We start from the raw sequence: 57,671 nt of genomic DNA, 5'->3' as shown, positions 1-57,671 counted from the left end.
GCGCCGCGAAGCCCTCGGTCGGCGCGGGCAGGCCCGGCCTGCTCGAATCGGCGCTGAAGCGGGGATCGGACAGCACGGCGCGCTGGTCCTCGTAGCGGGTGACCAGCCAGGGCGTCCCGCCGTCCCAGATCCGTACCCGCACCAGCGGGGCGTGGGAGCGCAGGGAGGCGAGCCGCGGCGGTGGGTCGAACGGGCAGCCAGGGGCTCGCTCGAAGGGAAAATTGTCGATCATGGTGTGCGGCACCAGTGTCTCCTCGTGAGCACGACGTGGTGTGTGGGGGGAGGGGATCGCTGTCAAAGGCGGAGGCGATGCCTCCTCATGGTCCGACACCCTCCCTGAGCCGCGCGGCACGGCCCAGCGCACACCTCGTGGGCCGCATGAGCGGGCGGAGAACGCCCGGACGGGTGCGGACGCGAGGGGAGAGCACCCGACGGAGGAGAGCAGGTGACCACGCCGACGGCACACAAAAGGGCGACTGCACGCGCAGGACCGGGTCCGCGCCCGGTATGCGGAGGGCCTTTGCGCGTGTGCCCGTGCCCGCGGGAAGCGCCGTCTTCGGGGAATTACATTCTGTCAACTTCGATGATCACACGGTGACGATAGCACTGTCCCTGCGATTCCTCCCCGGATTCGCGCCGCACCCGGCGAGCACACTCGCCCGGTGAGGAGGCGCCCGCACAGGATGGGGTGAGGCACCGGGGACTGCGGCGCCTGTGTTGCTTACCTGTCGGTGTCGACCTCGTCGGCGCCCAGCATCGTCCGGTGGTGCGTTCGAAGCTGCCGGTGCCGGCCCTTGTCCCCGACGCGCGATGACGGTGACGACTCCCCCTCAGAGAGCGACCGGCACCTGCAGACGGCCGACACATCTCTTGGGGAGGGGGGAGGGGGGAACCCCGCTCCGGTCAACGGCAGGGAACCGTCAGGTCGGCAGAGTGGCCGGACGGACGCGACGACGTGCGCGGTGCTTCCCGTCCGCAGGGCTGGCATGGGGGCACGCTCACATGTTCGCCCCTGCCTCGAAGGAACGAGTGAGAACGTATCAGGTCTGTCCGGCCTTGGCTGATGAGTGTTGCATGTGAGTCGTGACCCCGGCGACCACGGTGGCATCAGGCCGCCTGAAAGCCGCTGTTCAGGCCCGCTTCAGGTCCGGCGCGTCCCCGTGCCCCGGACGGCACTGTGCACACGTGTGAGAAAGGCTGTCAGTTCATTCGTCTACTCTGTGAGGACTTGCGAAGAGCGATGGACATCGTGTCCACACCTGAACACGCCACCCCGCAGTCACCGGCCACCATGACGACGTCCTGGAACGGATACGCAAAGGCCTCATCGGCAAGGGCGATCTCGTCGACGGTCCGTACGGCCGCCGGATCACCTACGCGGACTGGACGGCATCGGGCCGATCGCTCGACTTCATCGAGGACTTCGTTCGTACGGCAGTCCTCCCCCGGTACGCCAACACTCACGCCGAGAGCTCGGGCAACGGGCGTCGCACAGGAAGGCTCCAGGAAGGGGCCCGGCAGGTCATCGAGGAGGCCGTCGGGGCGAGCGGGACCCACCGCGCCATCTTCTGCGGCTCAGGCACCACCGCCGCGATCGACAAGGTCATCGGCATGCTCGGCCTCAGACCGGCCCCCCGCGTGGCCGCCGCGACCGGCACGACGCTGCCCGAGCACGAGCGACCTGTGGTGTTCATCGGGCCCTACGAACACCACTCCTACGAGATCCCCTGGCGAGAGTCGCTCGCGGACGTCGTGGTCGTCCCGGTCGAGACCGATCCTGCCGGTGCTGTCCTCACCGACTGAAGGGGCCCGCGAAGCGGCCGAGCTGGAGCCATCTGAAGGAGCAGCACAAGCAGCTTCAATGGGTGGACGGACTCGGGAACCCGCGGGCAGGCACGGTCTTCCAGTCGGATCATGGGGCTTCGAGAACTCCATGATCACGGAAGCTGTCCCTGCCTCCGTTGCGGTGGGAGGCCCAGTTGCCACCCGACGGTCTCTCAGTGTCTGTGCGGCGGCACAGAGGGCCAGGCCGGTCGTCTCCGTCGCCTACCAGGACGAGCTCGGCCGCAGTGGTCTCCACGGGAACCAACGGATGCAACCGCCATGGCCTCCGCCGGGGCCTCGGGCCAGGAATCAGACCCGCCGCATCCGGTAGACGCAGGTCCGGTAGGGCATCTCGATGCTGTCGCGGCCGGCCAGGGCCGGGTTGGTGGCGGCCAACTCGCCGATCTCCCGGCCCAAGCGGGCCTGCTCGGCGGCGTCGGCGGTCAGGTAGGAGGAGCGGGACCGCACCAGGTCGATCAGCCGGTCCGTCGGGACGATCACGGTGTGCTCGGTCAAGCCACGTTCGGGGTCGGTGAACCATGGCGTCACTGGCCCGTACTGCCAGGCGCTCTCCAGGCCGTATCCCTCGTTGCCGACGATGCCGGAAAGCGCGGCCACCCACGGGGTCCGGTCGTCACGGATGTTCCACATCGCAGCGAAGACGCCGTCCTCGCGCAGCACCCGGTGAATCTGTGGCAGGGCGTCCTGCGGAGTGAACCAGTGGTATGCCTGCCCGACCACGACGGCGTCGACGGACTCGTCCGGCAACGGGATGTCCTCGGCGCTGCCGGCGAGCACCTGCGTGCCCGGGTGGCGTTCGGCGGCCACGGCGCGCATCTGCTCATCGGGCTCGACCGCGATCACCTCGTGGCCGACGGCGCGCATTGCACCGGTCAGTAGCCCGGTGCCCGCCCCCAGGTCCAGGACGCGCACCGGCTCGGCGCCGATGGCCCACGCGACCGCCTGTACTGGGTAGGTGGGCCGGATCGAGTCGTAGAGGCGGGCAGCGGAACCGAAGGACAGCGCAAGGCTGGACATGCTCGTGTACGTACCCGGATCCGGTCGGCAGTACCCGCGCAGCGGCAGTCCGAGCACGCGCCGATGGCTGCGGTCCGCGTGCCCCGTCACCCGAGCCGTTGGCGTTGGGGCGCCAGCACAACCTGCACCCGGTTCAGCTGGGCAGTTCAGACTGCTCAAGGCCGCCGACGAAGGCCTCGTACGCGCTTCGGGTGAAGAGCAGCGGTTGCTGGTCAAGGTTCTTGGACTCGCGGAAGCAGACGAGTTGGGGCAGGAAGGCAATCTCCACGCAGTTGGTACCTCCGCTGCTGCGCCTGCCTTTGACCCAGGTTGCGGCGTTGAGCTGCTCCAGGAGCTGTTCGTGGTCGATGCCGGTCTTGCCGTTCATGCGAGGTCCTTGGCGATTGAAGTGAGCAGGCAGACGAAGGCTTGGCGGGTCTGGGCTTCGGTTTTCAGAAGGTCGCCCGTGGTGCGGTACTGCTCGACACTGATCGCCTGGTTCATGTGGAGTGAGGCCCGCATGGATTCGATCACGATGACGTCAGGTCCGGCCGGGAAGGTGAGGTGGATGAACGGGCCGTCCATCCCGGCGTGGGCGCCGGCGCTGAGAGGCAGGACCTGAATGGTGATGTTCGGCTCGTCTGCGGCCAGCGCGGCCAGGTGCTGCAGCTGTTCCCGCATGACGGGGCGCCCTCCGACCTCCTGTCGCAGTACGCCTTCGGGGATGACGGCCCAGAACCTGAGTGGCGGCGTGCGGGCGGCCATCTTCGCCTGGTGCTCCATGCGGAGGTCGACGAAGTGGTCGATGTCGTCGGTGGTTTTCCAGGCCCGGCTCGCTTCGACGACTGCTCGGGCGTAGGCCCGGGTCTGCAGCAGTCCGGGGACGGCGTTGGGGTTCCAGGAGAACAGGGCGCTGGCGAGTTCTACTTGCGTCAGGTAGTCGCCGAGTGGGTCATCGACGACCCCTTCGTAGCGCTGCCACCAGTCCGGCTCTCGTGCCCGTCGGACGAGGTTGCGGAGGCTGTCCTGCAGTTCCGGGCTGTCGATCCCGTAGACCTGGCCCTTCGCGGAGCTGCCGCAGGACAACTCCCAGTTGCCGCCGCCTCGGTGTCGGTTCGACCACAGCCCCGCCTTCCGTTTCTGGGAATCGTAGCGGTCAAGCTTGATCGCGTGCATCCGGCGAGTGCGAGCTGCTCGGGCGCGGCATGAGCCTCGTCCACGCCCTGACGGACGAGATGGGCGTCGAATACACCCCGGTTGGCAAGCAGGTCTGATTCCGCCTGGCGCGGAGCTCCGGCCCGCTCGCCTGACCCACACACCCTGGATGACGGGAGCGCACATGCTTCACCAAGACTTATCGGGCGACCAGAGGCTCCGGGACCTGGAGCAAAGCGCCCTGCAGTACGGCGTCCCGGTGGAGGACGCTCTGCTGATCGCGGTGAACCTCTTCGGCATCACCTCCGAGCACCAGGAGCGCCACCGGGCCCGGATCAACCTGCGTCTCGTGCGGCAGCCGGCGGTGGCGTGGCAGGTAATCGTGCCCCTGAACCAGCCCGCCTCGCCGTTCCGGCTGCGTGGCGAGGACCTGGTCCTCGACGGGAAAGTGATCGCGCACGTGGAGCGGATCGATGCCGACGAGGCCGTCGGCAGCTACTTCCGTAACAACGGCCGCGCGGCGACCCTCAACCCCAACGCGCGCAGCCGTTGCGTGGGGTGCGCCTTCTGCCCCAACACGCTGGAGGCAGCTGCCGATCCGCGGATGGGCGAGGACCAGGGGCTGGACGAACTGCTGCTCACCCTCGTCGAGCAGCACCCTCGTCACGACCTTTCCGAACTGACGGAAGTCACCGTCTCGACCGGCTGTTTCGAGCGAGAGGAGGCTGCCCTGTCCCACCTGGTCTCTCTTCGCGCCGCGCTGACCCGCGCCGACGTCACGGCCAGGATCGGGTTCCTGACCTCCGTGCTGCGCACGGACGCGGCCTTCGATGCCCTGGCCGAGCAGGTCACCCCGTTCGTGCTCCGTCTGACCGCGGAGTGCTTCACCCGCCGCCCGGTGATGCTCAAGGACACCAAGGCCAGCCTGCTGCCGGAGCAGATGCCGGATCTGCTGTCCCGCGCGCTGGCCCGCGGTCTGGACACGTCCTACACGTACATCGTCGGCCTGGATCCCATGGACCGCATGGTCGAAGGCGTCGGAGCGATGGCAGATGTGTCGACCTGCTTCCCGAACTTCCAGGCCCACACCCCGCTGATGGCCGGCCTAAGGGTCGCGGGAGCCGAGACCCTCGGCTATTACCTGGCCGCCCGCCAGGCGATCGAGCAGGCCATGGCGCCGACCGGGCTGCGGCCGGTGGGCTGGGAGTGCTACCGGCCGCTGTGGCACTTCACCTACGCCGGCCAGGAACTGATCGATGCACGCGGCTGACGTCGTCATCGACGACGTGCACGTCGTGTGTCTGCCGGAGCCAGTGACCGGCCAACGGCAGGAGGGCGACAGCCGGCATGCGGTGGTCGTCGTGGCGGCCGGGACGGCCGGTGTGTTCGGGCCGGTGGATGAGCTGCCCGCCGCGCTGGTCGCCGCCGGACTGGGCCGCACGGTCATCGGCTGCCGGGTGTCGGACCACGCCGGGCTTCTTGCCCGGCTGCTCGCCCGGCTTGGCCCGCACGGGGCAGGTCTGGGCCGCTGGGCGGCGGGTGCGGTGGACTGCGCGGTGTGGGATCTGCACGGAAAGCTCACCGGCTTGCCCGTGGCCGTTCTGCTGACCGAAACCCGGCATCCCGCGTGCCGGTGTACGGGTCATGGCTTTCCCTGGACCTCGGGCACGAGAGTGCTGCCGATGCCGTGCGCGGCACCGCAGCCCAGGGATTCGCGTTCACCAAATGGTCGGTGCGCCGTACCGAGAACATGAAGCAGATGGCCGCGCTGGCCGGCCGCGCGGCCGCCTGGGCAGAGGCCCCGGTCGCCCTTGACGCGCTGGGCACCTGGGACGTGGAGACCGCGGCCGACATGGCGTCCTTGCTACCGCCGGGCACCGTGCGGTGGGTCGAGGATCCGCTCCCCCGCACCGAGAAGGACGCCTATCGCGAACTGTGCGCGTCTTCCTCGCTTCCGGTCGCCTTCGGTGAACGGCTGAGCGACGCGACCAGTGCCTGGGAACTGCTGGAGCTGAGGCCGGCCGCGTTCACGTTCGATGTGGTGTGGTGTGGCGGTATCACCGAAGCCTGCACCTGGATGGCGCTGGCCGAGCAGGCCGGCGTGCCGGTCCACCTGCACGGCCGGGCGTTCCTGCCCGCCCTGCACCTGGCCCGGCCTTCCCGCACACGGCCGCGCCGGTGGAGTACCAGGTGGTCTGGGAACCGAAGCGGCAGCGAGCCCTGTCGGGCACAGTCGTACCGGTAGACGGCTGGGCAGCACTGCCCGAGGGCCCGGGGCTGGGGCTGGAGGTGCGCTGCTGATGGCACCGGCCAGGACCGGCGACCTGCAGGTCCACGGCACGCAGCAAGAACGCCGCGGCCGTACGCATCTGTTCGTCCTCGATGAGCGGCTGACGGGCCACGCCACCTTCCTCACCGCGACGCTCGTCCTCGGCGACGCTACGGCGCCTTGCCCACTGCAGGTACGGATCCTCACCTTCGACGACGTCACCGTCCTGTCCCCGCTGCCCGGCCAGGAGCTGCCCACAGCCCGCGACGGGCAGGCCTTCACCAGTATGTTGATGCTGCCGCACGGATGGCGACCGCCGGTGATCCCCGAGGACTTTGCCAGGGCCGCCGCGGCGGCGGGCATCGACACTGATGCGTGGAGCGAGCCGGAGGCCCGCCATCTGCTGACCTTCCTCGGGAAAGCCCGGGAAAGCAGCCCAGTGCGAGTGCAGCGAATCAAGGCGATCATCACGGCCCTGTCGGAGACACGGTGAGCGCCGACCACGTGCGGCTTGCGGCGGGGCAGCCAGCGGACCTGTTCGCCGGCACGGAGGTTGGCGTCGGTGATGGCGTGCTCGAAGCGGATGTACTCGGTGACGGGCTCGGACACGACGCGGGCCCGCCAGACCTTCATCCCGCGGGCGACGGTCCGTTCCACCAGCGGCAGCCACCCGCTCCAGTACTGCGAGTCGTCCGCCGGCACGCTCCCGTCCCTCAGGAACGCGTCGTAGACCTCCCGCTCCTCCCCCCGGCGTAAATGTCCCGCAGTTCCAGGTGCAGGGCGTACTGCCGGGCGGAGTCGAGCAGGTCCTCAAAGCTGGGGGCCGGCGGCTTCTGCGGCATCACACGCCTTCCTGATCTGCTCCGTCATCCGGACCGGGATGCGGATGACCCCTTCGTCTTTGGGTGCGGTTCGTTTCGAGTGACGGCAGCCATCAACCAATGAGGGCATATTTGCGCTGGTCGGGCACAGGGTAGGGGCGCTCTTGGGTGGCAGAGGCGGTGACAGAGTTGCTTGCGGGGCTAGTCTGCACTTCGACCCAGTGAGCGTGTCCGGCACCATGGCGGACACCGCGAGCAGTGCACGAGGAATGCTTGTGAGTGCGAATCTTGACGCGTTGGCCCGGCTGTTGCCGCCGCCGCAGGAGAGCGTGGCCGCCCCGCCGTGGGAGCGGTCGAAGGCGGAGTGCGGCTTCGACTTCCCTGCCGACTACCGGGAGTTCGTAAACCGCTACGGCGGTGGGACGATTCTCACGGGCTCCAGGGAATGGGCGCCGGTCTGGGTGCTCGCCCCCTGTTCGGTTCCATGGAAGCCCGGTGGTCCGAGTGGTTTCAAGGCGTTCGTGGAGAAGGCCGCTTCCCTGCCCCTCGAACATGAAGCGAACAGTTGGGATGGCCCTGCATATCCGGATCTCCCTGTCGCGGGCGGCCTGCTGGCCTGGGGCCACAATCAGGACGGCGACACCTTCTACTGGTCGACTGAGCACTCCGATCCGGACCGGTGGCCAGTGGTGATGCTGGCGCGGGGACCGGCTGCAGTCCTGCCCTTCGAGGGCGGGATGGTGGAGTTTCTACTGGCTGTCTACAACGGTGAGCACATCGCGTCCCAGTGGACGGCGGACCCCGTGCTTCGCTGGACGATGGAATCGGACTGGCTCCGAGACGGCCTGCAGATCTCGGCTGGACCCTCGTATGAACGGGGATGAGCAGGACTACGGCGTGACCTGCTCGCTACCCGGCCGTAAGTGTCCAGGACAACTACTCCCGTTCTGGTCCGCTCGTCCCTACCGTGGTGGTGGAGGAGGGCTGGCGGATGGGTTCGCTGTTCAAGGAGTTGGAAGCACGCGAAGCGGCTGCCCGGGTTCGGGTGGAGGAGCTGGAAGCCGAGGCCGCTGAGCTGTCCGGAAGGCTGCGGCTGGCGAAGGAGAGCCTGGAGCGGTTGCAGATTGCGCGGGAGACGGTGGCCGAGGTCCTCGCGGAGATGCCCCCGGACAAGCCCGTGGTCGTGGTCGGTGCCGGGCAGCCCGTCGCGGAGGAGCCGGACGCGTCGGCGTATGCGGGGGCCGAGCGGCATGTCATCGGGGTGCTGACGGTGCCGAACTGGCGGCCGGGGATGGGGCCTGAGGTCCTGCCACAGGTTTATCGGGACATCGTGGAGGTGGTGGCGGACGCGCCGGGGCCGGTCCGCGCCAAGCAGATCGTGCCCAGGATCGGGCTGCCGGCCGAGACGGGGAAGATCGAGAGCACGCGGTCGAAGCTGAAGCGGCTGGTGGAGCGGGGCTGGCTGGACGAGGACACCCCGGGCATGTTCACCCCGGCCCGCCGACGGACCGCTTCTTCTGACTCCCGCTAACAGCAGGGCTCTCCCGCGCCTACATTCGAAGGTGCGACCCAATCGATGCCGGACGGGAAGAGCCCTGGAGATGACACCGTACGACACCCATGCCACCGCTGACCCCTTTGCCGACTCCCTCAACGCCTTCAAGACGCTGACCACCACGCTGTCGGGCAGCACTGCGAGCACATGGACCCACACCGAACTGGAGGAACACCTCGATGCGGCCGGGCGGGAATTGCTGCGCCTACTGCTGCAGGACCACCTCGACCTGCGCGCGGCCCGGGAGGAAGAACAGGTCCGCACCGGCGCCGGGCCGGTCGTGGTGGGGCCGGAAGGCCGAGTGCGGCCATGGCGCGAGAGTGGGCACTCGCGTTGGCTGGCCACTGTGTTCGGGATGGTCCGGGTCACCCGGGTCGTTCATCGGGGGCCGGGCATGGGCAATGTCCATCCCGCCGACACTGCGCTGTCGCTGCCGCAGGGCCGACACTCGACGGGATTACGGCGGCTGGCCGTGACCGAGGCCGTCCGCGGCTCCTTCGACCAGGCCCATGACGCGGTGACACGCCGCTGCGGGAACGTGCTGGGCAAGCGCAGGTTGGAAGAGCTCGTGGTCGCGGGCGCGGTCGACGTCGGCGACTTCTACCGGACCGTGATCCCGGTCCCGTGCAGTCGCGAGATGCCGCTGGTGGTCCAGGTGGACGGCAAGGGTGTCGTCATGCGACCGGAGGCTCTGCGCGAGGCCACCCGCCGGGCCGCCGAGAAAGCTGCCAGCGCTCATCGAGGCCGGCTCGCGCCGGGCGAGAAGCCGAACCGGAAGCGGATGGCGACCGTGGCCTGCGTCTTCGACACCCGTCCTGCCCCCAGGCGCCCGCACGATGTGATCCATCCGCCTGGCGGCCGAAGCGGCGAGCGTCCCGCCCGCCATGGGCCGAGGGCGGAGAACAAGTGGTGCACCGCCTCCCTGGTCCGTCCGCCCGAGCAGGTCATCGCCGACGTCTTCGACCAGGCCCAGGCGCGCGACCCGAACCACCTGCGGCCGTGGGTCGTCCTGGTCGACGGCGCCCGCCACCAACTCGACCTGATCAAAGCGGAGACCGGCCGACGCGGCATCACGGTTCACGTCCTGCTGGACTTCGTGCACGTGGCCGAGTACGTCTGGGCCGCCGCCCACGCCTTCCACAAACCCGGTACCACCGAGGCCGAGGCATGGGCGGCCGACCGACTCACCGCGATCCTGGCAGGCCACGCCGCTCGCACTGCCACCGAGATGACCGCCGAGGCAGAGCGGGAACACCTGCCGGCCGCTCGGCGCGAGGCCGTCGACGCCTGCCACCGCTATCTGACCGGTCACCTCGACCAGCTTCACTACGACACCGCGCTCGACAACGGGTGGCCGATCGCCACCGGCGCGGTCGAGGGCGCCTGCCGCCATCTGATCGCAGACCGCCTCGACATCACCGGCGCCCGCTGGGGCCTGCAAGGAGCCGAAGCCATCCTGCGACTACGCACCGTCGTCTCCAACGGCCACCTCAACCCCTACTGGCACTATCACACCGCCCGAGAACACGAACGCGTCTACCCCGCCTCCGACCAGCGAACGTACCTACTCAGGGCTTGACCGCGGCCGTCACTCGAAAGGAACCACACCCTTCGTCTTTTGCGCGCGGGCTGTCCTGGCTGCAGGCGGCACGGGTCGCCGCGTCGGCGAACTTGCCCTGCAAAACCAGTTCCGGCCCCCCGGCGGTGTCGGTGTCCACCCACACCGCGGGGCAGTTCCCTCCACCCGAGTTCGGGTCCGTCCCGAAGAAAAGTAACGCCATGATCTCCTCCGGAGAAAGCCAGTTGCGGGTAGTTGCGCACTGACCGTCACGCAGGCCGGTATCGACGTCAAGAGCCTCTCGCCGCACGAGCAGTGCCGGTCAGCGGTAACCGTGACGGCATCTGATCCGTCCGGGTGAGCGAGCGCCGCGACTACGGCTTCTGGGGACGCGGCGGACACCATGGACTGCGTGGCCATGCTGATCGCCGCGTACTGCGAGCAGGTCGGCGTGGACCCGGAGACCCTGAACAGCTACCTCCAGATCAGGCAGCAGCACAGCCGCGCGGACGGACCGCAGGAGGAAGACCGGGCGCACCTGGCGGGCCTGCTCGGTCAGGCGGAGCCCGCCGACACCGACGAACCGGGGCGGTGCGGATGCTGTATGGCCGCGGGCAGCGCCAGGCACAGGCCGCGCAGCAGCCCGAGGACCATCCGGAGGTGCTGTTCATGATGGCGTGCCTGCACGGCCTGCGGGCCAAGCTGTGCGACGACCTCGGGTCGCTGGACCGGTTCCCGCCGGAGGTGGCCGCGATGGCCCGCAAGGTCGCTGGTGCTCTCGACATGCCGGAGTTCGCGGCCCGGGCCTGGAAGGCCACGGGGCTCGAAGAACCGCCGCCCGGCGACCCACCACGACGTGGGTCGCGTCCTCGCCACCGGCGAGTGATACAGCAGTCCCGCCCACCACAAGAAGGGCACCAAACCCCGGCGCACCAGCGGTCTGGTGCTTGACAGTGATGCAGCGAGCAGTGGGTGATGTGACGGCAAGCGGCTTCGGGTCGAGCGGTGGTTCGGCTACCTCGCCCCCCAGATGATCCGTCGCGGAGCGCACAAGGGCATCCAGGCCCTGGAAGCCGATATCCGCGCATGGGTCAAGGACTGGAACGAAGATCCCAAGCCATTCATCTGGACCAGGACAGCCCAGGAGATCCTCGACTCCCTCGCCCGCTTCTGCCGACGGATCTCCGGCGCAGGACACCAGGCGCAATACCTGTCCCAGGTGGCGGTGGAGACGGTCCGCCTCACCGCGGACCTGGGGCGGCTTACGGTGACGTCCTCGCCGAAAGACCAGGGTGCGCGGGAGACCTGTGCCTTCGCCGTGCTCAGCTGCCAGTGCAGCGGCGCACGGTCTGCGCACCAAGAGATGGTATCAATTCTCGTCATTTGCAGCCTAGTTCGAGTCAAACAGCGCTCCGACCCCGGATCCGGGCGCTGACAGACACCCCTCGGCGGGCACGATGCTCCGACATTCAACCGGGGGGTCGTGATGAGCGCTGCCGAGGGCGGAACCGAGCTCGGGGAAGAGGGCGGTCCGGAGGACCAGAAGGAGGACGCAGCCGACGCGGAGTTGGCGCTGCGCGTCTTCACCGGGGATGAGCGCTGGGGCTGGGAGTTCGTCCAGCCTCCCGCGCCCCCGGCACACCGCGACGCCGGCAAACCGCCCGTGTACAAGGACCCTTCCGACGCCGAGGTGCGCTCCGCCCAGGAGCGGGCCATGGGCGGCAAGAAGACCGTCGGCTCCGGCTGCGCGATCCTGATCGCGGGCGTCGCGGCGCTTGCGGCCGGCGGGGTGCAGGCCGCGGTCGTCGTCGTCATACTCGTCATCGTCGCGTTCGCCATGACCTCACCCCAGGCCAGGCTGCGTGCCGCCGAACGCAGGCTGGCCTCCGCGAGGGAGCGGGCCCGGAGCGACTACGAGGCGCGCAGGAACGCCTGGCAGCACCGGCTCGCCGCTCACAACGCCGAGCACCTTCGCCACAACGAGACGCTGGACACCTGGTTCCCGATCTCGCTCACCTCCAAGCCCAGCCGCATCGACGTCTTCGGCGGTACGGGCAACGGCTGGGCGAGCCTGCTTGCCACGCTCGGCGGGCCGCTCCTCGGCGGCGGCCAGTCGGTGGTGGTCCTCGACGTCAGCCAGCAGGCGGTGGCCCTGGAGCTGGCCGGCCTCGCCGCCCGGCGCGGGATCGCCGTCAGTCACGTACCCATGCCCGGGGCCCTGCTCGGCCAGGACCTGCGCGAGGAGTTCACCTCCGAGGAACTGGCTGAGGCCTTGGCCGAAGCGCTGGGGTCCATGCGCCCGCCCGGCGCGGACATCGACCTCCACACCATCGACGTGGACGTGGTCCAGACCGTGGCGGACCTGCTCGAAGGCCCGGTGACCTTCGCCCGCCTCGCCGCCGGACTGCGCGTCCTGCTGCGCGTGTACGACGTGGACACCCAGGGGCCGGGCGCGCTCAGCCTGTCCGAGGTGGACTCGATCACCCAGGCCGTCGACTTGCTGGGCCAGGGCGAACGCGTCCAGAACGAGCTCCGCTACGTGCGGGCCCAGACGGAGCTGCTCACGAAGGCGGAGGCGGCGGCCAGCCCTGACGCCCTCGCGTCGGGCTGGTGGCGGCCCGGCGGCCTGACCGTCGTCACCACCGAGGACCTGGTCCAGCGCCGCAAGGACCTGACGGACCGCTTCGTCTTCTTCCAGCTGCTCCACACCCTGCGCAAGCGCGCCGTCACCCCCGGCTCGGGCACGCTCGTCGTCGCCGGAGCGGACCACCTGGGTCGGGAAGCCCTCGAAACCATGGCGCGCCAGGCACGTACCGCGGGAGTGCGGCTGGTCTTCCTCCTGGAGCACCTGCGGGAGGCAGCCGTCCAGGTCGCCGGCGGATCCGACAGCGCGACGGTTTTCATGCGCATGGGTAACGGCGAGGAAGCCAAGGCGGCCGCTCAATTCATCGGGCAGGAACACAAGTTCCTCGTGAACCAGCTGACCCGGCAGGTCGGGGAGACCCTCACCGAGGGGCGCGGCACCAGCTACGGCTACCAGCGAGGCATGTCGGACACGGAGGGCTTCAACCGGGGCGGGGGCTGGAAGTCCGGTAGCAACTGGGGAAGTTCCCGCTCCTATTCCACCTCGCTGTCCCGGAGCTGGCAGGACTCGACGAACACCTCGACCGCCCGCTCGACGACGACCGGCGAAAACCTGACCCGTGTCTACGAGTTCACCATCGAGCCCACACAGCTCCAGGCCCTTCCGGTGACTGGACTGGTTCTCGTCGAGGCCGGCCCGGGCGGCCGCCGTGTCGTGTTCGGGGACTGCAATCCGGGGATCAATTTCCTGCCCCGGCTGTCGACCCGACCGCGCCCGAGCCTGACGTGACCGGAGAGCTCGGCGCCCCGCCCCAACCTGCGGGGCCCGCTGCGTACCGATTCCACCGGCTGCTCACCGTGCCCCGGCGCCCGAAGGACCCGGGCACCGAGGACCGTACCGCCGCGCAGCTCACCGCCGCCGTGACGGCGGCCCATGCCGTACTCGGCCACCTCGGGACAGAGAACCCGCACGAAGGGCGCCCGGTGGGGCTCGCCGCGGTGTGGGTCCGCCCGGGTCCCCACCGGCCGATGCACTTCCTCGTGGGCGGAGCCCCGTACTTCCCGCCCGCCGGGCAGGGGCCGCGCGCGGAAGGCGAGCATCCCCTGAGCTATCCGCCGGGGGCGACCGCCCGCGGCGTCCCGGCGGGTGAGGCTTCCACACTGCTGGAGCGGATGCCGTGCTGGCTGCCCTGCCTCGGGTCCCACGACGCCTTGCGGATGGGCGACGACGAGCGCGCCCTGCCGACGGAGCGCCGCGGCTCCTTCGACGACGCCGTGTCTCACCTCCCGGAGGCCTTCGCCTGGCTGGTGCTGGCCGAGCCCGTCCCGTTCGAGCGGCTGGAGCGGGAGCGCGCCGCCCTGGCCGTGCAGCTGCCCCGGCTGCGCCAGCGGGAGAGCTCCGAGGCCGACCGTGTGGCGGCAGAACGGGCCGCGGCCCGCTACCGCGAGCTGACGCGGGCGCTCGCCACCGGGGTGTGGAACGTGCGCGTACTGGTCGGTGCCGAGCGGCCCGAGTCGGCGCTCGCCTCGGCGGCGCTGCTGTGCGGTGCGGGCGACCTGGACGACCTTCCGTACGTTCTCGTACCCGCCCGGCGTACCGTGCCCCTGGCGGACGCGCTGGCCGTGTCCACTCCCACCGCCACCGGGTCCGGACCGCCGGGAGCCACTCCTTTCATCGCCACCGCGGAACTCGTCGCGGCGCTCGCCAGACCGCCGAAGCGCGAACTGCCCGGCATCCGTACGGTCGCCCCGAACCGCTTCGACGTCACCGCCGACGACCCCGGGGAGGCCGCGGCCGCCGACGGCTTCCTGATCGGCGACATCCTGGACGAGTCGCTGTCAGCCGCGGGCCGGCTCCACGTGTCGCGCTCGACCCTGAACCGGCACGCCTTCGTCTGCGGGGCCACCGGGTCGGGTAAGTCCCAGACGGTACGGAGCCTGCTCACCGCCCTGTCCACGCACGAGCGGCCGATCCCCTGGCTGGCGGTCGAGCCGGCGAAGGCCGAGTACGCGCGCATGGCCGGGCGCCTCGCCTCGGCGGGCGGAGCAAAGGCGGCGCGCCGGGTCACCGTGATCCGGCCGGGGGACGTGGATGTCCCGCCTGCTTCGCTCAACCCGCTGGAGCCGGAGCCCGGATTCCCGCTCCAGAGCCACGTGGACCTCGTACGGGCCCTCTTCCTGGCGGCGTTCGAGGGCCACGAGCCGTTCCCGCAGGTGCTGGCCCGGGCCTTGTCCCAGTGCTACACGGCGGCCGGGTGGGACCTGGTCACCGGCGAGCCGCGCCCGGCCCACAAGCCGAAATACCTGCTGGACGAGCCGGACGAGCCCCGTGCGGCGGTCTACCCCACTCTGGGCGATCTCCAATCGACCGCCCGGCAGGTCGTGGAGATGATCGGGTACGGCAAGGAAGTCACCGCGGACGTCCGGGGGTTCGTCGACGTCCGCATGGGTTCGCTGCGGGAGGGCACGCCGGGCCGGTTCTTCGAGGGCGGCCATCCGCTGGACATCGCGGGCCTGTTGGCCGGGAACGTGGTCCTCGAACTGGAATCGATCACGAACGACCAGGACAAGGCCTTCCTCATCGGTGCCGTACTGATCCGACTCGTTGAGCACCTGAGAGTCCACCACGGGGCGGGAAGCATGCCTCTGCGCCACGTCCTGGTGGTGGAGGAGGCGCACCGGCTGCTCAAGAACGTCGAGGACGGCCCCGCGGCCGCGGCCGTCGAACTCTTCGCCTCGCTCCTCGCCGAGATCCGCGCGTACGGCGAGGGCGTCGTCATCGTGGAACAGATACCCAGCAAGATCCTGCCCGATGTGATCAAGAACAGCGCGCTGAAGATCATGCACAGGCTTCCCGCGGAGGACGACCGCCGGTCCGTGGGCGCCACCATGAACCTCCAGCAGGAGCAGAGCGAGAACGTCGTCGCCCTGCTGCCGGGACGCGCCGCGGTGGCCGCCGACGGTATGGACCGGCCGGTGCTGACGGCGATCCCGCACGGTGAACACGACGAGAGTACGAAGGACACGTCGACGGCGCCACCCCTGCTCACCAGCCGCAGCCCGCTCTGCGGGGCCTCCTGCCGTCGCGAGCCGTGCACCCTGCGCACGATGAACGACTCCCACCACCGCTCCGTGGTACCGCTCCACCTGATCTGGGCGGAAGTGGCCGCGATGGCCCAGGCGATGGGCATGGCCGCTCCCGAGCCGAGCGGGGCCGTCCGCTCCTCCCTGACGGCGCTCCCCGAGCGTGACCTGGAGTGCACCCTCGTGTACGTGGTGGAACGGGCCGTCGGAGCGCGCGAATCCCTGATGCGGGACGAGGTCGACCCGGCGGACTTCGCGGAGCGACTGCACGCGGTACTGTCCTGCGCGCTGCGCGGTGCGGAGCCTCCGGCCGGGGACCGGCGCCGCTATGCGTACGCCAACTTCCGCTTCCGGGACGTGATCTCGGCGATCGCGCGAGCCCGTAAGGCGAGTCCGGACGGCCCGCACAGCTACCCCGAGCACGCGGCTCAATGGGCGGCCCGAGGTCTGGTCCTGACCGGGACCTCGGGCGCGGACCACCGCCTCCAGGTCCACGCCCTGCCCGGCTACGGACCGGAGAAGCTCCACGCCCGGGTCGGCGACGTGGACCGCAGCGGCCTGCGCGACGCGGTGTCGGCGGTCACGGGCGGCACGACGCGAGAGCACGTCACGCGGGCCTTCGAACTGGCCTGCGCGGACGGTTCGCTGCTGAGCGCGGTAGTCGCCGAGACGGCGGTGCGCGTCGCCATGGTGTGCGCCGAGGGAAGGGAGACCCGTTCATGAGCGAGCTCAGCGGCACGTCCGACGCGCCGCCCCCTCCACCGCCGCCGACCGACGCGCAGGCGTACCGGGACGGGGACGAACCGGACGAGGCGGGGACCGAGGACAGCGGGTCCCCGGATGCTTCCCAAGAGGACCCGGACGCCGAAGGCCCCGAACCTGACCCGGAACCGGAACCGGAACCGGAACCCGAAACAGACGACCTCCCCACCCCCGCCTCCGAGCAGCCGACGGACGGCAACGTCGGCATGCAGGAGACGCAGGCTCAGGCCGAACAGCCGGAGCCCGACCCGTCGTCGGCCGGTCAGGACCCTTCTGACGGATCCGACCACCCCACAGCCACCGCACCCGACGACCCGTCCGAGCCCCCGGCCCCTGCCACTCTGGAGGACTCCACCCCCGACGAACCGAACCCGGACTCCCCCGGACCGAACCCGGACTCCCCCGAACCGAACCCGGAGCCAGACCCAAACCCGGAGCCGGAACCAAAGCCGGAACCCGAACCTGAGCCGGAACCCGAACCCGAACCGGAACCCGAACCCGAACCGGAACCCGAACCCGAACCGGAACCCGAACCCGAACCCGAGCCCGAACAACCGGAGCCAGATCCGGCTACGGAAGTCGAACCAGACCGAGACCCAGAATCGGAAGCCGACCCGGAACCTGAAGCCGAGCCAGTACCCGCGCCGGAGAACGAATCCGAACGCGAACCTCAGGTTGAAGAGGAGCCTGAGCAGGAACCAGATCCAGAACCGGAACCGGACGCACAGGCGCCACAGGACGGCCGGCCCGACGACCCGCCCGGCGAAGAACCGTCCGAGGCTTCGCCGGACGAGGCCGACCGTCCCGAGCAGGGCGACGTTCCGGAGGAGGCACTGGACGGAGCCGCCCCGCCCGATCGGTCAGGCACACCCGGGCAGACCGACGCGCAAGATCAGGACCCCGACCCAGGACCCGCCGTCGAGGGAGCGGACGACCAGGCTTCCCCTGCCGACGAAACCGCCGAGACAGTGGCGGAGGTCACCGAAGGCATGGGCAAGCTCGCCGTCGCCGTGACCGAAGCCGCCGTGGACATCGCGGGACAGGCCGTGAACGCCGCGGAAGAGGCCGCAGCAGGCGCGTCCTTCGAGTCCCGGGCCGACGCCAAGACTCAGGGATTCTCAGACGACGCGAGCCCGGGGGATGCCTCCGCAGAACCGACGGAACCCGGTACGGATTCCGAAACACCCGGGCCCAACGCCGAGGCGGTCGAGAGCGACGCCCTGGACAGACTGAGGCAGGAAGCAGTCGGAGCAGGCACCGAGGACGCGGGGGCAGCGGTCTCCGACGCCGGCGCGGACGCCGAGTTCGACCGGGCGGGAGACACGGGCAGGAGCGGGCGGGGTGACCCCCGAGAGCCGGGCCAGGGCCCGGACACCTCACGCGGGGACGGACCGGCGGAACCTGATGGGGTCACGCCTCCGAGCGGCAGCGGTGAGGGCGGTGACGAGTACATCGGTCAACCGACCACGTCCGACGGAGCCCAGGACGAGGGCGCGCGGTATCCGGTGGGGTATCGCGGAAACCAGAACGACACCAGTATCAGGGACAGCACCGCCACAGATTCGACGAGCAATCGATACGGTCGGGATATCAACGTGACGATTCCCGAAGGATACACCGCCAGAAACGCCCCCGCCGAAATCGGGGGACGCGAATACAGTGGCCACGCTCTGGACCGGATGCAGGGCCGGGGGTTCGTCCCGTCCGTCGTCGAGAACGCCATCACAACGGGAGAATCATCGCCGGGCAGACATGAAGGAACGACCGTGCACTACAATCCAGTCGACCGATTTTCTGTCATAACGAACACGGAAAATGGACGCGTCATTACCGTAATGGGAGGCGATCGCAGGTGAGTCTTTCGGACCCGGAGTCCCCGTGGTGGGCACAAGCGAAGCGCAGGGCCCTGGGTGAACTGGGGGCATTTCGGCAGGGAAAGTCCCATCTTCCCGCACTGGCGGAGTCCCTGCTCGAACTGTCCGACACCTTCCGCGAGAGGGAGGCGGACCTGTCCGGTATTTCGCCCCCGCTACCCAGGTCTGCCAGCCAATGGATTCACGATTTCGACACATTGTCCGGTGACGTGGAGGTCGTTTCCTCCATCGCGCTCGACGAGGGCTGGTCGGAACTTCCGGACGGCGAGGTGGCCCGTGTGACAGACCTCGTCAGGGCCCTCGTAGATCTGGTCAACGAGCTACCGAACGAGTCGGCTGCGCCGGAGCCAAATTAAAAATCATCTCATTTGGATGGTGTCTCACGTGGTATTTGGGGTTGGGGCATCATGAGCGGCTGTGGTAACCGATCTGTCGCATCGTCGCATCGGCTGGTTCCTGACGAACTCTGGCCGCTGGTGGCGCCGTTGTTGCCACCGTTCACGCCTCGCCGGCAAGGTGGTGGGACAGCTCCTGCGACGATCGAGCCGTGTTCACGGCGGTGGTGTACGTGCTGACCAGCGGGTGTGCCTGGCGGCACATGCGGCCGACGTTCGGCACCCGCCCGCCACCACGCATCGCCGGTTCACGGCATGGACCGAAGCCGGGCTGTGGCGCCGACTGCATCGTGCGGTCCTGGGCCGCGACCTCGGCCCCGGCGTGGATGCTGACCCGGCCGCCGCCCTCCGGGGCGTCCTCGTAGTAGGCGACCCCGGGGCCCGCAGGCGTGCCACCCACCGCCTCCAGGCGCCGGAACAGCTCCTCGTAGAGCGGCCCGATGACCGGGCCGAAGTCCCCGGGTTCAAAGCTCGCGGCGGTTGCGGTCAGCTCCGCACCACCCGGATCGCCGGCAGGCTCTTGAAGACGACGTCGTTCGTAGGCATGTGCCCCTCGCTCTCGATCGACCGGAGCCTCGCCGCGACCTGGACGAGGCGCGCGACGGCCGCCGCCATGTCGGCCTCCAACTCGGCCCGCCGCAGCCGCAGCAGTGCGCGCAGTTCCTCAGTACTGACCTCCTCATCCAGGATCTGCCGGACCTGCTGGAGGGTGAGGCCGAGATCCTTGAGCGCGATGACGCGGTTGAGGCGGGTGAGCTGGGCGGCCGTGTAGGAGCGGTAGCCGGTGGCGGGGTCGTCCCGGACCGGGCGCAGCAGGCCGGTTGCGCCGTAGTGGCGCAGCATCCGGACCGGAACGCGGCCGTGTCGGGCGAAGTCTCCAATGGTGAACATGATGTCTCCGAGTTCAGCGCCTGACACGGTGTGAGGGTCAACAAGCGCCTGACACTCGCCGCCGTCGCCCCGTACCCCGCCGAGGCCGTTCTCGGCGACCGGCTCGCGGAGGAAGAACGGCAACGAGGGGACGCCGCCGGAGGCGATCGCCGAAGTGAACCGGCCTGCTCGCGCCTGGCGGCGCTGAATTCTCCGGCCATGAGGGGACGATCCGGCCACATGTGCGCGGGCCAGCCGCGAACGGCCGGCCCGCGCAGTCCTGCGTGGGGCCGGGCGGCGTGACGGGTACGGTGCCGGCCGGCCCGGTCAGTCGCCTACGGGGCGGGGATCTCCCTGATGAAGCGGGAGTCGAAGTCGCACCAGACCAGGCCGGGCAGGAAGGCGCCGCCGGCTTCGTCGAGGTGGTCCTCGACGTACGGGATGTTCGCGTCGCAGACCTCGATACTGTCGTCGAAGAACTGGGTGGTGTCCGGGTTGGCGTGGAAGCTCCAGCGCGGGTTGTAGTCAGCCGTCCGCTTGACGATCCGCGTGATCACGTGGGGCCGGTCGGTGGTCTCGCCGGCGACGAGTTCCCGGGCGTGCTCGATGTCCCCGGCCTTCGTCAGCTTGATGACGAACTCCTCCCGCGTGTGGTCGGTCATCACGAAGTACGCGGGGGCCTCGGCGGCGGCGCGGACCGGCTGGCTGTCTGGGGTGCCGGCCTGGGCGGGCTGTGCCGTAGCGAAGGCCATCACGCCGACGGCGGCCAGGCCGGCCGCAGGCGCGGGCGGGGCCGGGCGCGGGCGACATCGTCGGGCGTGGCAGCGCCCGCAGGCACCGGCACGAGCAGCGTCCGAGGCCAACCGGGAATCGAACAGTGCAAGAGTTCAGGGCCCCGAGACGCTGCGGCTGCGGTCCCGGCGATGATGGCGGCGTGTCGAACGGGTGCCGGCCCCGCCAGTGGTAAATGTGCTTTCATCCCATTTGCCTCTGAGAGAGGATGGCCATGAGCCGACTCCGTGATGCCGGGCTGAGGGGTGACGAAAGGATCGAGGCGTCGTTCGGCACACTCAGCCTGGAGCATTCCTTCCCGACCGACGAGTCATCTGCGTTGCTGTTCGACCAGCTGGATGCACAGCGTGCCGCCCAGGCGTATCTGTGGTCGCTGCCGCTGGTGGGGTTTCTGACCTGGCGTGAGCGGGCGGCTGAGACGTTTAGGGCGATGGGCTTCGATTTCGTCGTCTATGACTCGCTGCGGGAGAAGCGGGGCATCGTCACGGCGAACCTGACGAACCCGTACATCATCAACTTCACCAGTCTCGCGGACGGTCCGGTCCTGATGCGGGGTGCTGGATTCCTGGCAGCGGCCGGTCGCGGACCTCGGCCAGACCGGCCCCGACCAGGGCAGGGGCGGCGGCTACGTCGTCCTCGGCCCGGGTCATGACGACGCCCCCTTCAAGGACTGCGGACGGTACGCCGTCCGTTCTCACCGGCAGCTCCGCTTCAACGACGCCGGCAACACCGATCTGTTCATCGGCCCTACCGCCCCGGACGGCACCAAGAGCAACTGGCTGAAGACCGTTGCGCCGGACGGCTGGTTCGTCTACTTCCGCCTCTACGCGCCGACCGAGCCGTTCTTCGACAGGACCTGGGCCCTGCCCGACCTCGAAGCCCTCGCCTGAAACCTGAAAGGAGGCCCGCCCATGCCGGAGTGGGCCCACCGGTACCAAGCCCTGGCAGAGCTGCCGTTCACCGGCGGCTACCCCACCGACCAGACCGCCTGCGCCCTGGAGGACGAGCTGTACTTCCAGCGCGCCGTCCAGACCTACCTGTGGGCACTTCCTGCCGTGAACATGTACGCCATGAAGGAAGGCATCGGGCGTGCGGCCGGCCGCGGCTACCAGGTGATGTCGGTGTTCGAGAAACGCCTCAAGCCCCACACCCTGATCACCACACCCAACTGCGACGTCATCTACGGCCTGGGCTTCGCCGACCTGGCCGAGACCGGTCCTCTCGTCATCGAGGCACCCCCGGGGCTCCAGGCGCTGCTGGACGATTTCTGGCAACGCCCCCTGCGCAGCCCGCTCCTCGACGGCATCCAGTACCTCGGCGACATCGGCCTTCCAGGCCCGGACCGCGGCAAAGGCGGCAGATACCTGATCGTGCCGGAGGGCTACCAGTCCATGGCCGGAGAAGACCTGTCGGACTACTACATCTACACCAGCAGCACCAACGGCGTGCTGATCTTCCTGCGCGGCTTCTTCCCCTCCGTTGACGACCTCGCCCCGGGCGTTGCTGCCGTCGAAGGCATCACCGTGTACCCACTGCACGGACAGCGGCAGCCGATGCGCTTCGAGCACGTCTCCGACCTGCCCCTCAACGCCCTCTTCCCCCGCGGAGCCGCCTACTTCGACCTGCTCGACCACGCCGCCACCGTCGGCTGGAAAACGGCCAAGACCATCGCAGCCCGCTTCCACCACGAACCCGGCGCCCGGTGGTGGAACGACCGACAGTGGATCGCCCACGTGAAAACAGACCTCGACGACTTCCTGCACACCCTGCTGGACGAGGAATTCCGCGACCGCCGCACCGGCCACACCGACGTGAACGCCAAAGCCCACATGTACGTCAACCACTACTCCATCAGCACCGGCATGATCACCTCCCGGGTCGGCGCAGGCGCCAAATACGCCAACACCTACACCGACCGCGACGGTGACGTACTGATGGGCCAGCACACCTACCGCATCGACCTACCCGCCCAGCCCCCGGCCAAGCTGCTCTGGTCCCTCACCCTCTACGACGCCGACACAGCCGCCGAAATCGCCGCCGAGAACCAGACCTACTCCTCCCTCAACTCCCTCGGAGACCTGAAACCCAACGAAGACGGCACCTACACCATCCACACCGCACCACAGCGGCCCGCCGGAGCCGCCAACTGGATCAGGACCGTTCCCGCCCGAGGCTGGTTCGGCCTCATCCGCTGGTACAGCCCTGAACAAACCTTCTTCGACCACAACTACAAACCCGGCGACTTCGTAAAAACCACCCACCGTCCCACATCCTGACGGACAGATCACCAGGCCACCCGGCCAGCCGCCGACAACAGAACGAACACGTGGAGTACTGGTGGTGGCCCCGCTGTCCGCACTGACCAGGAGCCCTTGATGGACGCCTCTCACCACACAAGTCCCGCCGGTCTTCCCGTGCCGCGGCGGATGTCGCACGCTGAGTACTCACGTTCCCGGCACGGGGTGTGGCTCAGCGCCGCCGCCCTGTTCACCGATCCGCTCGGTCGCGTCCTGCTGGTCCAGCCGGCCTACCGTGAGCAGTGGCTGCTGCCTGGCGGTGGCGCCGAGCCCGGAGAGAGTGCCGCGCAGGCGTGGGTGAGGGAGGTCGGTGAGGAACTCGGCGTGGAGCGGACGCCGGGCCGGCTGCTGGCCGTGCACTGGCTGCCCCCGGATCATCCGGACATCGATGCCGGGAAGATCGTGCCCGGTGAGGTCCGGTACATCCTGGACGGCGGCACCCTCACCGAGGAGGAGATCGCGACATTGCGCGTGCCCGCCGATGAGCTGTTGGGCTTCGAGTTCGTCGACTCGACCCAGGCCCGCGAGCGGATGATCCCGGTCGACGAGCAGATCCTGCTCGCCGCGCTGCGCGCCCGGCTGTCCGGCACGACCGCGCACCTGGAGAGCGGTCGGCACGTCGGTGAGGTTCCGCCGCTGGACCGCCACAACGTGTATGTCCGGCCGCGGACCGGGCGGACGTGGCCCTGGCACCCGGAACCGGTACCCGCCGGTCTACCGGTGAAGCAGGCCTGGGGATGGCTGTTCGCGCCGGACGGCCGTGTGATCCTCGTCGTGGACCCCGGCAACCGGCTCCCCACGCTGCCGGGAGGCACAGTCGAGACCACCGACGGCTCACCCGAGGAAACGCTCAAGCGAGAGGCGATCGAAGAGGCGCAGGTGACGCTCGGGGACGACATCGTCCGGCTCGGCTGGGTCCATGACGCGACGGGAGAGGTCTACGGCGGCATCGGACCGTGCGCACGCCTCCGCCTGACGGCCCCCGTCACACGGATCGGACCGGCCAAGGCGGATCCGGCCACCGGCCGTACCTTCGCCCGGCTACTCGCCACCCCAGACCAGGCAGCCGCGCTCCTGGGCTGGGGCGAGAACGGCTACCAGCAAGCCGAACTCGCCGCCCGCCGGGCCCACGAACGATGGGGCATCCCCTACACGACGCCGGTCCCGATCAGCGAACTCCCCCCAGCCGGCTCATGAGCGCGTTGTCCTCCCCGGGTCAAGGACCACCACGCCCGTCCCAGCATCGTGCGCGCGGGGGCATCTGCGACGCAGGACTGCATCCCATGGCCGCTGCCTCCCGGAAGTTTCCCAACGCGGGCGCCGGGGATGCCTCGCGCACCCCGGCCCGCTACCTGCAGCTGACAGGCTCCTGCCCAGTGCGGGCGGCGGCAAGGAGGAGCCATGGTGGCGATGACCGGCCCGTCGTGTGGTGCTCGGCACCACCCATCGTCCGCCGCGGCGGTGCGCAGCTCCTGGAGTTTCAGCTCCAGGTCGATCACCTGCTGTGCCAGGGTGGTGATCCGGGCCTTGAACTGCTCGGTGTCCTCGGGGCCGCTGATACCGGACCCGTGCCAGACCTGCTCGCCCAGGACACCTCGCGCCGGCGGTCGAAAAAACCCGCCGCAGGTCGCGAAGATCACCGTAGAGGCTCCGCCGCAGTAAATCCGGTATGCACTGCGACAGCACTCCAAGGTGTCAGATTGACTCGTCTTCACCTTTATCCGCGCACTGCGCCGTTGGTAACGTCCCTGCCAAGTACCGCAAATTTCCGTCGAATAAGGGGGAACGACGTGCGCGTACGTAAGTTCGTATCTGTAGCGTCGGCTGGTCTGGTGGCCGGAGGTCTGGCTCTGGCAACCGGGGCGCCCGCGAGTGCGGCGCCTCAGGCGAGTTGCCAGGCGTACAGCATCTCCACCAGCGGGGGGTACGTTCACTACAACGAGTGCAACACCGGTTCGGGTACTACCGAAGAGGGATACGTGAAGGACATGGACGCCGATGGTCAGTGCGCCTATGTCTACACGACCCTCAACGGGAGCGGCACCATCCGCGACCAAGCCAAGGCGTGCCCCAAGGGCACGGAGACCTATTTCAGCTGGAGCTACCCCGGCTACGCGCCCGTGCAGGTGCAGGTATACCTCAGGGAGGCCTGAACCAGTAGAACTGGGTGTAACTCGCCGGGCAGCCGCGAGACCCTTCTGTGGCTGTCCGGCGGCACTGCTCTCAGGTTGCGCCGCGCCTGGACGTCGATCTGCTGACCACCTCCCCGGAGCACGTGGACCAGTTCGCCGGGTGGCTGCGACGCCCGGTCCAGCCGGGACGGCTGCGGCCGGCGGACGCCGGCGGTCCTGCCCGAACACCAGCGGATCACCACCAAGTCGCATGAGACGGTGGTACGAACGCTGCGGGACGCCAACCGAAAACTGAACGAGGAGAACGAACGGCTCCGCAGCGAACTCGCCGTGTCCCTCGGACAGTTCCGCGACCTTCGACGTGGCATCCCCACCCCCAGCGATTATTCCCCGCTCTCGGGGTACGGCCCGGCATCGGCGAACCGGTGGATCCGGTCCTGTTCGGCGGTCTCGTCGGAGGCGTCGAAGTGCCGTACCTGCTTCCACCAGCGATCACGGTCATAGCCCTCGCAGTGGTTGAACTCGTGAGCCGTACTGCGTAGCCGCTGCCACTCGCGCACGATCGCGGCCCGCTGCCACCTCTCGGGCCGTTCCACCGCGAGCAGTGTGTACAGGAGCCCGGCCGAGTCGCAGACCAGGCGGAGCAGAGATCGCATGGCGAAGGACGTCTCACCGGTCTCGCCGACCTCTTCGTACACCCGCCCCAGCTGGACGTCGAGGAACGTCTCCAGGGCGCGGACATCCTCGGGCCTGAGGTCTTCGGCGTAGGTGAGGGTGCGTTCGGACGGCCGGGTGGTCATGCAGGTGAGTCCTCGCTTTCGTGCGGTGCCAACGGGATCAGCTCCCGTAATGAACAACTTTACGGAGACGGAGCTGCCACTGTCAGCCACGCAAAGGGCCGGCTCAGGACGGCTGACGAACCAGAAAAGTCCAGATAACGGCCTGCTCATCAGTAAAAAAATTCCACCGGCATGCGGCGGAAGACAGCCATGGCCCCGGCCGCGATCGAGGAGCTTCCTCTGAACCCCCCCACCAGGCCGATCACGTGTGCCAAACGACCATGATCGTTCGGGGACCGCTTGCCGGAGGACCGCTGCCTGCGGTCCCTGTGTCCGATTCGCGCCTTACTGACCGCGCCGGGCTGGCGACATGCTGACGATGAGTGAAGTTGCCCGGACTCTGGGAGGTACTCGTGCGTTCACTGCGAAGCATTGCCCTTTCAGCCGTCGCCACTGCGGTGACTGCTCTCAGCCTGGCTACGCCTAACGTCGCGCACGCCGCGACAAGCGGGTGGAGCACGTGCCCGTCCACCTACTTCTGCGTCTGGAACGACTGGAATGGCGAAGGCAGGATGTGCAAGTGGCAAGATGACGCCATAAATTGGGACGATTGTTCCTGGGCTGACAACCAGTACCCGAAGTCGGTCTACAACCACGGAACTTCGGGCAAGGGCGTGACGATTTACTACTACACGGGGTGGTTCAGCCCTATCGGGGGCTGTGTCGAGAGGGGTGAGACGGTCAATCTCGCGGGCAACTACTACATCGGGTCTCACCGCTGGGATTGCTGAGACGGCCCCGTTCTCGTATAGCTACGACGAACGGACATGTAGCGCAGGGTGCTACTCAGATCGCTCTGGCCCGCCACGAGTACGAGAACCGTTCGCGCTCATGGACTGGCGGACGCCGGCCTGGCGGCAGGCGTCGGCGAAGGCCCGGCTGGTGTACTGGGCCCCGTGGTCGGTGTGCAGGACCGCCCCGGCGAGGCTGCCACGGGCGCTTGTGGTTGATCCGCTCGCCGTCATCGCGGAGTTCGGCGGTGATCCTGGGGACGCCGTAGGTCCCGTCCGGCTCACGGTGCACGGCCCGTATCCGGGCGTGAACGGGCGTCGGCCGCCTGCCGGGCGGCCCGCTCCGCGGCCGTGCGACGCCAGTAGTAAAAGCTGGAGCGGGCGATGCCCAGGATGGTGCACAGCCGCTTCACGCCGTAGCGGCGGTGGTGGTCGGCAACGAACTCGAAGCGGCTCAGGAGCCGTCAACTAACTACTGCCGGGTTCGGGCTCGCTGAGGTTGATGGTGTGGTAAGTCGTCTTCTGTGGGGATTTCGGAAGTCACCCTGGAAGTACTGGACGTGAAGTTCGCGGCGATCCTGCCGCACTTGGACGAGCGGCAGCGCCGCCTGTATCTGGCATCCGAGGCCGCCGCACTCGGGCACGGCGGGATCACGGCGGTGGCCAGGCTGGCGGAGGTATCGGAGTCGACCATCGCGCGGGGCCGCGACGAACTCGTGACCGGGACACCGGTACTGGGGCGGGTGCGCCGCCCCGGCGGCGGTCGCAAGTCGGCCGCCGAACGTGATCCCGGTCTGGTGCCGGCACTCGCGGCCCTGATCGAGCCGCAGGAGGTCGGCGACCCGGTCTCGCCGCTGCGCTGGACCACGGCCTCGCTGCGTGACCTGGCCCGGGAACTGACCGCGGCAGGCCATCCGATCAGCGCCCCGGCCATGGGCAACCCGTTGCATTCGATGGGTTTCAGCCTCCAGGGCATGGCCAAGACCCGTGCCGGTAGTCAAGTCCCGGACCATGACACCCAGTTCCGGCACATCAACGCCACAGCCGAGCGGTTCCTGTCCCAGGGACTGCCGGTAGTGAGCGTGGATGCGAAGAAGAAGGAGCCGATCGGCGACTTCGCCCGCGCGGGCCGCACCTACCGCCCCAAGGGGGCGCCGATCACGGCTCCGGACCACGACTTCGTGGACCCCGATACCCCGGTTGCAATTCCGTACGGCGTCTACGACCTGGGGCAGGACTCCGGCTGGGTGAACGTCGGCACCGACCGCAACACCGCCGCCTTCGCGGTGGAGTCCATCCGCCGCTGGTGGAGCCGGCAGGGCCGACATGACTATCCCGACGCGACCCGGCTGCTGGTCACCGCAGACTCCGCAGGGGCGAACTCCGCAGGCTCCCACCTGTTCAAAAGCCACCTGGCCGCCTTCGCCGACGAGTGCGGACTGACCACCACCGTCTTGCGCTTTCCACCGGGAACATCGAAGTGGAACAAGGTGGAGCACCGTCTGTTCTCCCGCATCACCCACAGCCTGCGCGGACGGCCCCTGACCAGCTACGAGATACTGCTCCAGAGCATCTCGGCCACCCGCACCCGCACCGGCCTGACCGTCAGCGCCGTCCTTGACGAGAACGACTACCCCACCGGGCGCACGCTCACCAAGGACGAGCGCAAGGCCATCCTGCAGCGCGTCCAGCGCGACGACTTCCGCGGCGAGTGGAACTACACCATCGCTCCATACGACCCCCAGCAGACTCCCCCTGCCGAGCCGGACCGGGCGAAGGCACCGCCGATCCCGGCCGAGGCCACTCACCTGCTCACGCACCCCACTCTGACCGGCATGTCCCGCGAGCTGTTCGACCGGCTCGTGGAGGAACTCGAACCCTGCCGCCGGGTCCTGGCCGAGGCGGAGCGGGAGAAGAGAAAGGGCCTCAACCGGCGACGAGACACCTCCAGACCAGCAGGCATACAACCACACGGAACCCCGCACACACAGTCTCAACTCACCCCAGATACCTGCAGCACACACCACTCCCCCCACCTCAACTGCACCCCCACGAAACGACAGCGGCATGACCTGCGTCACGGGTGACGGAGGCAGTGAACCCGGCCGCCCGATTGCTCCGTGTTAGAAGCGGATCACCAGCGTTGCAACGAACAAGCGCCTGTGCCTCCCTCCCGCAAGCCGCCATCCGGTTGGCGGGGCGGCCCAGGGCTACCAGGGAGTGAACAGCAGGGTGGAGAAGACCGCGGCAGTCGGCCCGCAGCACACATCGGTGGCACCGGAAACGGAGGGCCCGCACGAGGACATCGCGATCATCGGTATGGGATGCCGTCTGCCCGGTGGCATCACCGGTCCCGATGAATTGTGGCGACTGCTGATGGAGGAGCGGGACGCCGTCGGTCCCTTCCCGGACGACCGCGGGTGGGACGTAGCACGCTCGTATACCGCCCAGTTGGACGCTCCCGGCCATCATGTCCAGCAAATGGGGGGCTTCATCGCGGCGGACAGGTTCGATGCCCGTTTCTTCGGCATATCGGCCCGCGAGGCACTGGCCATGGACCCGCAGCAGCGCCTGCTGCTGGAGACCGCCTGGGAGACCCTCGAACGCGCCGGCATCGACCCGGGAGGGCTCAGGGGCAGTGCCACCGGGGTGTACGTGGGTGTCATGGAGTCCGAGTACGGACCGGGTCTGGCCGAGGGGTCCGCGGTCGAGGGCCATGTGATGACGGGCACCACCGGGAGCGTGCACTCGGGTCGGATCTCCTACGCGCTGGGGCTCGAAGGTCCGGCGCTCTCGGTGGACACGGCGTGTTCTTCCTCGCTGGTGGCGATGCATCTGGCGGTGCGCGCGCTGCGCAACGGGGAGTGTGACCTCGCGCTGGCCGGCGGCGCGACCACGGCGCCGACCCTCGGCATGTACGTGGAGTACAGCCGATTGGGTGCCCTGTCCGGCGACGGGCGTTGCAAGACGTTCTCCGCCGATGCCGACGGCTTCGGCATGTCGGAGGGCGTGTCCATGCTGGCCTTGGAGCGACTGTCGGACGCCCGACGGGCCGGACACCGGGTGCTGGCCGTCGTGCGGGGCAGCGCGATCAACCAGGACGGCGCGTCCGACAGCCTGTCCGCACCCAGCAGCCCTGCTCAGGAGAAGGTCATCCGGTTGGCCCTGGCGGACGCCGGCCTGACAGGAGACCAGGTCGACGCGGTCGAGGCACACGGCACCGGCACCCGGCTGGGCGATCCCACCGAGGTGCGCGCGCTGGCAGCCGTCTACGGCCGCGCCGACCGGCCCTTGCTGCTGGGCTCCTTGAAGTCGAACATCGGGCACACCCAGGCCGCGGCGGGTGTGGCGGGCGTGATCAAAATGGTGTTGGCCCTCGGCCACGGCGCGCTGCCCCGGACCTTGCACGTGCGCACCCCCGCGTCCTACGTCGACTGGCGAACCGCCGGCCTTGAGGTGCTCACCCGGCGGCGGAACTGGCCCGAGCCCCCGGTGGACCGGCCGCTACGAGCCGGGGTGTCGGCCTTCGGCATCTCCGGCACCAACGCGCACATCATCCTTGAGCAGGCTCCCCGGCCGCCGCATCATGCGGCCGGGCCCTCCTCGGCGGAGGCGCCGGGCAGCGAGGAGACGGCGTTGGTGGTGTGTGCGCGGTCCGGGTCCGCCCTGGCCGAGCAGGCCGCCCGACTGGCTTCGTGCGTCGAGGACGACCCCACCATGGACGTCTGGGCCGTGGCCGGTGCGCTGGTGCGCTCTCGCGCCGTGTGGGAGCACCGGGCGGTGGTGGTCGGGGCGACCCGCGCCGAACTGGTGGAGGGCCTGCGCGAAGTGGCCGAACAGCGGCCGGCGTCGCTGGCCCGGGTCGGGGTGGCCGATGTCCCCGGCGTGGGCGGTGCCGTATGGGTGTTTCCGGGCCAGGGCGCGCAGTGGGCCGGAATGGGCGCCGAACTGTGGGACCAGGAGCCGGTGTTCGCGGCCCGGATGGCGCAGTGCGAGCAGGCGCTGAGCCACTGGGTCGACTGGTCGTTGTCGACGATGGTGCGGGAGGGGGACGCGGCGTCCCTGGAACGGGTCGACGTGATCCAACCGCTGTCGTTCGCTGTGATGGTGTCATTGGCCGCGCTGTGGCGGTCCTGGGGACTGCGGCCGGACGCCGTGGTGGGCCATTCGCAAGGGGAGATCGCGGCGGCTTGCGTAGCGGGCGCCCTGTCACTAAAGGACGCGGCCCGGATCGTCGCCGTACGCAGTCGGCTCATCGCGAGGACCCTGGCCGGTCGGGGCGGAATGCTGGCGGTCGCGGTGAGCGTGGAGCAGGCTACCCGCGATCTGCGGGAGCGGGGCAGTGACGACGTCGAAATCGCCACGGTGAACGGGCCCCGCTCGGTCACCCTGGGCGGGTCACCGGAAGCGCTGCGCGAGGTGGCTGCCTTCTACGAAGGACTCGAAGTGCGGGCCCGGACGATTCCGGTCGGCTACGCCTCCCACACCCGCCAGGTGGAGGGCCTGCACGCGGAACTCGTCAGCGCTTTGCGCGGTGTGACGCCCACCGCCGCGGACGTCGTCTTCCACTCCACGGCCGATGCCTGTCGGCTGGCGGGACCCGAACTGGACGCTGAGTACTGGTTCCGTAACCTGCGCGGACGGGTCAATTTCACGGATGCGATAAGGGAGTTGGGCGATCAGGGATTCCGAACCTTCCTGGAGGTCAGTTCCCATCCGGTGCTGACCGCGAGCGTGCAGGACACCCTGGAAGCCGCCGGGATCACCGGCTTCGTGTCCGGCGGCAGTCTGCGGCGGGGGGAGGGCGGCCGGCAGCGGATGCTACGGTCGGCGGCTGAGCTGTTCGTACACGGGGTACCAGTGGACTGGAAAGCCGTCCTGCCCACGGGAGTGGGTGCGGTGGAACTGCCCACGACGGCGTTCCAGCGGGAGCGTTTCTGGCTCTCCCCGGGAGCCGGTGGGCGAACGGACGTGGCGGCGGCGGGTCTGGAGCCCGCAGCGCATCCCCTGCTGGGCGCGGTGATCGAGGACCCGGCGACCGGGGGGCTGGTGCTGACCGGACGGATCTCCAGGTCGTCGCATCCTTGGCTGGAGGACCACGCGGTGCTCGGCAGCGTCATTATGCCCGGCACCGCACTGCTCGAACTGGCCGTGCAGGCCGGTGACCGGACGGGGTGCCCGTCGGTCGAGGAGCTGGTGCTGGAAGCGCCCCTGCTCGTCCCGGACAACGCCGCGGTACGGCTGCGGGTCGTCGTGGGCACCCCGCGGGAGACGGGGGGACGGGACGTGACCTTGTGGTCGTGCCCCGAAGGTGACGAGGCCGCCTGGAGCCGCCACGCCAGCGGCCGACTCTCACCCGGGCCGGTAGCCGAGGCCGACGAGACGCCGCAGACCCAGTGGCCGCCCACGGGCGCGGTACGGCTGCCGGTGGAGCCGTACCAGGAGTTGGCCGCTCGGGGCTACGCGTACGGGCCCGTCTTCCAAGGGGTGCAAGCGCTGTGGGCGCGCGGACGGGAGATCTTCGCCGACGTGGCGCTGCCTGAAGGTACCGAACCCGACGGGTTCACCCTCCACCCCGCGCTCCTGGACGCGGCCCTGCACGCCTGCGTCCTGGGCGGCGCGGTTCCTGACGGGGAAGCGATCGCGCTTCCGTTCGCCTGGAGCCAGGTGGAGGTGCACGCCGTCGGCGCACGCGCTGTTCGGGCCCGTCTGACCCCGGCCGACGGTGGCGGTGTCGGCGTTCTGCTGACCGACGCGACGAACGCCCCGGTCCTCTCGGCGCGTTCTCTGACCTTCAGGACGGCCGATCGCAAGGCGCTGGACCGACCGGTCGCCGCCCGGTCCGCCGAAGGCCCGGGCGCGCTGTACACGGTCAGGTGGACGGCCCTGCCCGGGGTGCGGGCCGACGCTCGCGTCGATCCCGGAGCCATGCGTGTGATCGGTGGCGCCGCCGATCTGGGCGAGGCGGCTTCACGGGCCGAGGCCGGCCGCTGCGACTGGCTCGTGTGGCACGCCCGTTCCGGCGCGCCGGCGAACGCGGACGAGGTGGTGGACGCGGTCAGGTCGGTCACCGGCGCGGCCCTTCGCCTGGTGCGGGAGTTCCTGTCCGATCCGGCCTGTGCCGGCTCCAGGCTGCTGGTGGTCACCCGCCGGGCCGTCGCCGTGCGCGAGGAGGAGTCCGCCTGCCTCGATCCTGTCGCCGCAGCCGTGTGGGGCCTGATCCGCAGTGCACAAAACGAGCATCCCGGCCGCCTGGCGATCACGGACGTGGACGTTTCCTGGGACGGTGTGGCCGACGAGGGGGCATTCCGGGAGGTGATGAGTGCAGCGATACGGGAGGACGAATGGCAGACCGCGGTCCGCGGGACGGCACTGTCGATACCGCGTGTGTACCCCGCGCCCGCGGGTGTGCGCCTGCCCGACGGGCCGCTGCCGTGGGTGCTCGGCGTGGTGGGCTCCGGCAGCACGGAGGTGGTGGCCCAGCAGGCCCCGGACCTGCTGGAGCCGCCGAAGCCCACGGACATCCGCATCGAAGTGCGGGCCGCGGGCGTCAACTTCCGTGACGTCCTGGTGACGCGGGGCATGCTGGCCGACTCCACGGACCTCGGCCACGAGGCGGCGGGGGTGGTCACGGCCGTGGGCAACCAGGTGCGGGATGTCGCCGTCGGTGACAGGGTGTGGGGTGTCTTCTCGCGCGCGATCGGTTCGCTGGCGACCACCGACGCACGCAACACCGCCCCGATACCGCGTGGTTGGACGTTCGAGGAGGCCGCGGCGGCCCCGGTGGTGTTCCTGACGGCCCTGTACGGCCTGCGGGATCTGGGCCGGCTGGGCCCGGGACAGCGCGTGCTGGTGCACACCGCCGCCGGGGGTGTGGGCATGGCCGCGGTCGCCCTGGCACGCCACCTGGGAGCGGAGGTCTTCGCGACCGCGAGCACGGGCAAGCACGCGGTGCTGCGGGCCATGGGCCTGAACGACACGCACATCGCCGGCTCACGCGACACCGGCTTCGAGGAACGCTTCCGCGCGGCCACCGGCGGAACCGGCATGGACGTGGTCCTCAACTCCCTGACCAAGGAGTTCGTCGACGCCTCGTTGCGGCTGCTGCGCCCCGGCGGCCGTTTCCTGGAGATGGGTCAGCGCGACATCCGTGACCCGGCCGAGGTGGCGCACACCCACCCGGGCGTCACGTACCTGCCCTTCCACTACTACGACGCCGGACCGGACCGGATCGCCGCCCTGCTCAGGGAGCTGACGGTGCTCTTCGAAGGAGGCTCGCTGTCGCTCCCCCCGGTGCGAGTGTGGGACGTACAGCAGCTTCCCGAGGCGCTGCGGACCATGGCCAAGGGGCTGCACGTCGGCAAGAACGTGCTCAGGATGCCGCGTTCCCTGGACCCGGCAGGAACAGTACTGATCACTGGTGGGACCGGACAGTTGGGCGGACTGACCGCACGGCACCTGGTTACCCACCACGGGGTGCGCAGTGTGCTGCTCGCCTCACGGCACGGCGAATCGGCCGACGGTGCCGCCGAACTGTGTGCGCAGCTGCGCGGCCTCGGAGCGCGGGTGGAGGTGGTGGCGTGTGACGTCGCCGACCGTGAGCAGGTCGGCAAGCTGCTTGCGCAGGTTCCCGAGGACGCCCCGCTGACCGGGGTGTTCCATGCTTCAGGCGTGCTGGACGACGGCGTGGTGGCCTCGTTGGACGAGCAACGACTGGAGCGGGTGCTGCGGCCCAAGGTCGACGCCGCGGTGCACCTGGACGAACTGACCCGGCAGATGGACCTGGCCGCCTTCGTGTCGTTCTCCTCTGTCGCCGGAGTTCTGGGCACCACGGGCCAGGCCAACTACGCTGCCGCCAACGCCTTCCTGGACGCCCTTGCCGCGGTGCGGCAGGCCCGCGGCCTGTCCGGGCAGTCCTTTGCGTGGGGGCTGTGGGCGCAGGCCAGCGGCATGACCGGCCATCTGGGCGGCGCCGAGACCTCACGTCTGGCGCGCTGGGGGGTTCGGCCGATGGACTCGCCGACCGGCCTGCGGCTCCTGGACGAGGCCATGCTCCGCGGCGACGCCGTCCTGGTCCCCGCCGTCCTGAGCGTCACACCGGGGCGCGGACGAGGGTCGGGCCAGCTCATGCCCCCCATCCTGCGGGGGTTGACCGGTACCGCACGGCGTACGGCGGGGCAGGCACCCCAAACCGGCGGCACCGGAGCACGGCTCGCCGACCTGGCGTCCGAGGACCGGGCGGTCGAGGTCCGTGCCTTGGTGCTGCGGCAGGCCGCCGCGGTGCTGGGAGGTTCCGGGCCCGACGAAGTCGCATCGGCCCGAACGTTCAAGGAGTTGGGTCTCGACTCGCTGATGGCGGTCGAACTGCGCAACGCGCTCGGGGCGGCGACGGGGATCGCCTTGCCCTCCACGCTCGTCTTCGACCACCCCAGCGTGGACCGGCTGACGGCACACCTGCTGGAACGGCTGGACACCGCGGCGGGTGACACGAAGGAGAAGCCGTCCGGGCCGGATGCCGGCCGGGCCGAGACGCCCCCTGCGCCGGCCTCCCCCGCCGCACGGTCCCACGGTGGCGGACCGGGCACCGTACAAGCCTGGGCGGACGGCCTCCCCGACGGCCCCCGGGATCCGGGAGCCCGGCAGGGAGTGACGCCGCGCGCCGTCCGCGGGTCCGCCGTCGACATGACGGGATCCCTTTTCTGGCGAGGCGTCGACTCGGGCGACTTCACGACGAGCCGGCAACTGGTGCAGGACGTGGCCCGGCTGCGGGAGAAGTCGGGCCGACTCGCACAGGACGCCCCGCGGACGCAGGACGTGGTCCACCTGTCTGAGGGCTCTGGTCCGGTGACCCTGGTGATGGTTCCGCCGTTCGTCGCGCTGTCGGGGCCGCATGTCCACGTTCGGTTCGCCGCCGCTCTCGGGGAGCGGGGACCGGCCGTCTCCTCGTTGTCTCTGGCCGGTTTCACCGAAGGGGAGGTGCTGCCCGATACGGCGTCCGCGGTCCTGCGGGCCCTGGCGCAGGCGTTGTCGCAGCATCTCGACGGAACGCCTTTCGTGCTGGGCGGGTACTCCTCGGGAGGCATCCTGGCGCACGAACTGACCAGGTACCTGGATGACCACGCGGTCCGCCCCGAGGCGGTCGTCCTCATCGACACCTACCCGGTGGACGACCCCTACCTCGCTGACCACCAGGAGGAATTCCATCGGCTGATGCGGCAACGCCAGACTCGCGCCCTGTCCCTGGACGGCACGAGGTTGTCGGCCCAGGCCTGGTACGCCGGACTCTTCGCTCAGTGGCGGCCGACGACGTTGACGGTGCCGACGCTCCTGCTGCGGGCTTCTGAACCCATGATTGCCACCGGTGGTCACGACTGGCGGGTCCCCGCGGACTGGGTCGACGAAGCGGTGACGGTGACGGGCGACCACTTCTCCCTGATGGAGGAGAACGCCGCGGACACGGCGTCAGCCATGCGGACCTGGCTGGAGGGCGCGCTGCGTCAGTAGTCCGACGCAGCCGGTGGTGCTCCGCCGGGCCGCCTCGGAACGCCGAAGGCGGCCCGGCGCCCACCTCGGATTCGGACGGGGCCCGAGCGCCGCAACAGGGCTGCCCCTCGTCCTGCCCCCGGCCGGCACATGCCGGGCGGGAGGACGTTCCGGTAGGCCCAGAGCCGGCGGATCTCCGCAAGACGGCGGTGGGCATCGCTCAGGCGGGGCGTAATGCCGACCGGCGGGCGCCGCGGCGCCGGCTCGGGATACGCCTTCAGCATGTCGTCGGTCGTCGCACAGAGTGCTGTCGCGAGGGTGTCCACGTCGTTCGCCACAAGACGATCTTGGAAACCCTCGTTCTGGTCTTCGCAGGCACCCCTTGGACCACACCACCAGGAGGAACCAGTGTCATACCCGCAACCGCTCACCCCCGAGGAGAAGCTCGCCGACGCGAAGAAGCAGCTGAGCCTCCCGCGTATTGTCGTGATCTGCGGCTCCACCCGCTTCATGACCGAGATGACCGAGGCCGATCTGCGGGAGACCAAAGCCGGGAAGATTGTCGTCAAGCCGGCCTGTGACATGAAGTCGCCGCACGAACTTTGGTCCGATCCTGTCGAGGCCGAGGCGCTGAAGGTTCGACTCGACGATCTGCACCGAGCGAAGATCCGGCTCGCTGATGAGGTGCTCGTAGTCGGCGACTACATCGGAGACAGCACCCGAGCCGAAATCGCCTACGCCCGGTCGCTGGGCAAGCCCGTGCGGTTCACGCACCCCGAAGTCGACCCCGACGCCTGACCGCCCTCCCCCACACCCTCCGCAGGCACCCCTTGGAATTGATCATCCAGCCTGGCCTCCGCCGGTGGCCAGGCCAAGCCCGTTGCGCCTGTGGCCGTAGATACTCAATTCCTGCTTTCGCGCCACGTGGCCCAGATGTAAAAGAGCCAACCCCGGCCTTTCCAGCCCAAGCCGAGGGTCGCCAATATCAGCGCAGCAACCGTCATCTTCTGTGCTCGTGACATGTCCGCCCTTCCTTTGCACAGAGGTTACTTGACGTGGTTCACGCCCGCCTCGACGGACAACGAGAACTCCGTACCCTGGCCGCCGGCATACGGCGCGACCGAGCAGCCGTACTCGCCGCCCTGACCACCACCCACGCCTCGGGAGCGGTCGAGGGCAACGTCGCCAGGATCAGGCTGCTGAAGAGACAGCTGTACGGCCAGGCCGACTTCGACCTTTTACGACGCCGCATCCTCCTGTCACCTTGATCAACCAGGTGACACCCCCGAATCAGCGACAGAGCCGGAAGCTTGAGCCAGAACCGCTACCCGTGAACAGAGCCACGAGTTCGACCGTGTGCGCCCACGGTGAGGTGCTGGGCCGCGCTGCCACGGCCAGGTCGCTGATCTCACCTGGCGGCAGTGGTCTGGTCGAGGGCGGTGAGGGCGGTGGCGGCCTCCACCTGCCGCGGGCTTTTCAGCGCGGCGAGAGCGTCGTGGGCGGCGAGGAGTGTCTGCCGCGCCTCGGGGTGTCCCGTGGCACTGAGCGCCCGTCCCAGGTCGAGCCGGGCCTATTCGGCCCAGATCGGCATCTGGGCGGCCTCGAAGTCGGCGAGTGCTTGCCGCAGTGGCGGTTCGGCCTCGTGCCAGCGTTCCAGTGCTGCGAGGTCGTTGCCGATCTGCTGTCGGGCGACCGCGTGATACAGGGCGATCAGCTCGTCCGTACGGCCCGGAATACCCGTGCGGCAGATCTGCTCGCTGCGGCGATGGATGTCGAGGGCTTCCGCCGTCCGGCCGGTCTGCCGCAGCAGGGTACCCAGGGTGTTGAGGATGGTCAGTTCGGCCAGTCGGGCCTGCGGGGAGTCCTGTGCGGCGATGCAGCGGGCCGACTCCCGCAGACGTCCGTGGGCCTCCTCCGTCCGGCCCAGTCGGTGGAGTGCGCCCGCGCCGTAGCCGAGTGCCCAGCTCTCTTGAAGCCCGTCCCCGCACTCGCGGGCCGCCACGAGGGCGGCGTCGGCCGTCCTCAGGGCAGCGTCGGGGTTGTGGACGCAGAGGTTGTGGGACCAGGCGAGGTAGTTGAGCTGGACCGCCTCTTCCTGTCTGCTGCCCAGTGCGCGTGCGGAGTCCGCGGAGCACGCGAACACCTCGACCCATTGCTCCCAGTGCTGGGTCACGTCGGAGAACCAGTGCATGGCCTCCGCCGTGTCCAGGACCTCTCGGTGCCAGCCGGACTCGTGGGCCCGGCGCAGTGCGGCGAGCCACTGCGTCCGCTCGGCCTCCAGCCAGGCCCGTGCCTCGTCCTTGCCGACGGGTGCCGTGTCCGGGTCCGGGTCGCCGTGCGGTGCGGCCTGGTCCTGGTCGATCTCGAAGTGCAGCGCGGCGGCGGTGGCCCGGCGCAGCATCCATCGTGCGGTGCGGTCGAGGGCGGCGTCGCGGACGCCGGGGCCGTCCTCCGTCTCGGTCTGCTCGATCGCGTAGAGCCTGAGCAGGTCGTGGAAGCGGTATCGCTCGGCGTCGGCATCGCTCTGAAGCAGTCCGGCGTCAGTCAGTTCCTCGGCACAGGCGAACGCCTCGTCGTAGGACAGGCCGGCCAGGAGCGCGCCGGTCTCCGGGCTGAAGTCCGCTCCGGCGGCCAGCGCGGCGCGACGCAGGAAGGTCCGTGATTCCGGGGGGAGTTGCCGGTAGGAGAGCCCGAAGGCGGCACGCACTCGCAGGCTTCCGGCCTGGAGGGCGTCCAGGCGCCGCCCTTCGGCGGCGAGACGGGCGGCGAGTTTGCCCAGCCGCTCGTGCGGTCGGCTGAGGAGCCGTTGGCCGGCGATCCGGACGGCCAGTGGCAGGTGTCCGCACAGGTCGGCGAGGTCCCGTGCGGCCTGGGCCTCGGCCTGGACGCGTTCCGGGCCGAGGACGCGGGTGAGGAGTTCCACGGCCTCCTCGCGCCGCAGCAGCGCCAGATCGCTGCGGTGGACGGACTCGAGGCCCGCCAGGGCGTGACGGCTGGTGATGAGGGTCAGGGACGGCCCGGTGCCGGGCAGCAGGGGGACGACCTGGGCTTCGTCGGCGGCGTTGTCGAGCAGCAGGAGCACGCGCCGGTCACCGACCAGTGACCGCCACAGGTCGACACGTTCGTCGGTGCCGTTCGGTATCGCGGCGTCGGCGATTCCCATCGCGGCCAGCAGCCGGGCCAGCGCGTCCCGGGGCGGGGTCGGCTCGGGATCCATGCCACGCAGGTCCAGGGCGAACTGCCCGTCGGGGAAGTGCGGAGCGAGGCGATGCGCGGCGTGGACCGCGAACGCCGTTTTGCCCAGACCGGGCTGCCCGGTGACCACGGTGACCGCCGGCCGGCCGCCCCCGGCGTCACGTGCCAGTTCCAGCAGCCGGGCGAGCGCAGGGGCCCGCGCGGTGAAGTCCCGGATGTCGCGCGGCAGGGCCAAGGCGACGGGCGCGGCCGGACCGTCGGCGGTGCGGGGACGCGGCCGACCCAGAGCGGCGGACTTCTCCAGGTGTGCCGCCTCGTCGCCGTCCAGTCCCAGCGCTTCGGCCAGAGCCTGCACCGTACGGCGCTGCGGGCCGCGGGTACGCCCGCGTTCCATGTCCGCCAGCGCTCTGACGCTGACCCCGGCCGCGTGGGCGAGCGCTTCCTGGCTGAGCCCGGCACGAGCCCGCAGATGGCGCAGTTGCTGCCTGAAGCCGCCGCTGACAGGCATGGCACCATGCACCGTTGATGTCCCCCGATTGTCCGGCTCTCCCTGCGTGAGCCCCCCGGCAGAAGTATGACGGACGGTACTTCTGCCGGGAGAACCTTCTGGGAGACGGCGACCCGAGGTGATCGACTGAAGACCGACGCGGAACGGTGCCCGACGCCACACGGTGCGGGCAACGTTTCGCGCTCGGCTGTCAGAGCGTGCCCGAGCTGCTGGGGACCGCGCGCGCCGATGTCCCGCGGGTTCGTGTAGGTCCTCTCGTCCGGCTCCCGGCCGGGCAGGGCCGACTCAGGACCACGGAACACCGACCCGACCACCATGGCCGCCGGCAACAGGCCGACGGCTCCGTACCACTTCACCGGGGATCCCTTCATGAACACTCTCCTTCGCCGTTCCGCGACGCTCGCTGTCGCCGGTGCGGCCCTCGCCCTCTCCCTCACCGCCTGTCAGGGTGCCGAGGACGACAACTCGGCCTCTGCGGCGACCACTTCGGCGACCCCGGCGGCAGCGGGCGGCAAGGCCGACGGCGCGTCCGACACGACGGACGCGACCGACTCGGCCGGTTCGGCGGGGGCGAAGGACTCTTCGGGATCGGCGGCCTCCGCCGCCTCCGGCGGCTCCGCGGGCTCGACCGGCGGGCAGGCTGCCGCTTCCACTCCGGTGTGCACCGCTGGGGACGTCACCATCACGGCCGCTTCGCAGGACGGTCCGCCCTACACCCACCTCGTCCTCACGGCGAAGAACACCTCCCGGCACTCCTGCCGTCTGCCGGGCTTTCCGCACGTCCAGCTCCTGGAGAGCCACAAACAGGACGTCCCGGCCGTCGCGAAGAGCAAGCCGGCCACCCCGGTCGTGCTCGCGGCAGGAGACCCGGCCTACGCCCTGTTGAAGGTGTCGGACGGCGGTGTCGACGAGGACAACGAACCCGTGTCGGCGTTCTCCGTCATGCTGGAGGGCGACTCGACCGTCATCGCCGTCACCGCGCCCGGCAAGGACGGCATCGCCGCCGACCCGGCAAAGGCCCTCACCGGCTACTGGACTCCCGAACTCCGCAATGGAGCCGACGACTTCTGAGTCCCGCGGTGGGACCCGAAGGCACCTGACGAGCCGTGGGCGGGCCGGACCGAATGAGGCGCCACTTCTTGTCCCGCAAAGCCATTGGCCTGCAAAGCCATTGGCCTGTGACTCGCACCGCAGGCAGCGATGCGCCGGGCCAGGCCCGTGGAGGTACGGCGGGGACGGTGAAACGCGGCCTCGTCTCCGCCGTGATCCTGGCGCTGCCGGCGCTTGCGCACCTGCGGCTGCCACCGCGTCCTACGGCGTCGTCGATCTTCGCGGTGACGTCGGCGCCAGACCGGTGACCGCACCAACCCCCGGCCTGGCCGGCACCGCCGGGCCGCCGTCCGCCGGAGGCGGCGGCCGGGCCGCTCGGCCGGGCTGCATCCAGCCCCGGCACGCAGGCGGCCACGCTGGCCGCGTGGTGCCACTGCTCCCGCCCGGCCGCTCGGCCGACACGGTGCCGCCCTGCGTGGTCACGGGCTGGTGCCCGCCTTCCGTGGCAGTACCGCTGCTGTCATGAGGGCGGCCAGGAGGGCGGCCGGTGGCGACCACAGGAGGAGCACCGGGGCGCCGAAGGCGCCGGTGAGGGCTGCTCCGCCGAAGGAGCCGGCGGCGAAACCGATGGTCGTCATGGCGTTGGCCCAGCCCTGGACCTCGTGATCGCGGTCCGGCGGGGTGAGGTCTCCGAGTGTGGTGAAGAGTTGGGCGAAGACTGATCCGACGGCCAGGCCGGCGACCGGACAGGCGGCGAGGACCGCGCCGGGTGTGGTCACCATCGCCAGCCCCAGCGCACAACTGCCCACGGCGAATGCGCCGAGGACAGTGGGGAGCCGGATGCGCGCGGAGGCGCCCGACCGGCCGGCGAGCAGGGCACCCGTGATGCTGCCGACGGAGAGCCCGGCGAGATACCAGCCGCTCTCGCCGGGTACGGCGTGCTGTTGCGCGTAGATCGGGAGGGTGACCTCGGTGCCGGCCAGCGCGGCGCAGAACAGGAACTGCGCCCCGAACAGCGCCCACAGCGACCGCGAGTGCAGCCGTGCGGGCGGAACGGCGGTGCGGGGGCGGGCGCCGGCGGGCGGGGTGCGGTCGCCGCCGGAGAAGCGGGTAAGCAGGACGACGGCCACCGACATCAGCACGGCGATGGCGGCGAGGGGGAGCACGGCGCCGACCGTGGTGCTGAGCCAGGTGGCCAGCACAGGGCCAGTGATCAGGGCCACGTCCATGATCGCGGATTCGAGGGCGTTCGCCGAGCCGTGGCCGCGGGCCCTGTCGAGAGCGGTCCAGTGGGAGCGCAGCATGATGCTCGCCGGCGGGAAGAACGTGCCCATCACCAGGGCCGCCGTGAGCACCACCGGGAAGGGCAGGTGGGCCGCCGCGCTCAGGCCGAGTCCGACCAGTCCGAGGACGTACCCCGCGAGGCAGGTGCCCAGGACGGCACGGGCGCCCTGGCGGGCGATGAGTCCCCCTCGGTGCGGGCTGGTCAGCGCGTTGGCCAGCAGCATCGTGCCCACTGCGGCGCCGGCTTGGGCGTAGGAGTAGCGCGGCGAGACCAGGAGGACGGTGCTCACCGGGAACATACTGATCGGCCATTTGGACACCAGGCTGGCCAGGGCGAGCCCCGGCGCACCCGGTGAGGCCAGCACCTGCCGGTAGGAGGCTGCCGGGCCGCCGCGGGCGCCCGGAGCGCGGGTCCCGCCGGGCACGGGGCTCAGGACGCCGCCGGCCGGGCGGCGCCGACCGCCCCTGCCGTGGTGTCGGGCCGGATCCGCAGGGACACCAGCGTCCTGATCTGTGCCAGCAGATCCAGCACCGCGGGCTCGTCGGCGGCGTGGACGGAGGCGCTGAAGGGGATGCTGACGTTGTCGTGGGTCGGTGGTACGTGGTCGCCGGGCTGGTAGCCGACTTCCACACTGTCGACGCCCGGAAGCCGCCGCACCTGGTCGACCCCCTCGATGGCCTCCAGGGTGCCGGGCCCCTGCTCGTTGTGGATGACGACCGAGCCGAACCGGACGGGGAAGGCGACGGGCTGCCCGAAGAGGGCCGGGCGGCGGTCGAGGTAGCAGGCGAGGGTGTCGTGGAAGGGCCGCAGTCCGCCGTGCGCGGTCCACAGGTCGACGGCGGGGCCGCCGGACAGCCGGGCGCCGACCTCGATCAGGTGGACGGCGTCCTCGGTGCACTTCACCTCGGTGTGGCTGGGGCCGCGGCGGATGCCGAACGCGTCGAGGACGGTGCGCACGAACGCGGCGACCCGCGCGAAGTCGGGATGGCCGGGGGCGATCTGGACGATGTCCCAGAGCGGGAAGTCGTAGTCGGCGTCGTCGGGGCGGCGGTACTCCCACATGTCGACGAGCCTGTGCTCACCGTCCGCGCTGAAGAAGTTGACCGCCAGTTCCCTTCCGCGCACGTACTGTTCGACGAGCCATTCACGTATCGGTTCGCGGTACACATCGCGAGAGACGAACGGGGGCGCAGCCGCGAGATCGTCCGGCCGGGAGAAGACCCGCACACCCTGGGAACCCGCACCCATGGTCGGTTTCACGATGACCGGGAAACCTATCTCGTGTGCTGCGGACTCGATGCGGTCGGCATCGTCCACCAGCCGGAATTCAGGCACCCGGACTCCGGCGCTGCGAGCGTGGACGCGCATCGCAGCCTTGTTGCGCCGGGCCCACGCCAGGCGGTGGTCGTTGCCCGGCAGTCCGAGTCGGTGGGCGAGGACATCGGCCAGGTGAACGCCTGCCTCCAGGGCGGGCACCACGGCACGGGCCTCGATGTGCGCGGCGGCCAGCTCCCGGATCACGTTGTCCGCGTCGGACGCGTAGATGCTGAGGTCGTCCCCCTCCGTGTGCCCCTGGAGTCCGGCGAGGTAGTCGTGGGTGTACACGGACACCACACGCAGGCCCAGGTCCCGCACGGCGGCCTTGAAGGGTACGCCCTGGCGGACGGGATCGACCAAAACGATCGCAGGCGCATCTGCGGGCATGGAGTCTGGCCTTTCGGGCTGGTGGGGCTGGGATACCACGCGGCTGTCCGGGATTCTGCCGCGCCCGGCGGCCGCCCGCCGAGGTCCCGCTGGACCGTCCGTACGGACACGGCGCCGGCCCGAACGGACGCCGGGCGGGGCCCGGACGGCCGACGGGCCGGGCCTTCGGGGAAGGACGGGGGGCCCTGCCGCGAGCGGGCCGGGTCCCGGGACGATGGCCCCTCCGATCAGGGCGTATGAGGAGGCACGACATGACACAGCGCCACATGACGCAGCAGCCGGACTTCTACTCCAAAGTGGCGAACAAGTTCGGCGGGTACTCCAGTGGTGCCCGGCGTACCACGCTGTTCCCCCAGGGCGACCCCGAGGAGGTCTTCGACGCGGTGGCGCGGGAGCTGGGCGGCGGTGGGACGCGGCTGCTCGACGTGGGGTGCGCGGACGGCCGCAACCTGCTTGCGATAGCGCCGCGCTTCGGACAGGTGGACGCCCTCGACCTGGCGCCCGAGATGCTCGATTCGGCGAGGCGGCACCAGACGGAGTCCGGTCTGGCGCACGTGAGGTTCGCCGTCGGCGACGCGTCGGCGACGGGGTTCGCCGACGGGGAATTCGACGTGGTGACCTCGCGGCGCGGGCCCCTGTTCCCCGAGGAGTTCGGGCGGGTGCTGCGGCCCGGCGGCTCCCTGGTGTACCTGGGCATCGGCGAACGGGACGTCCGCGCCCTCAAGGAGGAATTCGGCCGTGGGCAGTTGTACGGCCGCTGGGACGGGACGCCGGTGATGCGGCAGGACCGTGAGCGGCTGGAGCGCGCCGGCTTCTCCGTGGTGCGCGAGCAGAGCGTCGACTTCGACGAGTACTTCCACACCCCGCAGGACCTCGACACGTTCCTCCAGATGGTGCCGATCTTCGAGGACTACGGTACCGGGGGTGACCGGGAGGCCCTGGACCGGTACATGGCACTGGCGACGCACGACGAGGGTATCCACCTGGCCCGCCACTGGTTCGTCCTGCACGCCCGACGCGACGGGCTGTGAGCACCGTACGACAACGGCCGCTTGGGCCGGCCCCGTCGGGGAGCCGGGCCGAGCGGCCATGTCGACGTGTCGCTCAACGTTGCAGCAGCGCCATCAGTTCGGCACGCAGCGCGCTGTCCTCCCCGAACTTCCCGAGGAAGGCGGTGGACGTCATCAGAGCGCCCGCCTTGATGCCTCGCATGGTCATGCAGAGGTGCTCGCCCTTGGCGATGACGGCGACGTCAGCGGCTCGGGTGGTGTCCGATATCTCCTGTGCGATGTCGGCGACCAGGCGTTCCTGCACCTGGAGGCGGTGTGCGTGGCGGTGCGCGACACGTGCGAACTTTGAGAGGCCGAGCAGTGTCTGCTCGGGCCGGTAGGCGATGGTGATCGAGCAGTTGAACGGCAGCAGGTGGTGTTCGCACAGCGACCACACCATGATGTCCGAGACCACGACCATCTGGCTGGTGGTCGTCGCCTCGAAGAGGGTGTCGGTGGTGCCGGGCTGGTAGTCGATGAACTCCCGCCACCAGCGGGCGAACCGGTCCGGTGTGTCGCGCAGGCCGTCGCGTTCGGGGTCCTCGCCGATCTCCTTGAGCAGTCGCTGGGCGATGTCGATGAGCGGGTCGGGCTCGCGCCCGGCCGGCACGGTGCTCGCCACGGCGTCGGCGGAGCCGGTGGTGCGGGCTTCGGCCCGGGCCGACGCGGACGATGTGTTGACGGTCATTCAGACACCTCTCGTGTCACCCCAGACCAGGGTGTGCAGCCTGGTGGTGACGTTCCACCCTCGGTCGATCACCGAGGTGACGATGGACTGCATGTGCGTGTCGATGGCGTCCCGGCTCCGGCCCTCAGGCATGATCCACACCGAGGAGAGTCCGAACTCCGCGGCCAGGGCGTCGACTTCGTCGAGGTCGTCGGTGTTCCGACAGACGAACTTGAAGATGGCTTCCGGTATCGCCGCAAAGCTGCGGAGTGCCGCAGGTACGATCCGCTGGCTCGCCGGGTCACCCGAGTGCGACAACTTGGGCGAGACGTTGAAGTGCACGCCGGCGGCGATCAGCCGCGGGTCGGGGACGCGGGTGCCGTTGGTTTCGATCTCGACCTCGACACCGTTCTGCCCGAGGAGCTCGACGAGCGGCACCAAGCGGGCCTGCTGGCTGAGCGGTTCGCCGCCGGAGACGACCACGAGACCGACGCCGAATGCGAGCAGTTCCCGCGCGACCGACGGGACGTCGCGGCGGTGCAGTTCTTTCTTGGGGTCGTACTTGACACCGGTGTCGCTGATGCCCTGCCAGTCCCAGGTGTACGGCGTGTCGCACCAGCGGCAGGACAGGTTGCAGCCGCCGAGCCGCAGGAAACCGCATCGGCGGCCGAGCGACCGTCCTTCTCCCTGGACGGTCTCAAGTGGGGCCGAAGATCTCGTTCACGACGAGTTCCGGTTCCATGGGCACCACCTCCTTCTTCGTACGGGCGCGGTTGCGCGGGGTGATGTTCGTGGGGTCCGGTGCGGCGGTGCGAAGCCCCCCGCGCAGGCCCGCGGCGTCACGGCCGGTACTCGGCCCAGGTCTTGGGCGTCTCCGAGACGCGCAGGGCACTCAGCTCCGGGAACTCCTTGCTCCAGTGCTGGTACATCCACACGGCCAGGTTCTCCGCGGTGGGGTTGGCGTCGATGAGGTCGTTGAGGTGCCGGTGGTCGAGGGTGTCGTCGAGCCACTTCTTGAAGACGGACAGGTCGCCGTAGTCCCGGACGAACCCGGTGGGGGTCAGCTCCGTGCGGTCCGCGCTCAGCTCCAGCTCGACCGCGTAGTTGTGGCCGTGCAGGCGGGCGCACTGGTGCCCTTCCCGCAGACCGGAGAGCTGGTGGCTCGCGGAGAACTCGAACCGCTTGGTGATGCGCAGGGTCATGGGGTCAGGGGTCCTTTCGACATGTGTCCCGGTCACCGGGGCGGTGCGGTCGCGGTCATGCAGCCGGCGGCATCGGCAGAGCCGGCGTCTCGCCCGGCTTCACGCCGAGCTTTTCGAGGATCGAGCGGCGGGAGACGACCGGCGGGCGCCCCGCACCGGCCCCGGCCGGCGGGGCCAGCGGCTCGATCAGGGTGTCGGGATCGGACTCGTAGAAGAAGACGAGGGACAGCAGGTCCTCGTCGGGTGCGTCGGGACTGGGTGCCAGCACGCGGTGCTTCAGCGCGCGCCACCGTCCGTCCGTCCACTGCTCCATCAGGTCACCGAGGTTGACGACCAGGGCGCCGGGATCGAACGGCGGCGAGAACCAGCCGTCGGCCTCGTTCCATGCCTGCAGGCCGCCCACCCCCTGCTGCCTGCTGAGCAGGGTGAAGGTGCCCAGGTCGGTGTGCGGACCGTTGCGCAGCTGGCCCGGGTGCACCGTGCCGACGGCGTTGAGCGACGGGTACCAGCTGGCGTTCTGCGTCCAGGTGGCACGGGTGGCGCGCCGGGTGAAGAAATCGGCCGGCAGTTCCAGGACCTCGGCGAGCAGCCGGTTGATCCCCTCCGCGATGCGCACCATGTGTCCGGTGTAGGTCTCGCAGGCCCGGCGCAGCTCCGGCAGTTCCTCCGGCCAGCGGTTGGCCGGGTAGCAGTACCGGTCGAGGTCGGCGTCGCCGGTGCGGTGGGCGGGGCCGACGTAGAACGACTCGTGCAGGTCGGGCTCGGGCGGCAGCGGTTCGCCCTCGGCGCGGGGCACGCCGACCCCGCCACCGGGGTGCATTTCCAGCCAGCCGCTGTCGTACGGTGCGTCGATCGCGTACCGCTGCTTCCGCTCCTTGGGCAGGGCGAAGAACTCCCTGGCGCGGGCGCGGAACTCGGCGGTGGCCCCGCTGGGGATGCCGTGGCCGCTCAGCAGGAACATGCCGGTCTCGCGCAGCGCCCGGTCCAGGCCGGTGGCGACGGCCCGCCGCTGTGCGGGGCCGGCGGTCTGCCAGACGTCGAGGTCGACGGTGGGGATGACGCTTTTCACACGTGCTCCAGTCGGTGGGATACGGACCGGGGATGCCGGGAGGGAATCGGAACGGGAGTCGGAGCGGGAGTCGTTCAGCCGGCGAGCGCCCGGGTGGTCTCGGCGGCAAGGATGTCGAGACCTTCCACCAGTTCCTCGTCGGTCACGATCAGCGGGGGCAGCAGTTTGACGACGGAGCCGTCCGCGCCCGAGGTCTCGACGAGCAGGCCCTGCCGGAAAGCGCCGGCCTGCACCCGCGAGGCTGTTCTGCCCGCGTCGGGTCCCAGGCTTGCGAAGTCGAGCCCCACGGCAAGGCCGCGCCCCTTGGCCCGCAGGCCCGCCCCGGGGTGGGTCTGCACTACCTCGGCGAGACCCGAGGCCAGGTATTCGCCGCGCTCGCGCACCGCCTTCTCCAGGCTGGGGTCCGACCAATAGGCGTGCAGGGCGGCCGCTCCCGTGACGAAGGCCGGGGCGATCCCGCGGAAGGTGCCGTTGTGGTCGCCGGGGCGCCACACGTCGAGTTCGGGACGGACGAGGGTGAGGGCCAGCGGCAGGCCGTACCCGCTGATCGCCTTCGAGAGACAGATCATGTCGGGCACGATCCCGGCGTCCTCGAAGCTGAAGAACCCTCCGGTGCGGCCGCAGCCCATCTGGACGTCGTCCACGATCAGCAGCACCCCGTGGCGGGCACAGGAGGCGGCCAGTGCCTGCAGCCAGCCGACGGAGGCCGCGTTCACCCCGCCCTCGCCCTGGACCGTCTCCACGATCACCGCGGCGGGCAGGTCGAGGCCGCTGCCGGGATCGTCGAGCATCCGGTCGATGTGGTCCGCGTCCCCGCCCCACCCGTCATAGGGCAGGGGCATCGTGTAGGTGAGCGGAACCCCGGCGGCGGCGCGCTTGGCCGCGTTGCCGCTCACCGCGAGGGCACCGAGCGTCATGCCGTGGAAAGAACCGGTGAAGTGGAGCACGGTGGACCGGCCGGTGACCCGGCGGGCCAGCTTCAACGCGGCCTCGACGGCGTTGGCGCCGCCTGGCCCCGGGAAGACCACCCGGTGGTCGAGGCCGCGCGGGCGCAGGATGAGGTCCCGAAGGGCCTCAAGGAACTGTCTGCGGGCGACGGTGAACATGTCCAGGGAGTGCGCCACGCCGTCGCCTGCGAGGTAATCGAGCAGGGCCCGCTTGAGCACGGGCGGGTTATGGCCGTAGTTCAGCGCCCCGGCACCGGTGAAGAAATCCAGGTAGGGGCGTCCGTCCTCGGAGTACAGCCGGGTGCCTGAGGCGTGGTTGAAGACGGTCGGCCAGCTCCTGCTGTAGCTGCGGACCTCGGACTCCAGTTCGTCGAAGACAGTCATGACACGCCGCCCGGCCTGCTGGTGCGCGCGTACTCGGTGGGGTCGTGCACGCCCGCCGCGACGAAGGCGTCCCGGCGCTCCGTGCAGGCCGCGCAGTCCCCGCAGTGGACCTCCTGCCCCCTGAAGCACGTCCAGGTGTCCTCGAACGGCACTCCGAGGCGGGCCCCGAGCTCGATGACTGCGCGCTTGGGCAGTTTCATCAGGGGCGCGAGCAGGTCGAGGCCGGGCCGAGCGTCACCGCGGGTGGCAATCCGCTCCATGTCCCGGAAGGCGCGCAGGAACTCCGGGGAGGTGTCGGACGGGCCGACGTCCTCCGCCATCACCCCGAACGCCACGGCGTCGGCCTGCTCGACCACCGCGAGCGCATACGCGACCGAGAGGATGATCGCGTTGCGATTCGGAACGATGTTGGCGCGGCTCCCGGGCCGGCCGTCGGACCCGGTTCCCCCGGACCGCGAGCCCGGCACCTCGATGGACGCATCCGTGAGGGAGGACCCGCGCAGCACGCCGCGAGCAGCGCTCAGGTCCACCTCCTCATAGGGGGCGCTGAGGCGCTGCGCGGCCAGCCGGGCACACCCCAGCTCGCGTCGGTGGCGCTGCCCGTAGTCGACCGACACCAGATGGAGTTGGTGGCCCTCGTCTCGGAGGTAATACGCCATGGTCACCGAGTCGATGCCACCCGACACCACCGCAATGGTCTTCGTCACGTGCCGTCCTCGCCTGGGATGGGAGACCTGTGGCACGGGCCCGCCCAGCTCGGTTGCCCGTGTGACTCAGCGTGATTCAGTACGGGGTGGGCGAGCAACGTACGAGGGGGCCGTGCGACCGTCCGCGGGGCGGCAGCCCGCCGGTCACGCCTCACCCGAACGGTCGCACGGACGTGACCGATCGGACGGTCCGAATGGCGACCCGTCGCCTCACTGACCAGCGCGAAACGCAAGGCGCACGTGAAGCGCGGCGCCGACGGCCGCATGGACGACGCCGGCGAAAGCAGCGGCGAGGCCAGGAGCAGCATCGGGCCACCGTGCCAGGCCCACCCGACAGCCCGCCCCGACAGCTCCGCCGCCAGGGTGCGGGTGGACTTCACCGTCCACCGCGACGGAGACTCCGGATCTCCGCACTCGTCGGGCTCGAACAGCGTCAGCAGACCCGGAACCAACTCCCGGTCGAGATCCCGTAACCGCTTGCGGTCCGGGCGGCCGCCCGGATCCGGGCGCTCTCCTGCCAGCCCCGCTCCAACGGGCGCAGCCCACGCGACACCGTGGATTCCGCAGCGCCCACGGCACCGGCCGTCAGCCGGATCCCGCCCTGGCCACAGACCCGCGCAGCCGCACCGAGCGCCGGCCGCCGCTGCCGCTCATTCAGATGACCTCTGTATCCAAGGACGCGGCCAAGCGTATCGGCTGGCAATTAGTTCACGGTGGGACGGGGCCTGCAAGACAGGTTACACAGATGTGGAAACCGTGAATGCTTTTATCGAAACCATCCTCGACTACACCATATTCTGCATATTCCGCGCGATTTGCGGTCTTACTGCCGTCCGTGAAGTTACATTCAAGTGGGAGAAATGTTGTTACCTTGGTAAATCCAAGCCCAACCCACAGCATCATTACCGGGACTGGTGTCTATATGGATCCCGGCTCCGCGTAGTCACAGTCACTCGTGCAACCCGCCGTGGCGGGTCGACTTGCAGGAGCCGCATCAGCAACCCCCGTCAGGTTTACGCCAGTCGAACCAGCCGCGGCGCGGCTGCAACAACGACTGCTCGCCCCCATCTCTTCCGGAACATTGCACATCTCACCTTTTCTGCGCAGCCGCCCTTTTGACGGAGAATCAGCATACGCAAGGAAATGGCCAGGTGGCCATCTCTGCTGCCGTGAGCATGGACACGTGAACCGCCAGCTCCTGCGATTCGTTGCTCTTGCCATCTCCCTTCCTGTGTGTAGCGGTGTACAGACCTGACGCTCTCATATGCTGTCCGACAGCGGAAGCTCGCGTCCGGCAGTGCGCCTTCACCACGAAGCGCAGGAAGCGATCCCGCTCGACCGACACGAATAGCCTCTAGCTTCTTGATTTTTCCCGAGAATGCACGATCATCAATGGGGAATACGAGAACGACGTGACGAGGATTGTAATGATGCTGCGTCCTTTACTGCCTGATGACAGCTCATCGACCCTGCAGATCGCCAGCCGTGCACAGCCCGGCTGCCCCTCCGCGCCGGTCATCAAGGTCACTGTCCACGAGGGCGATCCGCTCTCACGTGCCGGAGTGGCAAGCCACATCACCCAGCAGCACGACATGACGGAGACAACGCACCTGAGCCGCGACGCAGGAGCGTCGAAGGACCTCGCCGTGGTGTTGCTCGACCGCGTGGACGCGACAGCAGCCGTCCGGTTGAGGAAGCTGTCGGCGGATCGCCGGCAACGGGTCGTCCTGGTCGTCGGCGAACTCGACGAGAACCAGCTGGAACTGGTCATGGAGGCAGGCATTCACACCATCGTCTGGCGGCACGAGGCCACACGGGAACGGCTCCTCAAGGCGATCCACGCGGCCGGCCGTGACGAGAGCGACATACCCTCCGACCTCCTGCGCCGGCTGATGAACCAGTTGGGCCGCCGGGCCCGTGAGACATCCCGGAGCACCCCTCCTGCCGGCCGTCCCACGGCCCGGGAACTGAGCGTCCTCAAGCTGGTCGCGCAGGGACTCGGCACCAAGGAGATCGCCGACCGGCTCAGCTACTCGGAACGAACCGTCAAGGGCATCCTGCACGACGTCATGATGAGGCTCCACCTGAAGAACCGGGCCCACGCCGTGGCCTACGCCATCCGGGAGGGTTACATCTGACCGCAGGCGAACACCGGGAACCCGGAGACGACCCCGTCGGCGGGCTCGCGTGCGGGCCGCGGTGGGTGTGCTGAGGGCCGCCGTCGCCCCGGGCGAGCCAGGCCCTGCCCGAGGGCTGGACGGGTGGGACCTGGGGGCAAGGGGCTGATGCCGGCACTCGCGTTCCCAAGGCGGGCGGGCGGCGATGTCGACAAGAAGGGGGACAGTCCGCCGCCGAGTTCACGCAGGTGGAGCACGGTGGCCAGGATCCGGCCGACCGGGGTGAGCTTGGCCTTGGCGCCGGTTCCGGGAGCTACTGGCGATCGTGACCGTCGACGTGTGCGGAGCACTCGTTCGCGTTGAACCTCCGTCTCAGCTTGGTGTGTCACCTCGCCCGTTCACCTGACCCGCTGCTCTCGTTTCGTTCCCGGGACAGCGGGGGCGGCCGTTCTTCACGTTTGGAGGTGTCGAGCAACGTCGCCATAAAGAGGGGCCGTTGGCGAAGAGTCACGCCCCTGAACAGCCTGCCGGCGCCGCGCAATCGAAGCCGCACACGCCCAGCAGGCCCGAACCGCAGCCGGAGGCGGCGAGCCCCGGCCAGCGGGCGGTGCCGTGCGTAAGCGCACCGACCCGGAGGTTCTTCACGCCGACAACCAACGGCTCTGCGGCCAGGTCAGCGGCCTGTTCTTACCACCCCGGAGTCAACGAAGGGCGCATCACTGATGTCAAGCTGCAGAAACGCCTGATGGCCAGCCGCGCCGGAGTCTCGCTACTCCGCCACCGCGTCGGTCTGATCGCCACCTCCGCCGCCGTACGGGCCGGCCGACCATGTCACCGAGATAATCCGCGACTACGAAAATCTTGCCAGGGCCAGCCAGAGGAGTACGCCGACAAGGCACCGATTCCTACCGCCTCGCCACCACCCGCGCCCGCGCCGGGCAACAGGCCGCCGGCTGAGCGGCGAGAGACCATCCGACCCTCAGTTCTCCATGAACCGCCGGCGCCAATACCCGCAAGCGCTGAAGGGGGTTGCCAGCATGAGGTGAGAGCTGAGGGAGACGGCCCTGCGGTCGAAGTCGGCGTCCAACCTGGCAACGAGCCTGCCGAGGTCTGGCCGAGCACCACGGGGAAGCCGCAGCAGCACGTCCTCCACACGGTCTCGTGCCACCAAAGGGTGACAGCACTCGCAGCCGATCACCGGATCCGGCAGAACGCGCCCTGGCTGCCCCAAATACGATCGGCACTCGGCCAGGGCAGCGGCCACAGCCCCAGCCCACAGGCGCTCTTCTTCCAACTTCCGGATCGCTACGCGAGTCGCCGCGGATACACCACGGATCGGGGGACTTCACCGCACCGTCCCCACACATCAATGCGTCGGTGAGTTCGAATAACTCGTCGCGCCGGGCGGTCGATCATTTGGGGAACCGGGAGGCGCTCTGCCGGCGGACCGCCGAGACCAGCCCGCCGGGCCGCTCCTCGCGCTGCGGCGGGGAGCTGATCGGGCGGCCGTAGGCGGCAGCGCGCTCCCGCAGGGTGTAGCTGTCGGCCTCCCAGCCGTGCCCGGCCAGCCAGCCCACCGGGTCGTCGGGCATCTCCGAGACCCACAGGGACGCCGCCGATCCCGGCGCGGCATCCGCGCTGAAGCGCTCGATCACACCGCGCGAGCCCAACGTCAGCCCCATCCGACTGCCTGCCGCCGACTGCGCGCTGATCCGGGCCAGCAGCAGCTCCACCGCATCCTCGGGCAGATAGATCAGTAGTCCTTCGGCGATCCACGCGGTCGGCACGGCCGGGTCGTGCCCTGCGGCGGCCAGCGCGCCTGGCCAGTCCTCACGCAGATCCACCGCGACGGTGATCCGCTCGCAGCGCGCAACGGCCCGCTCCTGGCGAAGCACCGAAGCCTTGAAGTCCAGTGGGGCGGCGGTGTCGACCTCGAACAGCCGGGTGCCCTCGGGCCAGTCCAGCCGGAAGGCCCGGCTGTCCATGCCGGCGCCGAGCAGCACGACCTGCCGGACCCCGGACGCGGATGCCTGCTGCAACAGGTCGTCGAGGAACTTCGTCCTGATGACGATGGAGAACGACACGGCCAGCCGGCGGCGGCGCGCGGCCTCGTCATCGGGCGGCGGCGAGGAGCGCCACAGGCCGCCGGCGGTGGCGAAGGCCTGGGCCAGTGGGTCGCGGAACAGCGCATTCTCCCGCTCGGTCTCCAGGGCCCGCACCCTGGCCACCCCCACCGCCGTGGCCCACACTCCGGACGGCTGCACCCGCTCCTGCTCATCAGTCACCGCGCCAGCCTAGTGCCGCAAGCTGCCTACCGCGGCTGGCCGGTGGATTTCGCAGTGGCAGCAGGACGTCCGGTGGGTCGGGGTGCGGTCATGTCGAGCAGGAGCAGGGCGTCGTGGTCGGGGGTGTCGGGTTCGGCGGTGTAGACGCCGATGCGCTGGCCCGGGGTACCTTCGATGTGCAGTGACTGCGAGGTAAGGGTGACCGTTCCGACCTGCGGGTGCTGGAACGTCTTGTGAGCGGGCTTGCGTCCGGTCACCTCGTAGCGCTCCCACAGGCCCGCGAAGTCGGGGCTTTTGAGGAGGAGTTCGCCGACGAGGTTGGTGAGGTCGGGGGCGTCGGGGGCGGTGCCGGCGATGGTGCGCAGGCGGGCGACGCAGGCGGTGATCTGCCGGTCCCAGTCGGGGAAAAGGCCGCGCGCCGCGGGGTGGAGGAAGAGGTAGCGGGCGAGGTTGCGGTGCTTGGCCGGCCAGTCCTCCAGGCCCGCGTAGAGGGCGAGGCCGCCGGGGTTCCAGGCCAGCATGTCCATGCTACGGCTGATGACGTAAGCGGGGTTCGGACGCAGTGACTCGACCAGCAGCTTGAGGTGGGGGCGCACAGTGCGGCTGGGGGCGGGCGGGGGTTCGCAGACGTAGCGGGCGGCGCGGGCGGCGAGCTCGCGCAGGTGCTGGTGTTCCTGGTCGTCCATGTGCAGGGCGCGGGCGAGGGAGTCGAGGACGGCGGGGCTGGGGCGGGTCTCCTTGCCGCGTTCCAGGCGCACGTAGTAGTCGATGCTGATGCCGGCCAGGGTGGCCAGCTCCTCGCGGCGCAGGCCGGGGGTGCGGCGGATGCCGGCGCCGACGGTGAGGCCGGCGTGTTCGGGGCTGGTCTGGGTGCGGCGGGCGCGCAGGTAGCGGCCCAGCTCGGCGCCCTCGCTGTGTGCGCTCGTCGATGCCATGACTCCAGTCTCACCCGATGGGCACCCGCCGCGCAGGGCCGAGGGGGGCCCTGTCATTACCCCTGAACAGCCCGCCCTGCCACACCGGAGCAATCCGGGCGACGGTGAATGCGGAAGACGCCGCCCCTCGACGCCGCCCAGCTCCGCCCGGCATGACCTGCCGGGCCGCGCGGCAGCGAGGGGACGGGCAACGCCACCAACCGGAGAAGGCGAGATGCACTACATCAAGCTGCGTGACCTGGAGGTTTCCCGGATCGGCCTGGGAGCCATGGGCATGTCCCACGGCTACACCGGCTCGGGCACCGACGACGCGGAGTCGATCCGGACCGTGCACCGGGCGCTGGAGCTGGGCGTCACGCTCATCGACACCGCCGAGATCTACGGCCCCTACACCAACGAGGACCTGCTCGGGCGCGCGCTGAAAGGCCGCCGCGACAAGGTCGTGCTGGCCACCAAGTTCGGTTTGGTCTCGCATGGCGGCGACGGCGCCTGGAACCTGGACTCCAGCCCGGCCAACATCCGCACCGCCGTCGAGGGCTCCCTCAAGCGCCTGGGCACCGATCGCATAGACCTGTACTACCAGCACCGCGTCGACCCGAACACGCCGATCGAGGAGACCGCCGGCGCCGTGGGCGAGCTGATCGCCGAGGGCAAGGTCCGCGCCTTCGGCCTCTCGGAGGCGGGCCCGGACACGATCCGCCGCGCCCATGCCACCCAGCCCGTCACCGCGGTGCAGTCCGAGTACTCGCTGTTCACGCGCGGGATCGAGGAGCGCGTGCTGCCCGTGCTGCGGGAGCTGAACATCGGCCTGGTGCCGTTCTCCCCGCTGGGCCGCGGTTTCCTGACCGGCACCGTGCGCTCCACCGACCAGTTCGACGAGAACGACTTCCGCCGCGACAACCCCCGCTTCACCGGTGAGAACTTCAAGCGCAACCTGGCGCTGGCCGACGAGGTCAAGGCCCTGGCCGATGAGGCCGGTGCCACGGCCGGTCAGGTGGCGCTGGCCTGGCTCCTCGCGCAAGGCGACGACATCGCCCCGATCCCCGGCACCAAGCGCGTCAGCCGGGTCGAGGAGAACACCGCCGCCGACGCTGTCACGCTGACCGCCGAGCAGCTCGACCGGCTCTCCGGCCTGCCCCCCGCCGCCGGCGCCACCCACACCGAGGCCCAGGCCCGCATGCTCGAACGCTGACACCCGTCGTCCCGACCACAGCACGACCCCTCGTTTGGAGTAGCACCCTCATGCGTGCAGCAGTGATGTACGGAGCCGGCGACGTCCGCGTCGAGGACCGGCCCGACCCGAAGATCGTCCAGCCGGCCGATGCCGTGGTGCGCACGCTCGCCGCGTGCGTGTGCGGCAGCGACCTGTGGCCGTACCAGTCGATGCCCACCGCCGGCACCGGCCGCCCCATGGGGCATGAGTTCCTCGGCGTCGTCGAGGAGACCGGCGCGGACGTGTCCGGCCTGAAGACCGGTGACCTGGTCGTCGCACCGTTCACCTACAGCGACAACACCTGCGACTACTGCGCCAAGGGCCTGCACATCTCCTGCCGCAACGGCGGCCGGTACGGCTTCGACGGCGTGGACGGAGGGCAGGGCGAGGCCGTCCGCGTCCCGCACGCGGACGGCACCCTGGTGAAGCTGCCGGTGGCCGCCGACTCCGCGCTGCTGCCGTCGCTGCTGGCGCTGTCCGATGTGATGACCACCGGCCACCACGGCGCCGTCACCGCCGGCGTCGGCCGCGGTGATGCGGTGCTTGTGATCGGGGACGGAGCGGTCGGCCTGTGCGCGGTGCTCGCCGCGAAGCGGCTCGGCGCCGAACGGATCGTGCTCGCCGGCCGCCACGCATCCCGCACCGGCCTGGGCCGCGAGTTCGGTGCCACCGACGTGGTCGCCGAGCGCGGCGAGGAAGGCATCGCCCGCATCCGCGAGCTGACCGGCGGCACCGGCGGCGTGGACAAGGTCATCGAGGCCGTCGGCACCCCCCAGGCCCTCGACACCGCGCTGGGCACCGTCCTGGACGGCGGCACCATCAGCCGCCTGGGCGTCCCCCAGTACGAGCAGGGCCCGATCGGTCCGACCGGGTTCATGCGCAACATCACCTTGACCGGCGGCGCCAGCCCCGCCCGCGCCTACATCCCGGAACTGCTCGCCGACGTCCTGGACGGCACCATCGCCCCCGGCCGCGTCTTCGACAAGACCTTCCCCCTGGACCGGACTCCGGACGCCTACCGGGCCATGGCCGACCGCCAAGTCCTCAAGGCCCTCATCCGCCCCTGACCACCCGCCCCCACCCGCACAGCGAAGGACGTCCCGCTCATGCGGACCGTCACCCTCAACAACGGCGTCGAAATGCCGATCCTCGGCTTCGGCGTCTACCAGATCCCCGCCGACGACACCGAGCGCGCCGTCGCCGAGGCCCTGACCGTCGGCTACCGACTGCTGGACACCGCCGCCTACGGCAACGAAGAAGCCGTCGGCCGCGCCATCACCTCCAGCGGCATCCCGCGCGAGGAGCTGTTCGTC

General features: G+C 69.9%; 46 protein-coding genes and 5 pseudogenes (2 of these 51 running past the window's edge). 29 read left to right on the top strand and 22 right to left on the bottom strand.

The genetic code is table 11. The features are described from left to right. Positions 1-232, bottom strand: partial view of a cytochrome P450 gene (locus tag ACFYPJ_RS21095; RefSeq protein ID WP_389019159.1) — the start only. Its footprint begins 974 nt before the window's first position; the window shows 232 of its 1,206 coding nt (coding positions 1-232); it begins with the start codon at positions 230-232; its stop codon lies off the left edge, out of view. Between the two features lie 1,379 nt (positions 233-1,611). On the opposite strand from ACFYPJ_RS21095, the gene ACFYPJ_RS21090 reads away from it, so the two are divergent. Continuing rightward, positions 1,612-1,803: a hypothetical protein gene (locus ACFYPJ_RS21090; RefSeq protein WP_389019157.1), complete on the top strand. Its 192-nt coding sequence runs from the start codon at positions 1,612-1,614 to the stop codon at positions 1,801-1,803. 330 nt (positions 1,804-2,133) lie between these two features. Here the strand turns inward: ACFYPJ_RS21090 and ACFYPJ_RS21085 are convergent, their stop codons facing one another. From ACFYPJ_RS21085 to ACFYPJ_RS21075, 3 genes are all read right to left on the bottom strand, one after another. Beyond that, entirely contained in the window at positions 2,134-2,862 is a 729-nt protein-coding gene (locus ACFYPJ_RS21085; protein WP_389019154.1) for a class I SAM-dependent methyltransferase, read from the bottom strand. Between the two features lie 133 nt (positions 2,863-2,995). Continuing rightward, complete coding sequence (locus ACFYPJ_RS21080; RefSeq protein WP_389019151.1) at positions 2,996-3,229, bottom strand: DUF397 domain-containing protein; 234 nt, start codon at positions 3,227-3,229, stop codon at positions 2,996-2,998. Further along, positions 3,226-4,017 (bottom strand): DUF5753 domain-containing protein, encoded by a 792-nt coding sequence (locus ACFYPJ_RS21075; protein ID WP_389019149.1) that lies wholly within the window; start codon positions 4,015-4,017, stop codon positions 3,226-3,228. Before ACFYPJ_RS21075 ends, ACFYPJ_RS21080 begins: the two co-directional genes overlap by 4 nt. 163 nt (positions 4,018-4,180) lie before the next feature. Here ACFYPJ_RS21075 and ACFYPJ_RS21070 point away from each other — a divergent pair, with 163 nt between their 5' ends. The 4 genes from ACFYPJ_RS21070 to ACFYPJ_RS21055 are packed head-to-tail and all read left to right on the top strand — an operon-like array spanning position 4,181 to position 6,758. Continuing rightward, the gene (locus ACFYPJ_RS21070) at positions 4,181-5,266 is read left to right on the top strand and encodes a hypothetical protein (RefSeq protein ID WP_389019146.1); all 1,086 of its coding nucleotides are present in this window, start codon (positions 4,181-4,183) and stop codon (positions 5,264-5,266) included. Beyond that, on the top strand, positions 5,253-5,750 hold the full coding sequence (locus ACFYPJ_RS21065) for a hypothetical protein (RefSeq protein WP_389019144.1): 498 nt from the start codon (positions 5,253-5,255) through the stop codon (positions 5,748-5,750). Before ACFYPJ_RS21070 ends, ACFYPJ_RS21065 begins: the two co-directional genes overlap by 14 nt. After that, positions 5,729-6,241: an enolase C-terminal domain-like protein gene (locus tag ACFYPJ_RS21060; protein ID WP_389019141.1), complete on the top strand. Its 513-nt coding sequence runs from the start codon at positions 5,729-5,731 to the stop codon at positions 6,239-6,241. Before ACFYPJ_RS21065 ends, ACFYPJ_RS21060 begins: the two co-directional genes overlap by 22 nt. A 55-nt stretch (positions 6,242-6,296) precedes the next feature. Further along, entirely contained in the window at positions 6,297-6,758 is a 462-nt protein-coding gene (locus ACFYPJ_RS21055; RefSeq protein WP_389019139.1) for a hypothetical protein, read from the top strand. A gap of 68 nt (positions 6,759-6,826) precedes the next feature. On the opposite strand, the pseudogene ACFYPJ_RS21050 reads toward ACFYPJ_RS21055, so the two are convergent. Continuing rightward, positions 6,827-6,967 (bottom strand): annotated as a pseudogene (locus tag ACFYPJ_RS21050) (DUF6879 family protein); the annotation flags it as partial. 358 nt (positions 6,968-7,325) lie between these two features. On the opposite strand from ACFYPJ_RS21050, the gene ACFYPJ_RS21045 reads away from it, so the two are divergent. From ACFYPJ_RS21045 to ACFYPJ_RS21035, 3 genes are all read left to right on the top strand, one after another. Beyond that, on the top strand, positions 7,326-7,970 hold the full coding sequence (locus ACFYPJ_RS21045; protein ID WP_389019136.1) for a hypothetical protein: 645 nt from the start codon (positions 7,326-7,328) through the stop codon (positions 7,968-7,970). A 107-nt stretch (positions 7,971-8,077) separates the two neighbouring features. Next, a complete protein-coding gene (locus tag ACFYPJ_RS21040; RefSeq protein ID WP_389019134.1) occupies positions 8,078-8,617 on the top strand; it encodes a hypothetical protein in 540 nt (179 codons plus the stop codon). Between the two features lie 70 nt (positions 8,618-8,687). Further along, positions 8,688-10,220, top strand: coding sequence for an ISKra4 family transposase (locus ACFYPJ_RS21035; protein ID WP_389019131.1), 1,533 nt, complete (start codon positions 8,688-8,690; stop codon positions 10,218-10,220). On the opposite strand, the gene ACFYPJ_RS21030 is transcribed toward ACFYPJ_RS21035, so the two are convergent. Further along, entirely contained in the window at positions 10,210-10,422 is a 213-nt protein-coding gene (locus ACFYPJ_RS21030; protein ID WP_389019129.1) for a hypothetical protein, read from the bottom strand. The genes ACFYPJ_RS21035 and ACFYPJ_RS21030 overlap by 11 nt on opposite strands. 189 nt (positions 10,423-10,611) lie before the next feature. Here ACFYPJ_RS21030 and ACFYPJ_RS21025 point away from each other — a divergent pair, with 189 nt between their 5' ends. The 6 genes from ACFYPJ_RS21025 (at position 10,612) to ACFYPJ_RS21000 (ending at position 18,858) form a co-directional block, all read left to right on the top strand. After that, positions 10,612-10,872 (top strand): hypothetical protein, encoded by a 261-nt coding sequence (locus ACFYPJ_RS21025; RefSeq protein ID WP_389019126.1) that lies wholly within the window; start codon positions 10,612-10,614, stop codon positions 10,870-10,872. Between the two features lie 357 nt (positions 10,873-11,229). Further along, entirely contained in the window at positions 11,230-11,634 is a 405-nt protein-coding gene (locus ACFYPJ_RS21020; RefSeq protein WP_389019124.1) for a hypothetical protein, read from the top strand. A 51-nt stretch (positions 11,635-11,685) separates the two neighbouring features. After that, complete coding sequence (locus ACFYPJ_RS21015) at positions 11,686-13,572, top strand: hypothetical protein (RefSeq protein ID WP_389019122.1); 1,887 nt, start codon at positions 11,686-11,688, stop codon at positions 13,570-13,572. After that, positions 13,569-16,589: an ATP-binding protein gene (locus ACFYPJ_RS21010; RefSeq protein WP_389019119.1), complete on the top strand. Its 3,021-nt coding sequence runs from the start codon at positions 13,569-13,571 to the stop codon at positions 16,587-16,589. Before ACFYPJ_RS21015 ends, ACFYPJ_RS21010 begins: the two co-directional genes overlap by 4 nt. Next, the gene (locus ACFYPJ_RS21005) at positions 16,586-18,484 is read left to right on the top strand and encodes a hypothetical protein (protein WP_389019116.1); all 1,899 of its coding nucleotides are present in this window, start codon (positions 16,586-16,588) and stop codon (positions 18,482-18,484) included. The genes ACFYPJ_RS21010 and ACFYPJ_RS21005 overlap by 4 nt, the downstream gene beginning before the upstream one ends. After that, entirely contained in the window at positions 18,481-18,858 is a 378-nt protein-coding gene (locus ACFYPJ_RS21000) for a hypothetical protein (protein WP_389019113.1), read from the top strand. The genes ACFYPJ_RS21005 and ACFYPJ_RS21000 overlap by 4 nt, the downstream gene beginning before the upstream one ends. A 340-nt stretch (positions 18,859-19,198) precedes the next feature. Here ACFYPJ_RS21000 and ACFYPJ_RS20995 read toward each other — a convergent pair. Both ACFYPJ_RS20995 and ACFYPJ_RS20990 read right to left on the bottom strand, forming a co-directional pair. Further along, a pseudogene (locus ACFYPJ_RS20995) lies at positions 19,199-19,788 on the bottom strand (MerR family transcriptional regulator); the annotation flags it as partial. Positions 19,789-20,102: 314 nt separating this feature from the next. Continuing rightward, on the bottom strand, positions 20,103-20,519 hold the full coding sequence (locus ACFYPJ_RS20990) for a calmodulin-binding protein (protein WP_389019111.1): 417 nt from the start codon (positions 20,517-20,519) through the stop codon (positions 20,103-20,105). Between the two features lie 594 nt (positions 20,520-21,113). On the opposite strand from ACFYPJ_RS20990, the gene ACFYPJ_RS20985 reads away from it, so the two are divergent. From ACFYPJ_RS20985 to ACFYPJ_RS20970, 4 genes are all read left to right on the top strand, one after another. Beyond that, positions 21,114-21,449, top strand: coding sequence for a DUF1214 domain-containing protein (locus ACFYPJ_RS20985; protein WP_389019108.1), 336 nt, complete (start codon positions 21,114-21,116; stop codon positions 21,447-21,449). A 21-nt stretch (positions 21,450-21,470) separates the two neighbouring features. Next, the gene (locus ACFYPJ_RS20980) at positions 21,471-22,835 is read left to right on the top strand and encodes a DUF1214 domain-containing protein (RefSeq protein ID WP_389019106.1); all 1,365 of its coding nucleotides are present in this window, start codon (positions 21,471-21,473) and stop codon (positions 22,833-22,835) included. A gap of 150 nt (positions 22,836-22,985) precedes the next feature. Then, on the top strand, positions 22,986-24,053 hold the full coding sequence (locus ACFYPJ_RS20975) for an NUDIX domain-containing protein (RefSeq protein ID WP_389019103.1): 1,068 nt from the start codon (positions 22,986-22,988) through the stop codon (positions 24,051-24,053). A gap of 782 nt (positions 24,054-24,835) precedes the next feature. Beyond that, entirely contained in the window at positions 24,836-25,009 is a 174-nt protein-coding gene (locus tag ACFYPJ_RS20970; RefSeq protein ID WP_389019101.1) for a hypothetical protein, read from the top strand. A gap of 362 nt (positions 25,010-25,371) precedes the next feature. On the opposite strand, the gene ACFYPJ_RS20965 is transcribed toward ACFYPJ_RS20970, so the two are convergent. Further along, the gene (locus ACFYPJ_RS20965) at positions 25,372-25,788 is read right to left on the bottom strand and encodes a hypothetical protein (protein WP_389019098.1); all 417 of its coding nucleotides are present in this window, start codon (positions 25,786-25,788) and stop codon (positions 25,372-25,374) included. Between the two features lie 362 nt (positions 25,789-26,150). Between ACFYPJ_RS20965 and ACFYPJ_RS20960 the strand changes: the two genes are divergently transcribed. Further along, positions 26,151-26,558, top strand: coding sequence for a peptidase inhibitor family I36 protein (locus tag ACFYPJ_RS20960; protein ID WP_389019096.1), 408 nt, complete (start codon positions 26,151-26,153; stop codon positions 26,556-26,558). Between the two features lie 55 nt (positions 26,559-26,613). On the opposite strand, the gene ACFYPJ_RS20955 is transcribed toward ACFYPJ_RS20960, so the two are convergent. After that, positions 26,614-26,859 carry an IS3 family transposase gene (locus ACFYPJ_RS20955; RefSeq protein ID WP_389019185.1) on the bottom strand — a complete coding sequence of 82 codons (246 nt, stop codon included), beginning with the start codon at positions 26,857-26,859 and terminating at the stop codon, positions 26,614-26,616. A gap of 223 nt (positions 26,860-27,082) precedes the next feature. Between ACFYPJ_RS20955 and ACFYPJ_RS20950 the strand changes: the two are divergent. The 4 genes and pseudogenes from ACFYPJ_RS20950 to ACFYPJ_RS20935 all read left to right on the top strand — a co-directional run. Further along, positions 27,083-28,297, top strand: a pseudogene (locus ACFYPJ_RS20950) (ISAzo13 family transposase); the annotation flags it as partial. Positions 28,298-28,790: 493 nt separating this feature from the next. Next, positions 28,791-36,062 (top strand): SDR family NAD(P)-dependent oxidoreductase, encoded by a 7,272-nt coding sequence (locus ACFYPJ_RS20945; RefSeq protein WP_389019093.1) that lies wholly within the window; start codon positions 28,791-28,793, stop codon positions 36,060-36,062. Positions 36,063-36,449: 387 nt separating this feature from the next. After that, positions 36,450-36,839: a hypothetical protein gene (locus ACFYPJ_RS20940; protein ID WP_389019090.1), complete on the top strand. Its 390-nt coding sequence runs from the start codon at positions 36,450-36,452 to the stop codon at positions 36,837-36,839. Between the two features lie 257 nt (positions 36,840-37,096). Further along, on the top strand, positions 37,097-37,309 hold the full coding sequence (locus ACFYPJ_RS20935) for a transposase (protein ID WP_389019088.1): 213 nt from the start codon (positions 37,097-37,099) through the stop codon (positions 37,307-37,309). Positions 37,310-37,611: 302 nt separating this feature from the next. Here ACFYPJ_RS20935 and ACFYPJ_RS20930 read toward each other — a convergent pair whose 3' ends face one another. Continuing rightward, positions 37,612-39,744, bottom strand: coding sequence for an ATP-binding protein (locus ACFYPJ_RS20930; protein ID WP_389019085.1), 2,133 nt, complete (start codon positions 39,742-39,744; stop codon positions 37,612-37,614). 369 nt (positions 39,745-40,113) lie between these two features. On the opposite strand from ACFYPJ_RS20930, the gene ACFYPJ_RS20925 reads away from it, so the two are divergent. Beyond that, positions 40,114-40,815: a DUF4232 domain-containing protein gene (locus tag ACFYPJ_RS20925; RefSeq protein WP_389019082.1), complete on the top strand. Its 702-nt coding sequence runs from the start codon at positions 40,114-40,116 to the stop codon at positions 40,813-40,815. A 458-nt stretch (positions 40,816-41,273) separates the two neighbouring features. Here ACFYPJ_RS20925 and ACFYPJ_RS20920 read toward each other — a convergent pair whose 3' ends face one another. Both ACFYPJ_RS20920 and ACFYPJ_RS20915 read right to left on the bottom strand, forming a co-directional pair. Continuing rightward, entirely contained in the window at positions 41,274-42,503 is a 1,230-nt protein-coding gene (locus tag ACFYPJ_RS20920; RefSeq protein ID WP_389019080.1) for an MFS transporter, read from the bottom strand. 5 nt (positions 42,504-42,508) lie between these two features. Further along, complete coding sequence (locus ACFYPJ_RS20915) at positions 42,509-43,783, bottom strand: ATP-grasp domain-containing protein (RefSeq protein ID WP_389019077.1); 1,275 nt, start codon at positions 43,781-43,783, stop codon at positions 42,509-42,511. A gap of 251 nt (positions 43,784-44,034) precedes the next feature. On the opposite strand from ACFYPJ_RS20915, the gene ACFYPJ_RS20910 reads away from it, so the two are divergent. Then, on the top strand, positions 44,035-44,814 hold the full coding sequence (locus ACFYPJ_RS20910) for a class I SAM-dependent methyltransferase (protein WP_389019074.1): 780 nt from the start codon (positions 44,035-44,037) through the stop codon (positions 44,812-44,814). Positions 44,815-44,887: 73 nt separating this feature from the next. Here ACFYPJ_RS20910 and folE read toward each other — a convergent pair whose 3' ends face one another. The 7 genes and pseudogenes from folE to ACFYPJ_RS20875 all read right to left on the bottom strand — a co-directional run. Then, on the bottom strand, positions 44,888-45,520 hold the full coding sequence (folE, locus tag ACFYPJ_RS20905; RefSeq protein WP_389019071.1) for a GTP cyclohydrolase I: 633 nt from the start codon (positions 45,518-45,520) through the stop codon (positions 44,888-44,890). Then, positions 45,521-46,129, bottom strand: coding sequence for a radical SAM protein (locus tag ACFYPJ_RS20900; protein WP_389019182.1), 609 nt, complete (start codon positions 46,127-46,129; stop codon positions 45,521-45,523). 209 nt (positions 46,130-46,338) lie between these two features. Next, on the bottom strand, positions 46,339-46,701 hold the full coding sequence (locus ACFYPJ_RS20895) for a 6-pyruvoyl tetrahydropterin synthase family protein (RefSeq protein ID WP_389019069.1): 363 nt from the start codon (positions 46,699-46,701) through the stop codon (positions 46,339-46,341). A gap of 55 nt (positions 46,702-46,756) precedes the next feature. Then, the gene (locus tag ACFYPJ_RS20890) at positions 46,757-47,770 is read right to left on the bottom strand and encodes an isopenicillin N synthase family dioxygenase (protein WP_389019067.1); all 1,014 of its coding nucleotides are present in this window, start codon (positions 47,768-47,770) and stop codon (positions 46,757-46,759) included. Between the two features lie 74 nt (positions 47,771-47,844). Continuing rightward, positions 47,845-49,101, bottom strand: coding sequence for a diaminobutyrate--2-oxoglutarate transaminase (ectB, locus tag ACFYPJ_RS20885; RefSeq protein ID WP_389019064.1), 1,257 nt, complete (start codon positions 49,099-49,101; stop codon positions 47,845-47,847). After that, positions 49,098-49,808: a 7-cyano-7-deazaguanine synthase gene (locus tag ACFYPJ_RS20880; protein WP_389019061.1), complete on the bottom strand. Its 711-nt coding sequence runs from the start codon at positions 49,806-49,808 to the stop codon at positions 49,098-49,100. Before ACFYPJ_RS20880 ends, ectB begins: the two co-directional genes overlap by 4 nt. A 344-nt stretch (positions 49,809-50,152) precedes the next feature. Then, positions 50,153-50,511 (bottom strand): annotated as a pseudogene (locus tag ACFYPJ_RS20875) (ISAzo13 family transposase); the annotation flags it as partial. A 709-nt stretch (positions 50,512-51,220) separates the two neighbouring features. Here ACFYPJ_RS20875 and ACFYPJ_RS20870 point away from each other — a divergent pair. Next, on the top strand, positions 51,221-51,946 hold the full coding sequence (locus ACFYPJ_RS20870) for a LuxR C-terminal-related transcriptional regulator (protein ID WP_389019058.1): 726 nt from the start codon (positions 51,221-51,223) through the stop codon (positions 51,944-51,946). A gap of 1,391 nt (positions 51,947-53,337) precedes the next feature. Here ACFYPJ_RS20870 and ACFYPJ_RS20865 read toward each other — a convergent pair. Beyond that, entirely contained in the window at positions 53,338-54,210 is an 873-nt protein-coding gene (locus ACFYPJ_RS20865) for a class I SAM-dependent methyltransferase (RefSeq protein ID WP_389019055.1), read from the bottom strand. A 26-nt stretch (positions 54,211-54,236) separates the two neighbouring features. Next, the gene (locus ACFYPJ_RS20860; RefSeq protein ID WP_389019052.1) at positions 54,237-55,145 is read right to left on the bottom strand and encodes a helix-turn-helix transcriptional regulator; all 909 of its coding nucleotides are present in this window, start codon (positions 55,143-55,145) and stop codon (positions 54,237-54,239) included. Between the two features lie 214 nt (positions 55,146-55,359). Between ACFYPJ_RS20860 and ACFYPJ_RS20855 the strand changes: the two genes are divergently transcribed. The 3 genes and pseudogenes from ACFYPJ_RS20855 to ACFYPJ_RS20845 all read left to right on the top strand — a co-directional run. Further along, a complete protein-coding gene (locus tag ACFYPJ_RS20855; protein WP_389019049.1) occupies positions 55,360-56,337 on the top strand; it encodes an aldo/keto reductase in 978 nt (325 codons plus the stop codon). A 50-nt stretch (positions 56,338-56,387) separates the two neighbouring features. Then, complete coding sequence (locus ACFYPJ_RS20850; protein ID WP_389019046.1) at positions 56,388-57,425, top strand: zinc-binding dehydrogenase; 1,038 nt, start codon at positions 56,388-56,390, stop codon at positions 57,423-57,425. A gap of 39 nt (positions 57,426-57,464) precedes the next feature. Beyond that, a pseudogene (locus ACFYPJ_RS20845) lies at positions 57,465-57,671 on the top strand (aldo/keto reductase) (its annotated part continues 219 nt past the right edge of the window); the annotation flags it as partial.

Origin of the sequence: Streptomyces sp. NPDC006012, from assembly GCF_042871185.1 — a bacterium.
Lineage (GTDB): Bacteria > Actinomycetota > Actinomycetes > Streptomycetales > Streptomycetaceae > Streptomyces.
This window is presented reverse-complemented; position numbering and strand designations above follow the sequence as displayed.

Excerpts from the sequence above, each read along its gene's own strand:
- ACFYPJ_RS21090 (WP_389019157.1), top strand. The coding sequence starts at position 1,612 with ATGCTCGGCCTCAGACCGGCCCCCCGCGTGGCCGCCGCGACCGGCACG.
- ACFYPJ_RS21085 (WP_389019154.1), bottom strand. The coding sequence starts at position 2,862 with ATGTCCAGCCTTGCGCTGTCCTTCGGTTCCGCTGCCCGCCTCTACGAC.
- ACFYPJ_RS21080 (WP_389019151.1), bottom strand. The coding sequence starts at position 3,229 with ATGAACGGCAAGACCGGCATCGACCACGAACAGCTCCTGGAGCAGCTC.
- ACFYPJ_RS21075 (WP_389019149.1), bottom strand. The coding sequence starts at position 4,017 with ATGCACGCGATCAAGCTTGACCGCTACGATTCCCAGAAACGGAAGGCG.
- ACFYPJ_RS21070 (WP_389019146.1), top strand. The coding sequence starts at position 4,181 with ATGCTTCACCAAGACTTATCGGGCGACCAGAGGCTCCGGGACCTGGAG.
- ACFYPJ_RS21065 (WP_389019144.1), top strand. The coding sequence starts at position 5,253 with ATGCACGCGGCTGACGTCGTCATCGACGACGTGCACGTCGTGTGTCTG.
- ACFYPJ_RS21055 (WP_389019139.1), top strand. The coding sequence starts at position 6,297 with ATGGCACCGGCCAGGACCGGCGACCTGCAGGTCCACGGCACGCAGCAA.
- ACFYPJ_RS21045 (WP_389019136.1), top strand. The coding sequence starts at position 7,326 with ATGGCGGACACCGCGAGCAGTGCACGAGGAATGCTTGTGAGTGCGAAT.
- ACFYPJ_RS21040 (WP_389019134.1), top strand. The coding sequence starts at position 8,078 with ATGGGTTCGCTGTTCAAGGAGTTGGAAGCACGCGAAGCGGCTGCCCGG.
- ACFYPJ_RS21035 (WP_389019131.1), top strand. The coding sequence starts at position 8,688 with ATGACACCGTACGACACCCATGCCACCGCTGACCCCTTTGCCGACTCC.
- ACFYPJ_RS21030 (WP_389019129.1), bottom strand. The coding sequence starts at position 10,422 with ATGGCGTTACTTTTCTTCGGGACGGACCCGAACTCGGGTGGAGGGAAC.
- ACFYPJ_RS21020 (WP_389019124.1), top strand. The coding sequence starts at position 11,230 with ATGATCCGTCGCGGAGCGCACAAGGGCATCCAGGCCCTGGAAGCCGAT.
- ACFYPJ_RS21015 (WP_389019122.1), top strand. The coding sequence starts at position 11,686 with ATGAGCGCTGCCGAGGGCGGAACCGAGCTCGGGGAAGAGGGCGGTCCG.
- ACFYPJ_RS21005 (WP_389019116.1), top strand. The coding sequence starts at position 16,586 with ATGAGCGAGCTCAGCGGCACGTCCGACGCGCCGCCCCCTCCACCGCCG.
- ACFYPJ_RS20990 (WP_389019111.1), bottom strand. The coding sequence starts at position 20,519 with ATGGCCTTCGCTACGGCACAGCCCGCCCAGGCCGGCACCCCAGACAGC.
- ACFYPJ_RS20980 (WP_389019106.1), top strand. The coding sequence starts at position 21,471 with ATGCCGGAGTGGGCCCACCGGTACCAAGCCCTGGCAGAGCTGCCGTTC.
- ACFYPJ_RS20975 (WP_389019103.1), top strand. The coding sequence starts at position 22,986 with ATGTCGCACGCTGAGTACTCACGTTCCCGGCACGGGGTGTGGCTCAGC.
- ACFYPJ_RS20965 (WP_389019098.1), bottom strand. The coding sequence starts at position 25,788 with ATGACCACCCGGCCGTCCGAACGCACCCTCACCTACGCCGAAGACCTC.
- ACFYPJ_RS20930 (WP_389019085.1), bottom strand. The coding sequence starts at position 39,744 with ATGCCTGTCAGCGGCGGCTTCAGGCAGCAACTGCGCCATCTGCGGGCT.
- ACFYPJ_RS20925 (WP_389019082.1), top strand. The coding sequence starts at position 40,114 with ATGAACACTCTCCTTCGCCGTTCCGCGACGCTCGCTGTCGCCGGTGCG.
- ACFYPJ_RS20915 (WP_389019077.1), bottom strand. The coding sequence starts at position 43,783 with ATGCCCGCAGATGCGCCTGCGATCGTTTTGGTCGATCCCGTCCGCCAG.
- ACFYPJ_RS20910 (WP_389019074.1), top strand. The coding sequence starts at position 44,035 with ATGACACAGCGCCACATGACGCAGCAGCCGGACTTCTACTCCAAAGTG.
- folE (WP_389019071.1), bottom strand. The coding sequence starts at position 45,520 with ATGACCGTCAACACATCGTCCGCGTCGGCCCGGGCCGAAGCCCGCACC.
- ACFYPJ_RS20895 (WP_389019069.1), bottom strand. The coding sequence starts at position 46,701 with ATGACCCTGCGCATCACCAAGCGGTTCGAGTTCTCCGCGAGCCACCAG.
- ectB (WP_389019064.1), bottom strand. The coding sequence starts at position 49,101 with ATGACTGTCTTCGACGAACTGGAGTCCGAGGTCCGCAGCTACAGCAGG.
- ACFYPJ_RS20860 (WP_389019052.1), bottom strand. The coding sequence starts at position 55,145 with ATGGCATCGACGAGCGCACACAGCGAGGGCGCCGAGCTGGGCCGCTAC.
- ACFYPJ_RS20855 (WP_389019049.1), top strand. The coding sequence starts at position 55,360 with ATGCACTACATCAAGCTGCGTGACCTGGAGGTTTCCCGGATCGGCCTG.
- ACFYPJ_RS20850 (WP_389019046.1), top strand. The coding sequence starts at position 56,388 with ATGCGTGCAGCAGTGATGTACGGAGCCGGCGACGTCCGCGTCGAGGAC.